The organism is Pseudomonas sp. E6002, assembly GCF_013385565.1.
Lineage (GTDB): Bacteria > Pseudomonadota > Gammaproteobacteria > Pseudomonadales > Pseudomonadaceae > Aquipseudomonas.
The window spans coordinates 229,294-277,426 of record NZ_JACAPT010000023.1 but is presented as its reverse complement, the minus strand read 5'-3'; the positions used below and the strand labels follow the sequence as shown (position 1 = coordinate 277,426).

Sequence of the window (48,133 nt, the reverse complement as noted above, 5' to 3'; positions counted from 1 at the left end):
CAGCAACGGATATGTACACAATCAAAACCCTACGTAGCCGGCCGAATCGCCTTGATCAGCGACTGCAACGAATACCCCAACCGCGACGCCAACCCCTCAGCCCGCGCCGACAACGCCGCCACATCAAGCACCTGATCCAGATCCGCCGGCACCAGCAAAATCACATTCCCCTCCTTCACCGGCAACTCCCAATAATGCCGGTGATACAACCCACGCAACAACGCCGCCCCCAAAGGCTTCCCATCATCCGTAGCCCACTGATTAATCACCAACCACCCCCCCGGGTTCAGCTTCTTCTGGCAATTCTCCAGAAACGTCCAGGCCAGGTGCCCAACCCCAGGGCCAACATCCGTATACAGGTCGACAAAAATCAGGTCCGCCGACTCAGCCGAAGGCAGCAATTCCAACGCATCCCCAACGCGGATATACAGCCGAGGATCATCATCCAGCCCCAAGTACTCAATGGCCAGACGCGGCACATCAGGCCGCAGTTCGATGGCTTCCACATCATCCAAAGGCAGAAACTTCAGGCAAGCCTGGGTCAACGTCCCAGCCCCCAACCCAAGAAACAACGCACTCTCCGGCTGCTCATGGCACAACGCCCCAATCAGCATCGCGCGAGTGTAGTCATACTCCAACCAGCTCGGGTCAGCAGTAAACACACAACTCTGCTCGATGGCATCGCCAAACTCGAGAAAGCGGTAATCGGCCACTTCCAGCACGCGGATCATGCCGAAGTCATCATGGACCTCGGCCAGCAGGCGCTCGACGCGCTCCTCAGACATTGCAACTCCTAACGGCGTGCCAACGGGAAAGCCGGGATTGTGGGCGAACCGGCGGCAGCAGGTCACGTACTAATTGCTGATAACATGACGGCCCGACCGCAAATCACTCGAGTTCATGATGAGCCAACCCTGGAGCCCCGACAGCTGGCGCGCCCTGCCGATCCAGCAACAACCCCAGTACCCTGACGCCGCGCATTTGTCGCAGGTCGAGCAAAACCTGGCGAGCTATCCGCCGCTGGTGTTTGCCGGTGAAGCCCGTGAGTTGCGCCGTCAGTTTGCCGAGGTGACCCAGGGTCGCGCCTTCCTGTTGCAAGGCGGCGATTGCGCCGAGAGTTTTGCCGAGTTCTCGGCGGCAAAAATCCGCGACACCTTCAAGGTGCTGCTGCAGATGGCGATTGTGATGACCTTCGCTGCCGGCTGCCCGGTGGTCAAGGTCGGGCGTATGGCGGGCCAGTTCGCCAAGCCGCGCTCTTCCAACGATGAAACCATCGACGGCATCACCCTGCCCGCCTACCGCGGCGATATCGTCAACGGTATCGGCTTCGACGAAAAAAGCCGCGTGCCCGATCCGGACCGCCTGCTGCAGTCCTACCACCAGTCCACCGCCACCCTGAACCTGCTGCGGGCGTTTGCCCAGGGCGGTTTTGCCGACCTGCACCAGGTGCACAAGTGGAACCTGGACTTCATCGCCAACTCCGCCCTGGCCGAGAAGTACAGCCAACTGGCCGACCGCATCGACGAAACCCTGGCCTTCATGCGTGCCTGTGGCATGGACAGCTCGCCGCAACTGCGCGAGACCAGTTTCTTCACCGCCCACGAAGCGCTGCTGCTCAACTACGAACAAGCCTTCGTGCGCCGCGACAGCCTGACCAACGACTATTACGACTGCTCGGCACACATGCTCTGGATCGGTGATCGCACCCGCCAACTTGACGGTGCCCACGTCGAATTCCTGCGCGGGGTGAACAACCCGATCGGGGTCAAGGTCGGCCCGAGCATGAACCCCGACGACCTGATCCGCCTGATCGACATCCTCAACCCGGACAACGACCCGGGCCGCCTGAACCTGATTGCGCGCATGGGTGCCAGCAAGGTCGGCGACCATCTGCCCAACCTGATCCGCGCGGTACAGCGCGAGGGCAAACAGGTGCTGTGGAGTTCCGACCCGATGCACGGCAACACCATCAAGGCCAGCAGCGGCTACAAGACACGGGACTTCGCGCAGATTCTCAGCGAAGTGAAGGAGTTTTTCCAGGTGCATGAAGCCGAAGGCACTTACGCCGGCGGGATTCATATCGAGATGACCGGGCAGAACGTCACCGAGTGCATCGGTGGCGCGCGGCCGATTACTGAAGACGGGCTGTCGGACCGCTACCACACCCACTGCGACCCACGGATGAATGCCGATCAGTCGCTGGAATTGGCATTCCTGATCGCCGAGACGCTAAAACAGGTCAAGCGTTAAAAGCTCTACCCGCAACCGTGCCGCACTGGCCCGCTGGCAATTGAGCTGTATCTGCTCAAGCCCGAGCCAGTCGGCCATCTGCCGCAGATTCAGGGCCAGCGCGCGCATGCCCTCCTCGCCCAGCCCCGGCTCTTCCTCGTGAACGGCATGCACCGCCAGGCGTCCGGCCGCCCGCTCCGCCCGCAGATCCACGCGCGCGGCAATCCGCTCGTTGTGCAGGAACGGCAGCACGTAGTAGCCATATACCCGCTTGTCCTGGGGCGTGTAGATCTCCAGCCGATAGCGGAAATCGAACAACCGCTCGGTACGGCTGCGCTCCCAGATCAGCGAATCAAAAGGCGATAACAGTGCGCTGGCAGGCACCTTGCGCGGGACTTTCGGCTCGGGCAGGCAATAAGCCGGCTGTTTCCAGCCCTGGACCTCGCAGGTGATCAATTGCCCATCCTCGACCAGCTCCGCCAGGCGCCCACGGCTGTCGGCCGGGTCCAGACGGAAGTAGTCGCGCAGGTCTTTTTCAGTGCCCACCCCCAGCGCCGTGGCGCTGTGCAGCAGCAAACCGCGTTGCGCCTCAGCCTCGTCCAAGGGGGGTTGCTGGAGAATGTCGGCCGGGATCACACGCTCCGGCAGGTCATACAAACGCTCAAAACCCCGCCTCCCGGCGACGGTCACCTGGCCGGCGGCGAACAACCATTCCAGCGCATGCTTTTCATCGCTCCAGTCCCACCACGGGCCGGCGCGCTCCTCGCGGGTCGACAAACTGCCCGCACCCAGGGCGCCTTGTTGTTCGACGATGCCCAGCACCCGGGCGATGGTGGCCTGCTGCTCGCGACCAAAACGCGCCATTTGCTGATAGATCCCCTGCCCCCGGGCCGCCCGTTCCATGCGCCAGCGCATCAATGGGTACAACGCCATTGGCAACAACGACGCCTCATGGCCCCAATATTCGAACAGCGAGCGGCGCCGCCCCGAACTCCAGGCGGCCTGCTCTAGAATCAACGGAGAGTAATGCCCCAGACGGGAAAACAGCGGCAGGTAGTGCGAACGCACCACCGCATTTACCGAATCAATCTGCAACACGCCCAAACGCTCAACCAGGCGATTGACCTGCGCCGCCTTGATCAACGCCGGCGGCTGGCGCCCGGAAAAACCCTGGGCGGCCAGCGCCAGGCGTCGCGCCTGCTTGAGGGAAAAGGACAGTTCTGCGGGCATGGGCATCTCCTTGTGTGCTCGCGAACCACCCTACTGCATCCCGAGTCATTTTCGCAGCGGGTCTTCCCAAAAATGCCGGCGGCTTTCCTGCTCGACATCGCCACGGTTGAGCCCGATGTCCTTGAGCGCCTCATCGCTCATGCTCATCAACAGCTGGCGCTCACGGTGCACGGCCATCCACCGGGAACCCAGTTGAAGCAGCCCGGAAAACGGCCGCTTCGCCATCAGTACAAAGCCTCTTTGACCTTTCATCATCTCGCCCTCCAGTGGGGATGACTGAAGTCTGTGCCTGGCGCTATGATCAATCCAACGAATGTTTCTTATGCAATACATCTCGGAGATTGATCAATTGTCCAGCTACCCGAGTATCGACACCGAGGTGCTGCGCACCTTCGTCGCCATCGCTGATCAAGGGGGCTTTACCCGCGCCGGCGAGCAGGTCAACCGCACCCAGTCGGCGGTGAGCATGCAGATGAAACGCCTGGAAGAAGATGTGTTGCAGCGCAAGTTGTTCGAGCGCGATGGTCGCCAGGTGCGGCTGACTCCGGAAGGCCAGGTGCTATTGGGCTATGCCCGCAGGATCCTGAAGCTGCACAGCGAGGTGTTCAACACCCTGCGCGAGCCGCACATGGTCGGGTTGGTGCGCATCGGCACCCCGGACGATTACGTGATGCGCTACTTGCCGGGGATTCTCAAGCGCTTCTCCAAGGCTTACCCGCTGATCCAGATTGAAATGCACTGCGAGTCGTCGCCGGTGCTGATGCAGCGCCGGGACCTCGACCTGACCGTTATCAGCCGCGAACCGGGAAATGAAATCGGCGAACTGCTGCGCCATGAACGCATGGTGTGGGTGGCGGCGCCCTGCTTCTGTATGGATGAGCACAGCGCCCTGCCCCTGGCCATTTCCGGCCTCGACAGTTTTTGCACGCAGTGGGCACGCGCCGCGCTGGACGCCCAGGGGCAGGAGTACCGACTGGCGTATCACAGCTCCAACGGGGCCGCGATCCTCGCAGTGGTGGGTGCCGGCCTGGCCGTCACGATCAATATGGAAAGCCTGGTGACCGAAGACCTGCGCATATTGGGCACAGCGGACGGTTTTCCGCCGCTGCCGTCGGTCAACCTGCGGCTGTTGCGCAACCCGCGCACCACCTCGCCGATTACCGAATGCCTCGCCGAATACATCCTCGAAGGCTTCAAACTTTAAACGTCAGCATCACCGCACACACCGCCAGGAACCCGCAGAACAGCCCGCGTAACATGCGCTCCGGCATGGCGTGGGCGACTTTCACGCCCCAACTGATACTGAGCAAACCGCCGACGGCCAAAGGCACGCCGATCAGCCAGTCCACTTCGTGGTGCCAGGCGTAGGTCACCAGGGTCACGCTGGTGCTCGGCAGCGCCAGGGCCAGCGACAGCCCTTGGGCCACCACCTGGCTGGTGCCGAAGATGCTGGTCAGCACCGGCGTGGCAACCACTGCACCGCCCACCCCGAACAAGCCACCCATGGAGCCCGACGCCGCGCCCAACACCCCAAGCCACGGCCAGGAATAACGCATCTGCGCTGACGGCGGTGCATTGTGGGTAAACATTCGCAGCAGGTTGTAGGACGCCAATACCAGCAGAAACGCGATAAAACCCACCCGCATCACGTCAGCATCGATCCCCACCGCCCAGATCGAGCCCAGCCAGGCGAAGGAAAAACCCATCACGCCCAATGGCAGTGCATGACGCAATTCAATCCGGTTGCGCTGGTGATAACGCCACAACGCCAGCATCACATTCGGCACCACCATCACCAGGGCCGTGCCTTGGGCGATCTGCTGGTCGAGGCCGAAAAATACCCCCAACACGGGAATGGCAATCAGCCCGCCGCCGATGCCGAACAAGCCACCGACCGTGCCCAACGCTACGCCCAGCATTAAATACAACGCTAAATCTGCCACCCGCTCGCTCCTGCTGTTCCCAGGCCTTGCATGCTACGCAGTCCGCTCTGGTGCGGAAACGCACAGCAACGCACAATGGCTGTGCCAATCTCGCACAAGCAGACGCTGATGAACCCCAATACATTGACCGATCAACTGAGCCTGTTTCTCGACGTACTGGAAGCCGGCAGCTTTTCCGCAGCCGCGCGCCGTCACCCGCTCACGCCCTCGGCCGTGGCGCGGCGCATCGACAGCCTGGAAAGCTCGGTGGGTAGCCGGCTGTTTCAACGCAGCACCCATGCGGTGGTGCCGACGCCCGCCGGCCTGGCGTTTGCCGAGCGCGCCCGGCGGATTGTCAGCGAGCTGCAACTGGCGCGGGCCGAAGCGGTGTCGCTGAGTCATGCGCCTGAAGGCTTGATCCGCGTGGACGCACCGGCGGCCTTCGGCAGGCGGCATTTGGCGCCTGCCATCGCTGACTTTCTCAATGTCTATCCGGGACTGGACGTGCACCTGCACTTGATCGACAGCTTTGTCGACATGCAGGGCGAGCATCTGGGCAAGGTCGACCTGGTGCTGCGGGCCGGGCATATCGTCGACACCCGGCTGATTGCCACGCCACTGGCCAGCATCGTGCGCATCGCTTGCGCAAGCCCGGCCTACCTGAAAAGCCGTGGCACCCCGACCCATCCCAGCCAGTTAAGCGAGCATGACGGCCTGGATTGGGAAGGCCTGGCACCGATGTTCGCCTGGCGTTTTGAGCTCGATGGGCGCAAATCCACCTACCGCCCGCAGCGCATTCGCATGAGCGCCAATAACGCCGAAGCCCTGCTTTCAGGCGCGCTGGCCGGACTGGGTGTTGCGCATCTGCCCACCTGGCTCGCCAGTGAATACCTGGTGCGCGGTGAACTGGTCCCGCTGTTCTGCGAGAACGGCCTGCCGACGCCTGAAACCGCGGGCATCTATGCGCTCCGCCTGGAGCAACACGCCAACGCCCGCAGCCGCTTGTTGCTGGAATACCTCAAGGCGCGCTTCAGCCCTGTGCCGCCCTGGGACCTGGCACTGCAAAGCGGCCTGGGTTGACCGGCCGGACAGAATTGTCTGGCGCGTTAAAGATTTGCCCGCTAGATTCGAAACCAGACACGTTTTAAGGCACTGCCATGACCAAGCCCCTCGATACCTGCGAATCCTTGTTGCTCGACAACCAACTGTGTTTTGCCCTGCATTCCACCTCGTTGTTGATGACCAAGGTCTACAAACCGCTGCTGCAAGCCCTCGGCCTGACCTATCCGCAGTACCTGGCCATGATGGTGCTGTGGGAAGAGGATGGCTTGACCGTAGGCGAAATCAGCAATCGCCTGCTGACGGATCCCGGCTCCCTGACGCCGCTGCTCAAGCGCCTGGAAGCCGAAGGCCTGCTCAGCCGCACCCGCAGCCGCGAAGACGAGCGCGTGGTGGTGGTTGAATTGACCGAGGCCGGGCGCGCCCTGCGGGACAAAGCCATGGATATTCCACAGTGCATCCTGGGCGCCAGCGGGCTGGACATCGAGCAGTTGCGCAAGCTGCAGGGCGATTTACTGGCACTGCGAAAAAACCTGCAAGTCTCCCTCTAAAGGCACCACGCATCAAAAAATGTGGGAGCGGGCTTGCTCGCGAATGCGGTGGATCAGTCAATGCATCTAGTGACTGTCACACCGCATTCGCGAGCAAGCCCGCTCCCACATTTGTTTGTGCAATGCCTGGCTATCAAAGCACGCAAAATATTTTCCAAATATATCTTGCGCACTAACTATTAGCGAGATACATTCACCTCGCCACTTACTTAGCGCGCAAACATTTAGCGCAAACACTGACGAGGAAATCACCATGCAAGCTCTCTACACCGCAGTAGCCACCGCCACCGGCGGCCGTGATGGTCGTGCTGTTTCCAGCGACAACATCCTCGATGTAAAACTCTCCACGCCAAAAGAACTGGGCGGCGCGGGTGGCCAGGCCACCAACCCGGAACAACTGTTCGCCGCCGGTTACTCCGCCTGCTTCATCGGTGCCCTGAAATTCGTCGCCAGCCAGACCAAACGCAAAATCCCGGATGACGCTTCGATCACTGCCCACGTCGGCATCGGTCAAATCCCCGGCGGTTTCGGCCTGGACATCGACCTGCACGTCAGCTTGCCCGGCCTGGCCCAGGACGACGCGCAAAGCCTGGTCGACGCTGCGCACCAGGTCTGCCCTTACTCCAACGCCACCCGTGGCAACGTCGATGTACGCCTGCACGTAACCGTCTGACCCACGCGGTTTTTTGGAGAAGAACATGAACACATTTGGCAAAGTACTCACCGGCACCCTGCTCGCCTTCTCGATCACCAATGCCTTTGCGGCCGGCGGTGACGTGGAGCACAACACCCAGGCGTTTCTCGATGTACTGAACGCCGGCACCGGCAAACCGATGGAGCAACTGACGCCCAGGGAAGCCCGTGCGGTGCTGACAGGCGCACAGTCAGGCGTGAAACTGACGCTGCCCAAGGCCGACGTGAGCCAGAAGACCATTCAGGTCGATGGCCAGCCGCTGAGCCTGACCATCGTGCGTCCGGCCGGGGTCAAGGGCACATTGCCGGTGTTCATGTTCTTCCACGGCGGTGGCTGGGTACTCGGGGATTTCCCGACCCACGAGCGCCTGGTGCGTGACCTGGTGGTGGGGTCCGGAGCGGCGGCGGTGTTCGTCAACTACACGCCATCACCTGAAGCGCACTACCCGGTGGCGATCAACCAGGCGTACGGGGCAACCAAGTGGGTGGCCGAACACGGCAGCGAGATCAACGTCGATGGCAAACGCCTGGCCGTCGCCGGCAACAGCGTCGGCGGCAACATGGCAGCGGTGGTCAGCCTGATGGCCAAGGACAGGGGCACTCCGTCAATCAAGTTCCAACTGCTGTTGTGGCCGGTGACCGACGCCAACTTCGACACCGGGTCCTACAACCAGTTTGCCGAAGGCCACTTCCTGACCCGCAACATGATGAAGTGGTTCTGGGACAACTACACCACCGACACCAACCAGCGCGCCGAGATCTATGCGTCGCCCCTGCGGGCAAGCACCGCGCAGCTCAAGGGTTTGCCACCTGCGTTGATTCAGACCGCAGGCTCGGACGTGCTGCGTGACGAAGGCGAAGCCTATGCCCGCAAGCTGGATGAAGCCGGTGTACCGGTGACCGCCGTGCGCTACAACGGCATGATCCATGACTACGGTTTGCTGAATGTCGTCAGCCAGGTACCGGAGGTTCGTTCGGCGCTGCTGCAGGCGTCCGAGGAGCTGAAGCAACACCTGAAGTAAAAACCGGCACCCACAAAAAAGCCCGACTGATGGTCGGGCTTTTTTTATCGTACCGGTGGCGCAAGAATTACTTCTTGGCGCGACCTTTGTACGAACCACCTTCACGGGTGTCGATCTCGATCAGGTCGTCGATTTCGATGAAATCGGCTACTTGCAGTTCGGTACCGTTAGCCAGCTTGGCAGGCTTCATCACCTTGCCCGAAGTGTCGCCGCGAGCGGAACCTTCGGTGTAGGCAACCTTACGCACGATAGTGGTCGGCAGCTCTACGGAAACCAGACGGTCTTCGAAGAAGATAGCTTCGCAGACGTCTTCCATGCCTTCTTCCACGAACGGCAGAACGGCTTCGATGTCTTCAGCGTTCAGCTCGTACATGGTGTAGTCGGTGGTGTCCATGAACGTGTAGGTGTCGCCGCTGATGAAGGACAGGGTCGCTTCTTTGCGGTCGAGGATCACGTCGTCCAGTTTGTCATCGGCGCTGTAGACGATCTCGGTCTTGTAACCGGTCAGCAGGTTCTTCAGCTTGGTCTTCATGATTGCGCTGTTACGACCAGACTTGGTGAACTCAGCTTTCTGAACCAGCCAAGGGTCGTTTTCGAGACGGATCACTGTACCGGGTTTCAGTTCTTTACCAGTTTTCATTGCGAATATCCGAAATTTGGATGGGATTTACAAAAATCAAGGTCGCGTATCATATCCAATTTACATAAAACTGTACCAGCGCCGTCGCAAGATCGGTCCGCGAGCCTTGTTCCAGAGCCCATTTCTCGGCGTTCGCGGTCACTTCCGGCCAGTGTTCCAGCAGCATTTTCCAGCAAAGTGCCATATCGCCATCAGCGTTCCAGGCCTGCCAAAGGCCGACCAACGCGACTTTCGCAGCCGGAGACAGACCTTCGGTATACAACTCAAGGAACGCATCGAGCTTGTCCAGGTGAATGTCTTCGTCCTGGCGATAGATATGCCACAACAGTGGCCGCCCGGCCCATTGCGCCCGCACGAACGAGTCTTCGCCGCGCACGGCGTTGAAGTCGCAGCACCACAACAGCCGGTCGTATTGCTCCTGGCGCACAAACGGCAGCACTTGCACGGTCAACCCGTCGCGCCGGTGCACATCACCTACTTCCAATGACTCGACCCCCAGCCAGCCCTGCACATCTCCGAGGATCCGCCCTTCCGGCACCAGCAGATGAGTGGCGCGCCCATCGGCCGCCAGCACGTCGAGCCAACTGGCCAGCCCGGCGTTTTCATAGGCGAACAACGACATCATCCGCGCACCGTCCACCGGGAAAACCCCAAGCGCCTGCAGAAACTGCTGCCGGGCGGCGGCGTCTTGCTGGAAGGCATCGCGCTGTTCCAGCAGCCCCGCCTCACGCAATAAGCCGCCGGTGCCGGGACGGAATCCGGGAAAGAAGAAGTACTTTTGCACGCCCTTGAATTTCACCGAGGGCAAACCGTGGCAGCCGACCACCCAGTCTTCGGCGCTCAGGTAATCCAGGTTCATCCACAGCGGCGTGCGGTCGCGTGCGGCCATCGCCTCCATGTAGTCAGGCGGCAATTGACAGGCGAACGCAGCGATCACCACGTCTGCCGCGTCGGTCGCCGGCCAGTCGGAGGGCCAGTAGCGCACGTCGACGCCCTCTTGCCATTGCTGGTGCACCTGCACATCAATCTCGGGGCACATGCGTTCGAACGCCCGCAGGTCATCGACCCACAAGCGCACCGCACACCCTTGTTCCGCCACCAATTGCCGGGCCAGGCGCCAGGTCACGCCGATGTCGCCGTAGTTATCGACGACGCTGCAAAAAATATCCCAGCGGGCTTTCATTCCGGGCTCCAACGCTCAAAGGCTCGATTGTCCGTATAAATGCCTCGATACAGAAGGGTTGATCGCGATTATTCTGCGCGCGGCTGTGGGACAATCGGCGCCATGCCGCACGTGCCTGCCAGGAGGCCACCATGTCTGATCGTTCGTTCTCGCTGTTCAAACTCAGTATCGCCGTGGCCTTCGGCCTGTGGCTGGGGTTTATCGCCATTGTGCTGAGCGTGTGGCTGGCTTCCCGCTACCTGCCCGAGCAAACCGTGGCGCCGGTGGCCCGAGTGGTGCAGCAACTGGGCAAGCCAGAGGTGGTTGCACCGGAGCCGCCGAACCGGATGTTCGAGCAGTACCAGGAGAACCTGCGCAAGCAGGAGCAACAGCAAACCCTGGACCAGGCCCGCAACAACCCGCGTAACCTGTCCAACCCCAAATGCCAGTTCTGGCTGCAACAGGACCAGAACGCCCCCAACGACAAGAGCCGGGCCAACGTCCTGCAATTTTGCGATTGATCACGAAAGCCGCCCATGAATAAACACGCCGTTCACCAGTTGGTTTTGGACAAGCTCGCGGTCGATCTCGATATCGCCCAGCGCGCCGCGCAAACCGCGTACGAAACCGCGACCCACGAAGAAAACATCGCCGAGAACAAGTACGACACCCTGGGCCTGGAGGCTTCTTACCTGGCAGCCGGCCAGGCCCGACGCGTCGAGGAGATCCGGCAGGCGCTGACGCTGTGCCAGAACATGCAGCTGCGAGCCTACGATGACCAGCGCGGCATCGAAGTGGGCGCATTACTGGGGTTGGCAGATGAAAACGATCGCCAGCAGTGGCTATTCCTGGCGCCGGACGGCGCAGGCTTGAAGGTCGATGTGGTGGGGCAACCGGTGACCGTCATCACCCCACGCTCGCCCCTGGGCAAAAGCCTGTTGGGCAAGTTCGAAGGGGATGAGGTGGAGATTCTGGTGGGGGGCGCTCGGCAACAGTTTGCTGTTACCGAGGTGAAGTGAGCCGATCAGTGAACCGGTAGTTCAACGCCGTCGAACAGCTCTTCCAGTTCCTGCTTGTTGTGGCACTGGATGGCCTTGGCCATCACTTCGCGCGTCAGGTGCGGCGCGAACTTTTCGATGAAGTCGCACATGAAACCACGCAGGAAGGTGCCACGACGGAAACCGATCTTGGTCACGCTGGACTCGAACAGCTCGCTGGCATCGAGCACCACCAGGTCGTTGTCGAGCTTGGTGTCGACCGCCATCTTGGCGACGATACCGACACCCAGGCCCAGGCGCACATAAGTCTTGATGACGTCGGCGTCAGCCGCGGTGAACACCACTTTCGGCGTCAGGCCGCGATGGCTGAAGGCTTCGTCGAGTTTCGAACGGCCGGTGAAACCGAACACATAAGTCACGATCGGGTATTCAGCCAGGGCTTCCAGGGTCAGCTTCGGCAGCTTGGCCAATGGGTGGCCTTGTGGGACCACGACGCAACGGTTCCAGCGGTAGCACGGCATCATCACCAGGTCGCCGAACAATTCCAGCGCTTCGGTGGCAATCGCGAAATCGACGGTGCCGTCGGCGGCCATCTCGGCGATCTGCATCGGCGAGCCCTGGTGCATGTGCAAGGCCACGTCCGGGTACTGCTTGATAAAGCTGCTGATCACCGGCGGCAGCGCATAACGCGCCTGGGTGTGGGTGGTGGCGATCGACAGGGTGCCCTTTTTCTCGTTGGAGAATTCCTGGGCGATCTGCTTGATGCTTTCGACCTTGCGCAGGATCTCGCCGGCGGTGGTGATGATGCGCTCACCGGCCGGGGTGACACGGGTCAGGTGCTTGCCGCTGCGTGCGAACACTTCAACGCCCAACTCATCTTCGAGCAGGCGGATCTGCTTGCTGATACCGGGTTGCGAGGTGTAAAGGCTTTGAGCAGTAGCGGAAACGTTGAGGTCGTGGTGCGCCACTTCCCAGATGTAGCGCAGTTGTTGAAGCTTCATATGTGTCCCTCAAAGCGGATAGACGCCACGGGTATCAGCGACGGTATATAACTATATTAAAGGTTAGACGGATAAATCTAGAACTTTTTATCGTTTTCTACCAATCACACGTCGTCACTGCGTCGACGCTGCAACAGCGGCACCAGGTACACCGGCACCTGGGACAGCTGCAGCACCCGTGCTGCGGTTCTCCCCAGGGGTGTTGCCACCCCGACCGCCTGGCTGTGACTACCTACGATCAACAAATCCACAGAGAGTTTCTGCGACTGGTCGAGAATCACTTCACAAGGATCACCCTGGATCACCCGCACCGAACGGATCAACTTGAGGTCCTGCTCCCCGTCCCCCAGCTCCTCGCGAAAACTGTCGAGCACCCGTTGCTCGATGGTCGCCATCACCGTCGTCAGGCCCTGGCTTTGCCATTCACTCAAGGCCTTCTCATCAAGGTAGCTCTGCAACACCGATTCGGCGAACAGCCCGATGGGCTCGACCACGTGAATCACATACAGATCAGCCTTGAACGTTCGCGCCAGCGCCAGGGCATGTTGCATCACATAGGGGGCATACAGACCGAGGTCAGTGGCGTACAGCATCGAACGAATCATAGAACCTCCTGGGCAGCCAGGATGGCGGGGATTGATTCAGCTTAGCAGCGCCTTTGGCAGTGCTCAGCCCTCGGTCTGAATTTTCAACTCGTTACTGATGCCATGGGGGACGTGACCGGTGGCCACGAACTCCCGGGCCTTCTCGCAATGCCCTTCCTGGTCATCGAAAAACACATCGGCGGCGAAGGCTTCGAGGAACGCCGACTTCTCCAGGCCACCAAGAAACAGCGACTCGTCGAGACGGATATCCCACTCGCGCAGCGTGCGAATCACCCGCTCGTGGGAAGGCGCCGAACGGGCGGTCACCAGCGCAGTGCGGATGGGGCAGGACTCGTCGGGGAACTCGCGCTGCAACAGGTTGAGTGCCGCCAGGAAGCCCTTGAATGGGCCGCCGCGCAACGGCTCGCGGGCGGATTCGCGCTCGCTGGCCTGGAAGGCTTCAAGGCCGCCCGACTGATAGACGCGCTCGGACTCGTCGGAAAACAGCACCGCGTCGCCATCGAAGGCGATCCGCAATTCGGCACTGGAGGCCCGACCTGCGCCGCCCGACAGAATCGTCGCTGCGGCAAACCCGGCATCCAGGGCGCTGCGCACATCCTCGGCATGGGTGGACAGAAACAGGTGGCAGCCAAACGCCGCCAGATAAGGATAAGGGCTGCGCCCGCCGACAAACGCCGCGCGGGAGATGTCGAGCCCGTAATGCTGGATCGAATTGAATACACGCAAGCCGGTGTCGGCACTGTTGCGCGACACCAGCACCACCTCGACCCGGGCGCGGCCGAGGCTGGCGTTGAGGCTCAGGAGTTTCTTCACCAGCGGGAAGGCGTCACCGGGCTCGAGGGTTTCTTCCTCGTGGTCGATCTGGTACTTGCGGTACGCCTCGACGCCTTGGGCCAGGTAGACCTTGTGGCTCTCGCTCAGGTCGAACAGCGCTCGCGAGGAAATCGCCAGCACCAGTTTGTCGCCCAATCCCTTCGCCATGGTGTTCCCCCCAATCAGCGGTTATGCCGATCCATAAAACTCAAGGCCTGATACAGCGCCTGCATGCGTGGCAATTCACAACCCGCCGCGTTGGCCGCGGCCAAGGGGCGCGCGTAGATCGCCGCCAGTTCCAGCGGGCGCTTGTGCACGTAATCGTGATACATGCTGGGCAAGTAGTCATCCATGCTCTCGGTCATGGTGAACATCTGCCCGGCGTAACTGGCGGGAATCTCATGCCCGCAGGCGTGGGCGCCCTGCACCACTTCGGCCATCAGCGCCTGGATCAGTTCGCGGCTGGACTCATCCGCCATCATCGCCGTGGTGCCCGTGCCGAACACTACCGAGAGGCCGTTGTAAGGCACGTTCCACACCAGTTTATGCCAGCGCGCCTGGTGCACATTGGCCATGGCCTGGGAATCGATACCGGCCTGGTGAAACAGCGCGGCGCCTTCTTCGACGATGGCTTGCCGACCGCTGTCATCGTTGGCCGCGGGGCCACTGTGGTAACCCAGGTTGACCCGGCCCAGCGCCTGATGCTCGACGATCCCGGGACCGGAACGGTGCACGCCGATGTAGCACAGGCCACCCAGCAGGTGCAGCGACGGCGGCAGGTGTTCACGCAGGCTGTCCTCTACGTCGAGGCCATTTTGCAACAGGATTATCCTGGCGTCCGGGGCGGCAACCTGAGCGATGGTCGGGGCCAGTTCGACATTCCCGGTCGATTTGGTGCCCACCAGCAGCCAGTCGCACGGTGGCATGTCGGCGGCGCGGGCATAAGCCTGTACCGGGTGAAGGTGCACGGTTCCGTGGATCGTGCTGTTGAGTTGCAGGCCGCGCTCGCTGACCGCCGCGTACTCGCTGCGCAGCAGGAAATGCACATCGAAGCCGGCGCGCGCGAGCATCACACCGTAGTAGCCACCAATGGCCCCGGTGCCGATGATCCCGATCCGTGGCGACTGTTTTGTTACTTCGGTCATGGCAACTCCTCTGGTATTCGTTTGAGCGCCTGCTGCACACCTTGAGTCAGGTCGCTGGCGGTCAGACGCGTCAGTGACGCTAATATTCCATGGAATTTCCCGTCACACACCACAAACAACGCCGGCAGGTGAAAGATCTCGTAGCGCTCCACTGCCCCGCCATTGTGACCCGCATCCACCCAGCACACCCGGTCCACCGGCAAGTCCCAACCCGGCAGTTGCTGGTGCAGGAAGCGGCAACGCGAGCAGCCGTCACCGGTAAACACCACCAGGGACGTGCCGGGAAGCCCCAGTAATTGCTGGTCGATATCCAGGTCGGTAAGTTGCAGTTCTTTCACTATACTGCTGCCACCGCCGTCAACTGGACGGTGCTCGGAGTCCGTGTGCATGGGTCGTTTCTTTCCTCACCCTGATGATGTCGCTGTCGAAATAACCCAACGCCCCATTTCCGGCATTTCCCGCCAACGGCTGCACACTATCGGCCTGGGCGGCGTCGCATGCAATTGCCCACGGGCCTGGCGCCAGGGCGCGGCCATCGAGTTGCACATCCCCTCACTGGGCCAGACGGCCCGCTATCCGGGCTATGTGGCATGGTGCCGCAAGGCCGAAAACGGCTACCGCGTCGACATTGCCTTTACCGATGAGCAGGCCTTGTTCGGTGCGCGGATGGGTGAGCAAGTGTGCCAGATCGAACGGTACTGCCGCCTCCACGAAGGCGTCGAGCCCACACCCGGGCAGAGCGAAGCGCTGGCCCGGGAATGGGTCACGCGCCATGCCGGCGAGTTCTCCCATGAGGCTTTTGTGCTGCCAGCGCTGGATTAAAGCGGACGTTGCCCATTGTCTCGCAGCCTTGTAACGCGCTAAGGTTCCGCTCCCCGCTGCACTTAAATCATGCTGTGCTCCGCCGCACGGGGATCGCTGGCGGCCGGCACCCGTGACCCTGACGAGTAACACGATGGCTGATTTACCGATCAACGACCTTAACGTCGAATCCAACGAGACCCTGATCACGCCCGATCAGCTCAAGCGCGAAATCCCCCTGAGCGACGCTGCCCTGCAGACCGTCACCAAGGGCCGCGAAGTCATCCGTGAGATTCTCGACGGCACCGACCACCGCCTGTTCGTGGTCATCGGGCCGTGCTCGATCCATGACCTCAAGGCTGCCCACGAATACGCCGAGCGCCTGAAGGTGCTGGCGGCGGAAGTGTCCGACACCTTGTACCTGGTGATGCGTGTCTATTTCGAGAAGCCGCGTACCACCGTCGGCTGGAAAGGCTTGATCAACGACCCGTACCTGGACGACTCGTTCAAGATCCAGGACGGCCTGCACATCGGTCGTCAATTGCTGCTGGACCTGGCGGAAATGGGCCTGCCGACGGCAACCGAAGCCCTGGACCCGATTTCCCCGCAGTACCTGCAAGACCTGATCAGCTGGTCGGCAATTGGTGCACGCACCACCGAATCCCAGACTCACCGCGAAATGGCTTCCGGCCTGTCCTCGGCCGTGGGTTTCAAGAACGGTACCGATGGCGGCCTGACCGTGGCGATCAACGCCCTGCAGTCGGTCTCCAGCCCGCACCGCTTCCTGGGCATCAACCAGGAAGGTGGCGTGTCCATCGTCACCACCAAGGGCAACGCCTACGGTCACGTGGTACTGCGTGGCGGCAATGGCAAGCCCAACTATGATTCGGTCAGCGTGGCCCTGTGCGAACAGGCGCTGAACAAGGCGAAGATCAAGCCGAACATCATGGTCGATTGCAGCCACGCCAACTCCAACAAGGACCCGGCCCTGCAACCGCTGGTGATGGAGAACGTGGCCAACCAGATTCTGGAAGGCAACCAGTCGATCATCGGCCTGATGGTCGAAAGCCACCTGAACTGGGGCTGCCAGGCGATTCCAAAGGACCTGGCCGACCTGCAATACGGCGTGTCGATCACCGATGCGTGCATCGACTGGTCTGCCACCGAGACCACCTTGCGCAGCATGCACGCCAAGCTCAAGGACGTGTTGCCCAAGCGCCAACGCGGCTGAGCACAGACTGCGGACACAAAAACGCCGGGCTAAACCCGGCGTTTTTTTTGATCGTTCCCCCGCCCTGCGTGGGAATGCATCCTGGGATGCTCTGCGTACCGCCCTACTCAATGCTCAAAGCTTCGCGGCATGGCGCTGGTGGCGCTCCATGTAGCGCTCAACGTAGGAGCAGGACGGGATCACCGTATAACCTGCCTCTTCGGCGAACTTCAACGCTTCCTCGGTCAGCGCGGCAGCAATGCCACGGCCGCGCAATGCGTTGGGCACGAAGGTGCGATAGATATCCAGGGTCTGCTTCCCGAGATCCATATAGGTCAGATAGGCACGATGACCGTCCACATTGGTCTCGAACTGATGACCAGCCTGGTCATGGTGGATGGACAACGCCTCGCTCATCACTACTCCTCGCGGGTCTTGGTTTCTGACCCCTACCTTACCGATGTTTTTCCGGCGAAGGAACATCTACGCCACCCGGTGCCGGTTTCGACAACGAGAAAAGCGGCCAGTGCCTTGCACTAGCGCTCACAACCAGCACAGGGAAATAGTAGGCGCCAATCGCACAATTGCTCAAGACGCGCTCGTCTTCCGTTGCGCTGGCGGACATAGAAAGGGCCAATCGAGATTCCTTACGTCGATGGCCTGAACATTGCCGGCAGTTGAAGCTTGAGACGAACACGCGCTCTTAAAGTCACCTCAACATGCACAAAAGATACCGAATGGCGAAAAGACAATCTGAACAATAGTGTCAGGGACGATATATAAAATGACTTATGTTTACATGGCTTAACACATGCCAGCCGGCCCTTTCAGGCTGGATCCAATCCTCGGCCGAGTGCAAAAATCTGCATATTTTTTATACAGACTCTCGAAAGATTAGCCAAAATAGATTGGACGCGAGAATTTTTTTTGCTTCTTGCGCTACGTCAGTTTACTTACTACAAGTAATGGGTAGTATGTACGCCGGCTATTAGCTCACTCTGAGAAAGTAGCCATTTAATAGAAAGTCCTTGAAGGGGAACACGATGAACAACGTTCTGAAATTCTCTGCTCTGGCTCTGGCCGCAGTTCTGGCTACCGGTTGCAGCAGCGTCTCCAAAGAAACCGAAGCTCGTCTGACTGCAACTGAAGACGCAGCAGCACGCTCCCAGGCTCGTGCAGACGAAGCCTACCGTAAAGCTGATGAAGCTCTGGCTGCTGCTCAAAAAGCACAACAGACTGCTGACGAAGCTAACGAGCGCGCTCTGCGCATGCTTGAAAAAGCAAGCCGCAAGTAATAATCCTCCGGGGTTGTTATCAAGCCGATCCATTCTTGGATCGGCTTTTTTTTGCCTGTGATTTGGCTGGATTCCAGACAATAAAAAACCCGTCACCGCGCGAGGCGATAACGGGTTATGGATCGTGCAGGCTTACTGCTGCAGATCGACCGGCGTACTCGATACCATCGGCGCCCCGCCGGGTACACCGATTTCCGTCGGCAAACCGTCTTCAGCCGCAACCACGTCACGCACCTGGTCCCAGTTGACCCGCAGGTTGCTGGACAGGTCTTCACGCTTGAGCAAGGCGTTGATGACGGCGGTGTGCTTGTCGACGACCGATGGGGTGCCATCGTCGTTCAGCGGCGTATGGGCTTCCAGGTAGACCTTGCCCCCGGCCGCGCCGAACTTGTAGGCGTCGTTGATAATCCGCACCGACGTGCCCACCGGCACCATGTCGGCCATTTCCAGCACGTTGTTGTTGAACATGCGGAAGCAACCGTGGCTGGTACGGGTACCGATGCCGAACTTCATGTTGGAACCGTGGATCAGGTAGCCCGGCGTGCCGAGGGTGAACTTGAACGGCCCCAGCGGGTTGTCCGGGCCCGCCGGCACGACGTTGGGCAACGGGTCGCCATTGGCGGCGTGTTCTGCCTTGATCGAGGCTGGCGGGGTCCAGGTCGGGTTCGGGATCTTGCCCGTGATGGTGGTGTGGGCCACTGGCGAGCCCCAGCCTTCACGGCCAATCCCCAACGGGAACGTGTACACCACGTTCTGGCCCTTGGGGTAGTAGTAGAGCCGGTACTCCGCCAGGTTGATCACGATGCCTTCACGCGGGCCGGGCGGCAGGATGAAGCGCGTCGGCAACACGATCTCGGTACCCGCTCCCGGCAGCCAGGCATCCACGCCCGGGTTGGCCGCGACCATCTCCGAATAACCCAGGTCGTAGGTGGTGCCGAGGTCCGCGAAGGTATCTTCGTACTTGGCCTTGATCACCTGGACCTGGCCAACGATATCTTCACCCGGTGGCGGCAAAGGCAACTGCAAGGCTGCAGCAGGACCGGCCGCGCAGAGCGCAGCGAGAGACAGGCAGCAGGTGACGGCGGAAAGGCGCGACAACATCCGGGAATTCCTTCGCAGATCGACGGGTAGTAGAAAATGGATTGTACACGGCTGCCCGGCGGGCACCCATATTCAAAGCTCGAAGCGCAGCTCTGGCCAGATCGGCGGTGTGCCGCGTTTTTGCGACTCGAGGATCGCCCGGCACAGGGGGCACAAACGCTGGTCCTGGAAGATCGAGCGATCCACCGATGACCAGCGCGGCTGGGCAGGCAACAACGTGCCGCAGAGGGTGCGGTCGATGGACCCGCCCAACTCCAATTGACGCGTCACCAGATGCACCCGGACTTCCTGGCAGGCGAACAGATCCAGCTGTTCGTCAGGCTCGATCAGTTGGTAGGCAAACAGTGACCAGGCAGGACGCGACATCGGGGGCTCCAAATCGAGGGGGCGCCACCTTAGCCGAAAGACCGCTGCTAGAAAAGCGTCATAGCAGTGGTTTTAGCGTTGGCCAGACATTTTCCAGCAACTTGCCCTGCGCGCCAACCGCCGGGTGCAATTGGTCAGCCTGCATCAGGTCCGGATGACCACCGACGCCTTCAAGGAAAAACGGCACCAGCGGGACGCTTTTTTCCTTGGCCAGGGCCGGGTAGACATTAGCAAACGCGGTGGTGTATTTCGGCCCGTAATTAGGCGGCAACTGCATGCCCAGCAGCAGCACCTTGGCACCGCTGGCCTTGGACTGTTCAATCATCGATGCAAGATTTTGTTTCAATTGCTCGGGTGGCTGCCCACGCAGGCCGTCATTGCCGCCCAGCTCGATGATCACCAGGTCCGGCTTATGCTCTGCAAGCGCCGCCGGCAGCCGCGCCCGGCCTCCGGCACTGGTGTCGCCGCTGATAGAGGCGTTGACCACTTTATCGTCGAAACCTTCGCTCTTGAGCCGTTGTCCCAACAACGCTACCCACCCTTTGCTGGTATCCAGCCCGAAACCGGCACTGATACTATCGCCAACGATCAGGACTGTACCCGCCGCTGCGTTCTGGGCCATGCACATCAAGGCCAGGCCAGCACTCAAAAACCACATTCGCATTGGATTCTCCATGGGCGCAAGCATTCTCACCGCGCGAAACCTTAGCAAAGTGGTTCCCAGCGCGGAAGGTGAACTGACTATCCTGCACGAACTGAGCCTGGAACTGAACAAGGGCGATAGCCTGGCTATCGTCGGCGCCTCCGGTTCCGGCAAATCCACCCTCCTCGGCCTGCTGGCCGGCCTCGACCTGCCCAGCAGTGGCGAAGTCACCCTCGCCGGCCAGGCCCTGAGTACCCTCGACGAAGACCAGCGTGCACGCATCCGCGCCGAGCACGTGGGGTTTGTGTTCCAGTCCTTCCAGTTGCTCGACAGCCTCAACGCGCTGGAAAACGTGATGCTGCCCCTGGAGCTGGACGGCCGCAAGGACGCCCGCGAGCGCGCCAAACACCTGCTGGAGCGTGTCGGCCTGGGCCAGCGTCTCACCCACTCGCCGCGCCAACTCTCGGGGGGTGAGCAGCAACGGGTAGCGATTGCCCGGGCGTTTGCTGCCGAACCAGACGTGCTGTTTGCCGATGAACCCACCGGCAACCTCGACAGCCATACCGGCGAGCGCATCAGCGACCTGCTGTTCGAACTCAACAAAGAGAGCGGCACGACCCTGGTGCTGGTGACCCATGACGAGCGCCTGGCCCACCGTTGCCGTCGCCTGATCCGTCTTGAAGCCGGCCTGATGGTCGCGCCACTGGAGCCTTGATGGCACGCTTGCCCTTGTTGCGCCTGTTCAGCCTTGCCCTTCGCCAGTTGCTGCGCGATGCCCGCGCCGGCGAACTGCGTGTACTGTTCTTCGCCCTGCTGGTGGCCGTGGCCGCCAGCACCGCCATCGGTTACTTCGGTGCCCGCCTGAACGGCGCGATGATGTTGCGCGCCACCGAGTTCCTGGCGGCCGACCTGGTGCTGGAAGGCAGTTCACCCGCCCGCACCGAGCAAATCCAGAGTGGCACCGAGCTGGGCCTGCAGCACGCCAGGGTGGTGGAATTCTCCAGCGTGATTGCCACTGACGCCGGCATCCAGCTGTCCAGCATCAAGGCGGTCAACGAGGCGTATCCGTTGCGCGGCGAGCTGAAGAGCGCCGCCGAACCCTTCGCCGAAGAAACTGCCGGAGGTGGCCCCAAACCCGGTGAAGCCTGGGTGGAAGCACGGCTGTTGACGGCACTGAACCTGAAAATTGGCGACAGCATCGACGTCGGCATGAAGACCCTGCGCCTTTCCCGCGTGCTGACCTATGAGCCGGATCGCGCCGGCAACTTCTATAGCCTGACGCCCAGGGTGATGATCAACCTGGCCGACCTTGACGCCACCGGCGTGGTGCAGCCCGGCAGTCGCGTGAGTTATCGCGCCCTGTGGCGAGCGCCACAGGGCGGCACCGTGCTGCAAACCTATCGCGACCTGGTCAAGCCCGGCCTGGCTGCCAACCAGCGGCTGCAGGATGCGCGCGACGGCAACCAGCAGATCGGCGGCGCGCTGGGCAAGGCCGAACGTTACTTGAACATGGCCAGCCTGGTGGCGGTGCTGCTCTCCGGCGTGGCCGTGGCGCTCTCGGCCAATCGCTTCGCCAGCCGACGCTTTGATGCCAGCGCCCTGCTGCGCTGCCTCGGGTTGTCGCGACGCGAAACCATGTTGCTGTTCAGCCTGCAATTGGCCGTGCTGGGGTTGCTGGCCAGCCTGACCGGCGCCCTGCTCGGCTGGCTGGCGCAATTGGGCCTGTTTGCGCTGTTGCATGACCTGCTGCCGGCGGACGTTCCACCCGGCGGGCTGCTGCCGGCCGTTGCCGGGATTGGCACCGGGCTGGTAGCCCTCGCCGGTTTCGCCCTGCCGCCGCTGGCCGCCCTGGGGCGGGTGCCGCCACTGCGGGTATTGCGCCGCGACTTGCTGCCAATCCCTTCCAGCACCTGGATGGTCTATGGTGCGGCGCTCTTCGCCCTGGGCCTGATCATGTGGCGCTTGAGCCTCGACCTGGTGCTGACCTTCGCCCTGCTGGGCGGCGGCGTGATTGCCGCGCTGGTTCTCGGCGGCCTGCTGCTCCTGTTGCTGCAAAGCCTGCGACGCCTGCTTGCCCGGGCCTCCCTGCCATGGCGCCTGGGGCTGGGCCAGTTGCTGCGTCATCCCCTGGCGGCCGCGGGGCAGTCACTGGCGTTCGGGCTGATCCTGTTATCCATGGGCTTGATCGCGTTGTTGCGCGGCGAATTGCTGGATACCTGGCAGAACCAGTTGCCCAAGGACGCCCCCAACTATTTCGCCCTGAACATCCTGCCCGCCGACAAAGACACCTTCGGCGCACGCCTGCTGGAATTACAGGCGCAATCGGCTCCGCTGTATCCGGTGGTACCGGGACGACTGATCAGCATCAATGGCTCGCCAGTGCAGGAGATTGTCAGCAAGGACTCCAGCGGCGATCGTGCAGTACAGCGAGACTTGAGCCTGACCTGGGCCGCCGACCTGCCACCGGGCAACAAGCTGACGGCGGGCTCCTGGTGGACGGCGCAACCGACCGACGAGATTCCAGGCGTCTCGGTGGAGGCCAAGGTCGCCGACAGCCTGAAACTCAAGCTCAACGATCACCTGGTGTTTACCGTCGGCGGGGAAAACCGCGAAGCGCGAGTCACCAGCCTGCGGGAAATCAACTGGGACAACTTCCAGCCCAACTTCTTCATGATCTTCCAGCCCGGCACCCTGAAGGACCTGCCGGCCACCTACCTGACCAGCTTCTACCTCGCACCCGGCCATGACCAACAGATCGTCGACCTGTCCCGGGCCTTCCCGGCGGTGACCATCCTGCAGGTGGAGGCACTGCTGGAACAACTGCGCAGCATCCTGGCCCAGGTCACCCTGGCGGTGGAGTACGTGCTGTTGTTTGTCCTGGCAGCGGGGATGGCCGTGTTGTTCTCCGGGCTCCAGGCAACCCTCGATGAGCGGATTCGCCAGGGCGCCCTGCTGCGGGCGCTGGGGGCTGAGCGCAAGTTGCTGGTCAAGGCCCGGCGTATCGAGTTCGGGTTGTTGGGCGCAGTCAGCGGGCTGTTGGCAGCGCTGGGCACTGAACTGGTGACACTGGTGCTGTACCGCTACGCGTTCGACCTGACCTGGCACCCGCATCCGTGGCTATTGCTGCTGCCGGTGATCGGCGCCGTGCTGATCGGCGGTGCCGGCGTGTTCGGCACCCGCCGCGCACTGAATGCCAGCCCGTTGACGGTGCTGCGCGAGGGCTGAAAACGCAAATGGCCCGCACGCGTTCATGCGTACGGGCCATCCGTTGTCACTTCACATATTCGATAGCGGTGATCCACCAGCACACTTCGCCACTGGGGGTCTGCACGAGCGCCTCGTCATCCACTTCCTTGCGCAACAGTGCCCGGGCCATGGGTGAGTCGATGGAGATGTAGTCCATACGCTCATAGATCTCGTCGTACCCCACGATGCGAAACCGCTTGGTCTCGCCCTGTTCGTTTTCAATCTCCACCCAGGCGCCGAAAAACACCTTCCCTTCCTGCTCGGGCATGTACTCGACCACGCGCATGTCTTCCAGGCGCTTGCGTAAATAACGCACCCGACGATCAATTTCCCGCAGCAGCTTCTTGTTGTACTGGTAGTCGGCGTTTTCGCTCCTGTCCCCCAGGGAGGCCGCCCACGTCACTTTGCGGGTGGTATCAGGGCGCTTTTCTCGCCACAGGTAATCAAGCTCCTTTTTCAGGGCCTCATGACCTTCTTTGGTAATCAGCTTGGTGCTCAAAAGCTCTACATCCCCTGGAAGTTTGCATTTTTCAGACCCGCTGCCGCATCAGGCACAACGCATTTAACGCCCGATGTCGGCTGTGGGGGTCGATGATAAATGAACTCGGGAAAGTAGCCAGACCCACCGGCGGATTCCGGCAACGACGCGTATCAGTCAGCCTCCGTCTGGGTCGGGCCGCATTCAGGCTGGCCGCGCCCGTTCTCGCCAAGCCATGCAAGTGACTCATCCAGGGATTGAAGCGTAACCCTCAGGTTGTCCCGCAGGACAGGCAACTGGAACAGCGCAGCCGTCAGCTGTTGCTCCTTGAGGCGCACCGCAAGGTCACGGTCATGCAACTGGGCTTCCTGGCTCTCCAGGTAGCGCGCACGCTCGTCCATTCGACGCTGCTCTGTCTGGTTCAGCGCCGAGCTGCCAGCCAGATGCTCTTCCCGGAGGGCCAGCGTGCGGGCCAACTGTTCCAGGGACGTTTCCTTTTCGGCAATCCTGTCGGCACTCCGCTGACTCTCCTGCTCAAGGTCAGCCTTTTCCTGGCGCAGTTCGAGACGCAACTGATCAAGCGCTTCTTCCTGCTTGAGCACGCTGAGCTTTTGCTGCGTCAGCTCCTGTGACAATCGGGAAAGATTGGCCAGCGTATCGTCCACTTCAAACAACGAGGATGACTCATTCCGGGCAGGCATGGGCGGCGGCGCCTGGGGGACCGGTTCAGGTTGTTGGACTATGGGCGCCGGCACTGGCGCAGCGACAGCAGGCGCCTCGATCGGTGCCTGTAGTGGCGCCTCAACGAGCGGCTCGGATATCTCGAGCTCAGCCTCGGGCGCCTGCGCCACCGGCTCGGGCAATGACCGCGCAGGCTCTGAAGGATCGGGGGACCTGGGAGCAGACACCATTCTTGAGGAGAAACGAATCGACGGCACGATCAACGTATTGCTTTCAATGGCGGGCAAACCGGGCGCCGACGTTCCCAGGGTAATCACCTTCATCACCAGGGATTTCTTGATCGTCAACGAGTGATGATCTTCAGGCCTGGCCGGGGGCAATTTGCAGCCTTTCAAATCAACAAAATGAAAGGGAATCTGAGTTTCGCCGCTGCTTGCAGATTTTGCCCCGGGAGCAGCCGCGAGCGTCAAGATTTGCTTGAAGACATGGGTCGCTATTTGCAGGTCTTCCTTGGAGTCTATCGCCCCCAGAAAGTAACGTTCGGACTTTTTGCGCAACGCTGCGATGTACACCCGTGAACTACCGGGCTCTGTTTCTTCATCCAGACTGTAGGCAAGAAAGTTTGAAGAGATCTGCGCCACCGCAAAACCACAAAGCAGTGCACCATTGACCGGTGCATCATGCCCGGACTGTTCAAGAACAAGGGTACGTAGAAGCAGCATGACATCAGGCTCCATTTCAAATTGGCATAAACTTTAAATAAACACCAAATAAACAACGACTGTAATTAAATCATCAAAAGCAAAACAATTGTTTCAGCGAGTCATAGTCTGGCATGTAGGACTTATCTTATTCAGCCCCCTCAGCATTTCCAAGAGCGTTTATTGAACGTACCATTTTTTAACAGTGCGACGTCGGAAAAGCTTCAACATAAAAAGATTTCAAGCATTGAATTTCGAACATTCACAACCTGCTGTTCACCCAGGTTAATCCAGCCTTGCCATATCCATTCAGTAGAAAAGCATAATGATCGAGATAACGAGCCTGACAAAAACCATGGGCGGAAAAAACATTATTCATGACTTCTCATTCAACGCCCAACCCCAGGAATGCCTCGGGCTGTTTGGAAATGATGGTGCGGGAAAAACAACTATTATCAAAATGATCTCAGGCTCGACTACACCCTCTTCAGGTCATATAAAAATATTCGGTAACGATATCGCCCTGAACGCATTCCAGGCAAAGAAAGTCACCGGCTACCAGCCAGAGCGACTCTTGAGCCATGGTGCAATGAGTGTAAAGGCCTTTCTCGGTTTCATTGCCGAAATACGCGGATTCCGCGGCGCGGAAAAACGCAAGATGATTGACCGGGCAGTTGCACGGCTTGAGTTGTGGCGGATACTCAAAAGCCCGGTGGAAACCCTCACGGACGGGTTGAAACGCAAGGTAGCCATCGCCCAGGCAATCCTGCATGACCCCGGCCTGCTGTTGCTCGACGAGCCAACAGAAGGTCTGAGTGCCGACCATAAACACAAAGTCAGAATGCTCATCAAGTCGCTCAGCGACGAGATGACGATCATTGTCGCGTCCCGTGCGCCGGAAGAACTGACCGGGATTTGTACCCGCGCACTGGTGATAGCCGACGGCCGATTGGTGGCAGACGCTTCGGTGCCCGAACTGCAGCGCAGCTCCCGTCATCACCAGGCGGTCACCCTTGCAGCCGACACACCGCTGGACCTGTTGGCCCTGGCGGTATTGCCCGGGGTCGCCGGCATCGAGGAAGACCGCGAGACTCCCGGCACAGTGACCGTACTCGCCCTGCCGGGGCAAATCATCTACCCCCACATCAATGCACTGGTCACCCAGCGCCGCTGGAAGCTCAATGCCCTGAACCTGGAAGCCGGGCGCCTGGATGACGTTGTGCACCATATGAGCCAGGAGGCATCGATTTGAAACTTCTCCCGGTCATATTCAAGCGTCAACTGGTCAGTTATCTTTCGGCACCCCTCACTTACCTGAGCACTGCGGTTTTCCTGACCGCCGCTGCTGTATTTGGCTTCCATGCAACCCGGTTACTGGAAGTCGGCAGTGCCGACTTGCAGGGCTTCTTCCAGTTGCACCCCTGGCTCTACTTACTGTTGACACCTGTTCTATGCACTCGGCTTTGGGCCGACGAGCCCACCACCGGTTCCATGGAGTTGCTGAAAACCCTGCCCGTCACACGTTTCGAGATAGTGGTCGGAAAGTTTCTGGCGGCCTGGATTGTTTCTGGCGTGGCCCTGCTGTTGACCTTCCCGATAGTTATCACCGTCAACTATTTTGGCAATCCGGACAATACAGTCATTGCGTCACAATACCTGGGAAGTTGGGTATTGGCCGGATGTTATCTATCCGTGGGCTGTTTTATCTGCGCACTGACACACCATCGCGCGATTATATTCACCGTAACCCTGTGCTTGCTGCTGACCGCCAGTGGCCTGTCATCCATTCTTGATGCAATTGAACATCAAGTTCCGGTATGGCTGATTGACCGCCTTCTTTCCCTGAGCCCGTCTGCGCGTTTTGCCGCCATTGACCAAGGGGTACTGGCTCTTCAAGACAGTTTGTACTTCATCAGTATGATCATCGCCTTTCTTGGCGCGACGGTCATTGTCCTGAATGTAAGAAACGGTTGAGAAGGACACATCACGATGAAAACGCGACTAAGTGCCAGCCTCACAATTATCACGCTGCTGTTACTGTTTCTCGCTTTTAACCTGGTCTGGGCACTGAAACTTCCAAATCCACGGCTGGATTTTTCGGAACAGAACATCCATACACTTTCCGATCCTGTACAGGCTATGCTCGGTTCACTGGAAACACCGGTGGATCTGTACTTCTTCAATTCAAGCAACCGTGCACACAAAGCCAACGCCGTTGAAAGCTACGCTAAACGGGTAGAGCTGTTGCTCAAGGAATATGAAAAAGCGGCAAAGGGCAAAATCAACCTGCACCTCATCGACCCCACCCCTTTTTCTGAAGATGAATACAAAGCCAGGTTACTGGGACTTGACGAACAACACGGATTCTTCGGCCTGGTGGGTACCAGCGCGGGCCATGCGCCCCATAGCATCCCGTCATTCAGCCCGGACCGGGAGTCACTGCTGGAGTATGAAATCAGCCATTTGATTCATAAGGTGATCCACCCCGAGCAACCCGTCATGGGCGTGATCTCCCGGCTGCCAATAAACGGTGAGCGAGATGAACGCAACGGCGTTAATACGCCTCCCTGGCAGGTGTTGCAGGAGATCCGTCGCCAGTTCAACGTGGTGAGCCTGGAGCCGGGTATCGCGCAAATTCCTGAACACGTCAAAACCCTGATGGTGGTTCATCCCGGCAACCTGCCTGACCAAACCCTTTACGCAATAGACCAGTTTGTATTGGGCGCAGGCAAGTTGATGATGTTTATCGACCCGCTTGTCGGGCTGGACACCAGCGTCACGACTCCGGAAAACCCCAGGCTGGAGGCATTGCTGTCCGCCTGGGGCATCCAGATGCCCGCGAACAAGGTGATTGCCGATCGCGACTATGCCACTTCGGTGATCCTGACCACCGGCCAGCCGCCTGTGCGCCATCCCGCGGCACTGACCTTGCCCCGCCAGGCGATGGCACAGGATGACATCAGCGCCTGGAAACTTCACAACGTCAACGTCTTGAGCAGCGGCGCCCTGGCCCCTGCCAAGAGAAGCCGCATGACCTTCACCCCATTGCTGCAAAGCTCCGCGCACGCCGCGCTGTTTGAGGCAGAGCGCTTCGCCCTGCCAGCGCAGCTCAATTCACTGATCAATGAAACAGCCACTCGCGCTCAACAACAGGTGATCGCCGCCCGCGTCGAAGGGCCCGCCTATTCCGCCTTTCCTGACGGCATCAGTGGGCGTAACACCGGCTTGCAAAAGGCTGCGAACATCCATGTGGTCGTGGTCGCCGACACTGACCTGCTCAGCGATCGTGTGTCTGGAATGCTCCAGAAGCATCGCGCGGCGGGTAGCCCGTTGTCAGATAACGCGATGTTTGTATTGAACACCCTGGACAACCTGGCCGCGCCCGATGCACTGATGAACATTCGCCCCCGCGCAGGCGGTGCTCGATCACTGCAGGTGCTGCAGGCAATGCGCGAAGACGCGGCACTGGCCTACGGTGAGAAGTCCGCCGAACTGGCGCAACGCCTGGAACAAACGGAAAAGGAATGGCAACTGCTCAACCCCCCGACAATTTCCCCGGGCCCTCAGGCTGCAACCTCCAACACACTGCTGCAAGCGCTCAACAAGGAGCGGTTGCGAATCCCCATGGAAATTCACGCGCTGAAGGTCCAGTCATACGCCGAGGTTCACGCCCTGGAACGCAAAGTGAAGCTGCTCAATATCGTGCCTGTACCGCTGATACTGTGCCTGATTGCGGGGGGTATTTTCCTGTTGCGTCGCCGTCACCGGCACCTGCCTTCAGCAGCGTTCTACTGAGGGCTCAACGCCGGGCGATCAGCCCTTGCCGGGCAATGCGGGTCAGTTGGCGTATCACTTCGCCCGCGTCGCTGGCACTGGGCGCCTGAATGACGGCCAGGTCGAAGCTGTTGGACGCAAAGCGCGCAAGGGAGTCGCCGTCTTCGACAAACTGGATCAGAAAGGCCGAAGGCCGCCCCGTGCGGCGCGGCCAGCCATCCAGATAGCGCAGCAACGTCGGCTGATGCTTGCCGCCCAAGAGGATTTTAGGATTGCGTTGGGTCAGGTCCGCGGTGATCGGGGCCAGGCGTATGAGGGGGCGTAGTGCATTCATTGTGTCGTGTCTCTGCCTCAAAAGTCTGCGGGCAGGTGAGAGGCAACACCGAACCAGCGCTTTAGCGGAATTTCGAAGCTGGCCTATGGCTCTGGCTTCTGTCGGGACTGTGATCAGTCACCGGTGGCGCCCCGCAATTAGCTGTTTAAATCGGCGCATGGGCAACATCCTAGAGAAGCCTGTAGGGCGGTGTCAAGAATCCCGAGCAACGAAAAGGCCCGCACTGGGCGGGCCTTTTAAGGGGGGTTCGCGGTATCAGTGAGTGATGGCGCGGTCTGCGGACAATTTGCCCGCACCTTCCAACAACACGGCAAGCGTACCGCCCAGCAGCGCCAGGGCGAACTCGTAGCCGTTGTTGGCCATGAACAAACCGTTATGGATATGCACCGAGAAAATCGCCACCAGGGAAATGATCGACAGGCCGAGTGCCGCTGGCCGCGCCAGCAAACCAATGATCAGCGCCAGCCCGGCGAAGAACTCGGTACCACCGGACAACACCGCCATCAGGGTACCCGGGGCCAGGCCGATACTTTCCATCCACTGGGCAGTGCCCGCCAGGCCGCCGCCGCCAAACCAGCCAAAGAGCTTTTGCGAACCGTGGGCGGCGAAGATGATCCCGACAAAAATCCGCAGGACAGTCAGGCCGTAGCCGGCGCGGGTGGAGAGGATGCGGGTGATCAATGGGCTCATGCTGATAATCCTTTTCAAGGTAGGGGTTGGGTTGGCCGCTATATTAATCAGTTTAAACAATGATAAAAGCCGATAAAGCGGCTCATAATTATCGAATTAATAGATTATTTACGTGAGGCAACCCGTGGCGCTGCCGGCTCCAACGACTCCCGCTCACGATCAAACGCCAGGTAATACTTGTTCACGCTATTAACATAGCTGACGCCGCTCATTCCCACCTGCTCCATGGCAATGCGCTCGACCTGGAAAAACCATTGGTTTGGGTTAAGCCCCCGCCGCCGCGCTTCGGCACGCATTCCCTGGACCCGCTCGGGCCCCATGTTGTAGGCCGCCAGCACAAACGCCATGCGCTCGCGCTCGTTGAGCTTGGGGCTTGAGAAGAACTTGCGCCGGATCATCGCCAGGTACCGCGCGCCCGCCTGCACATTATTGTCCAGGCTTTCGATGTTGTTCACCCCGACCCGCTGCGCCGCCGATGGCGTGATCTGCATCAGCCCGGTGGGGCCGCCGCTGCTGCGAGCGCCAGGGTCCAGGGCAGACTCCTTGAACGCCAGCGCGGCCAGGTTCAGCCAGTCCATGCCCTGCTCGCGGGCATGCTTTTGCAGCACCGGGCGCAGTTTTTCCAGGCGCTGGCGGTCGACGCGAGCCAGTGGATAACGTACCTGGTAGAGGCGGCGGTAGATGCGCTGGAACGCCACATCCTGATCGGACGGCGTGCGGTAGGTCTTGAGGAAGCGATCAATACTGGCCCGCAGCATCGAGGCATCCTGGCGCACAAACCAATACTCTTCGCCCGGCTCGCTGATGGTCACTTGCCGGTCGAAACGCAGCTTGGGCAGGATCTTCGCCCAGCGTTCGGCAATCGGCCGCTCGACAATGGTCAGGTGGAAAATCCCGGCCTGGACCATCTCCAGCACGTCCTCTACCGCGAGGCTCGGATCCACCCATTCCACCTTCACCGGCGGCAATTTGTGCAGCGCCAGCTTTTGGTTGACCTGGCTGATCGCATCAGACGCGGCACTGCCCGTGGTCAAGGCCAGCGTGCGCCCGGACAGTTGCTCCAGCCGGGTAAACCGCCGCTCGCCCTTCAGCCCCACCAGCCATAACGGCACGTCGCTGGCGATCGGGTCGCTGGTGGCAATCTTGTGGGCGGCTTTCACATCCAGCAATTCGCCGGGTGCCACCAGGTCGCCCTCGCCACGGGCCAATGCGCCAATCAGCTGATCCTTGGCCTTGGGAATAATCTTGAGGTTGATTTCCTCGCCGTCACGGGCGTGACCGTTGAGGTATTGCTCGAAAGCGCGCAGGCGATGGTATTCAACACCGATGGCCTGGCCCTGGACTTCGCCGGAACTGTTGCGGCTCTGGTTGACCAATACCCGCAAGGTGCGGCTGCTGCGGATTTCCGCAAGGTCGCGGACCTTGCCGGGCCGGGTCACTTCCAGCGGCCCGTCCAGACGCGCAACCGCCGCCATGGGCAGCAGTAACGTCAGGCACAACACAAGCAACGCCGAGGGTCGGATCATCCGCTCTCCGGAAGAAAGAATACTGCCCATTGCTTCGCGAAAAACGAGGCGTTGGGGGACAGAAACAGAGCGCCATGAGCGCAGGCTTTGGGCGCAAGGGTGGCACGGCAGATGGCGACAAACCAAACACGGTGTTACTTGCGACTTTCAAAGACAGCTTTAACTCGTTGTAGTTCTTGGCTTTTCTTATAAATCTACAGCTCTGATATGCTTTCCGACCGCAGGCGGAGGTAGCACCATGCAACTCATTGATATCGGCGTCAACCTGACCAACCCAAGTTTCGACGAAAAGCACCAGGCCGTTCTCGACCGTGCCTACGCCGCCGGGGTGAGCCAATTGGTGCTCACCGGTACCAGTGTCGACGGCAGCGAACAGGCCCTGGAGCTGTGCCAGCAACTGGACGAAAGTGGCCAACGCCTGTTCGCCACCGCCGGCATTCACCCCCACTCTGCCAGTGACTGGAACGCCGAAAGCGCCAGGCGCCTGCGCGGCCTGCTCAAGGAAAGTCGCGTGCGTGCGGTGGGTGAATGCGGGCTGGATTTCAACCGGGATTTCTCACCGCGCCCCCAGCAGGAAAAAGTCCTCGAAGAACACCTGGCCCTGGCCGTGGAGTTGAAGCTCCCGGTATTCCTCCACGAACGTGACGCCAACCAGCGCCTGCTGGAAATCCTGCGGGACTACCGCGATCACCTGTCGGCCGCCGTGGTGCACTGCTTCACCGGCGAGCAGCGGGCGCTGTTCAGCTACCTCGACCTGGACCTGCATATCGGTATCACCGGCTGGATCTGTGACGAGCGCCGTGGGACGCACCTGCATCCGCTGGTCAGGGAAATTCCCCGGGGCCGCCTGATGCTGGAAAGCGACGCGCCCTACCTGCTGCCTCGCACCCTGCGGCCCAAGCCGAAAAACGGTCGCAACGAACCCGCCTATTTACCGGAAGTCCTGCGGGAGGTCGCGTTGCACCGCGAAGAAACCGTGGAAGACCTGGCGCAACACAGCACCGCCTGTGCCCGCGCCTTTTTTGGATTGCCTGTGCCGGATTGACGCGGCGCATTGACCCATATCAAAACCCGGCATCCCGATAGCGGCACAATAATGGCACCTTGCCAATGCTGTTTCCGCTATCAGAGAAAACCTTCCATGGGTGCCTGGCTTAGCAACATCTCGCTGAAGTACAAATTCTGGGCCGTGAACGCGGTCGCCTTCATCACCACCCTGCTGCTGGTGTTGTACGCCGTGCAGCTCGAACAACAGGCCCGCAGCCAGGCCTCACAGGCGTCGGCGCAAGCCCAGGGGCGCTTGCTCGTTGCCTGGCCCGCCGGCCAGCCACTGCCCAAGGGCGAGCACTGGCTGACGTTTGCCAGGGGCAAAGTCCCACAACTGGGCGACGAAGATCTGTCAGCCCTGGCCAACGCCAGTGGCTGGGTGGATTTCAATCACATGCCACTGCTCGGCGAAAACCCGCTGATGGGCGCCGAAGTAATCAGCCGTGCCGACGGTCAACAGGTCGCCGTGCTGGCCTACGGGCCCAGCTTGAGCCAAGTGTTCGAAGAACGCTTCGCCAACTACGCCGTAGCGGTGATGATTCTGATGCTGGCCATGCTCGGCGCCTCACAGCTGCTGATCCGCTTTCTCCTCAGCCAGCTCAACACCTTGAAAGACGTGATGCTGCACGTCGAGAAAACCGGCGACCTCTCGGCCCGCGTCCCCCTGGCCTGCAAGGATGAAGTCGGGCAGATGGCCAGCGCCTTCAACGCGATGCAGGCGGGTTATCAACGCGTGGTCAACACGGTTGCGCGCACCGCCAGGCAACTGGACGACGGCGCCGCACGCCTGGCCAGCAGCATGAACGAGGTGCAGCACGGCATGCTCGGCCAGCAAAGCGAAACCGACCAGGCCGCCACGGCGATCAACGAGATGACCGCCACCGTCTACCACATCGCCCAGCACGCCGGCGCCACCCGCGACCTGTCACAGACGGCCGATACTCTCGCCGGCAGCGGCCAGGAAGTGGTCAGCCGGGTACAGCGCTCGATTGCCGGGCTGTCCACCGGCGTGCAGCAGACCGCCGAAATGATCCAGAAGCTGGCCGAGGACAGCCAGAAAATCAATGGCGTGGTCGGGGTGATTCACAGCATCGCCGAACAGACCAACCTGCTGGCCCTCAACGCCGCCATCGAAGCCGCCCGCGCCGGCGAAATGGGCCGGGGTTTTGCCGTGGTCGCCGACGAAGTGCGCAACCTGGCCAAGCGGGTGCAAAGCTCCACCGATGAAATCACCCGCATGGTGTCCGCCCTGCAAGCCGGCACCCGGGACGCGGTGGATTTCATGCAGGAAAGCTCGTTCAAGGCCGACGACTGTGTGCAACAGGCTCAAGAAGCCGGGATTGCCCTCGCCGAGATCACCGGCGCGGTGGCGCAGATGCGTGAGAGCAACACGCAGATTGCCGTGGCTGCCGAGCAGCAAAGCCATGTGGCCGAGGAAATGAATCGGGCGGTGGTGAGCATTCGGGACGTCACCGAAAACACCGTGCAGCAGACGGTAGACTCGGCGACCACCAGCAATGAGCTGGCAACCCTGGCCGGGGAACTGAGCAAGGCCATCGGCCAGTTGCGGCTCTAACCCCTAAAGGGATGGCTATGGCCCCCATAGCCATCCTTGATTCGCAGCCCCACCCTGCCCGACCTAAACTCTGCTCAAGATGTTTCAACGGACAGAGGAATCACGATCATGGGCAAACGTCATCCAAATATCCCCGCCTGGCAATGGCGCACCCACCCGCAAAATCACCAGCACGGGACCAATCAAGTGTTGCAGCTGATTGCGCTGCCACTCCTGGTCATCGGTTTTCTGTTGATGGCATCGGGCGTGTTCAGCGAGAACCTGGCGAGTGCCGCCATCGGTATCGTCGGCATTCTGGCAGCCCTTGCATTGCAGCATCACGGTCGCCGCCTGGAGGCACGCGGCAGCGACGCCTCCAGCGATCAACACTTGCTGGTCTGAGGACTCAGGCGAACACCACCACCGACTGGCGGCTGATAGCGATCAACTGGCCGTCGGGGCTCCACAACTGCGCAGCCGCATGACCATAGCCATCGCGGGCGTGCTCGATGTGGACCAGGTATTGGCACCAGTCCAGGGTGCTCAGGTTTTGCAGCGGTTGGACAAATTCGATGGTCCAGGTCAGGGTGCTGCCGGCCGCCGGTTGTTTCAGGTGCGGCAACACCGACGGTGGCCACGCATCCACCAGCGCGAGGATGTGCGCTTCGGTCAGCGGCTCTTCTTTTACATCGCCACGCAAGCGCACCCAGCCGCCCATCTCCCGGGATGTATTGCCGGTGAACGGCAGGCCACCGACGCTCCAGCGCATCGCCAGGTGGCGCATGAACTCCGGCGTCACGCCTTTGATGTAGGGCAACTCCTGGCATTCATCCCAATGCTTGAAGGTGGGCGCCGGTTCGGCGGCGACGTCAATCTGCGAAGGCCGTGATGCGCCAAAACTGGCCTGCACCAGGGTCATCGTTTCACCGTTCTGCACCACACGTCCCAGCACTTGGCTGACGGCCTTGCCTTCGCGCAGCACTTCGACTTCGTAGCGGGCCGGCACGTCCGGCGCCACCGGGCCCACAAAGGTGATCGCCAGTGAGCGCAACGGGCGATCCGCCGGGACCTTCGCCCGCAAGGCCTCGTACTCCAACGCCGCAACCAGCCCGCCAAAGCTGGCGCGGCCCTGGGCCCATTCGGCCGGGATCGAAACGTCCAACGGGTGGCTGCGGGCAGCGTCGAGTAAATCACTAAAGCGCATGGCGGTCTCAACTTGAAAAAGGAGTTGAGGGATCTTAACCAGCCGGCCTACACCATGCAGCGCCTATTCCGGCCAAAATCCCGGACAGATAGGTCGCAGGGTCAAGCGAAGCAGTCGGCGTTCAACTTATCCAAAACCCGATCCGCCTGCCCTTCCGCCTCGGCCATGGTGCGGTGCCAACCAGGCACGCACGCCTGCAAATCGGGCTCGTGCCCGGCTTGCGCCAGCCATTGCCAGCAATCGTGCCAATCACCCAGGGCGCCCTGGGCCGCCTTGAGACGCGATATGGCTTTGGGCGGTAGCTTGTTCAGCTCGGGATAAGCCTCGGCCGCATAACGCACGCGCTTGATCAACAGGCGCAGGCGATGACGGTCGTGGTTGGGGTCGTGCAGCGCTTCGCCGAGCTTCTTCCATTGCTTGGCCAGGCGGTTTTCAATGCGCGTGCGCAGGCCCTTGAGCAATTTCTGCCGTTGGGAGGCGCGGATAAAGCGGGGGAATGCTTCGAGGATCAACAGCAGTTGCGCCAGCTCAGGCCCTTGTGCAACCGAGCGGTAGGTGGCCGGCTGCTGCCGGATACGCCGCTCGGCCGCCTCATGATGGCCGTGTTGGTGGAGGTACGCCGCCAGCACTTCGCGGTCGCGAAATGGCGTGGTCAGTTGGCCGACGGCACTGGCGGCCGCCTCGAGCTGCTCGACACCGGGCAACCCGCGCAATGGCCGCAACAGGCTGCGCAAGCGCCGCACCGTGGTGCGCAGATCGTGCAGGGCCTCGTCGTCCGTGACGGCGGCGAGGCGCGCCTGGCAGCTCAGTAACCCAACTTCCAGGCCGATGATCTGAGCGACTAGCTGATCGACCAAGGCTGACATCCTTTCCTCCTCAATGATTAAACCTTCGGGCTTGAGGCCGCCGACGCAGCCTCGTTGCACTCGACAACTGCTACGCGGGGTTAGCGCCCTGCGCGCGACTCACGAATATAGAAGCGGGCTTTCTCGGCCTTGGTCGAGCAGCCTTCGAAGGCTTCGAACTGCTGCTGGGTCTTGGCGCCAGTCAACAACGACAGAGCCTTGGAGTAACTCACGGTGCCGGCGAAACCTTCGGCCTTGGCCAGGTCCAGCTCGTGCCACGCAGCATCCAGTTGCGTGCCGCAGCTGTCGCGATAAGCGGTTTTCCCGGCACAACCGGCCAGGGCCAACACGATCACAGGCACACACATCCAGGCTTTCATCAAATGACACCTCAAGAAAAGAAAAAACAGTCACAGGTGTAGACGTTGCCTACACCGAAAAGTGCCTTATCCGACTGCCTGAATCCGCAGTCCCGATTGCCAGAGCATACCCGAGCGTGGTGGCCCGCTCGCGAAAATAATCGGTTGTGACAGTGATGATTGAAGCGCGCCCCTCGATGGGTGCATTGTGGTCACCTGTTTTACGAAGGATCAGGTCATGAAGAAACGTGTTGCATTGGTGCTGGGCTCCGGCGGCGCCCGGGGCTACGCCCATATCGGCGTGATCGAGGAAATCGAAAAACGCGGCTACGACATCGCCTGCATTGCCGGTTGCTCCATGGGCGCCGTGGTGGGTGGGATCTATGCCGCGGGCAAGCTGGAAGAGTACCGAAACTGGATCGAAAGCCTCGACTACCTGGACGTACTGCGCCTGGTAGACGTGAGCTTTCGCCTGGGGGCGATCCGTGGCGAGAAGGTGTTCGGGCAGATCCGCAAGATCGTCGGCGAGATCAATATCGAAGACCTGCGCATTCCCTACACCGCCGTGGCCACGGACCTGACCAACCAGCAGGAAATCTGGTTCCAGGAAGGCTGCCTGCACCAGGCCATGCGGGCCTCGGCGGCGATTCCCAGCCTGTTCACCCCGGTGATGCAGGGCAATCGCATGCTGGTGGACGGCGGCTTGCTGAACCCTCTGCCGATCGTGCCGGTGGTGTCGAGCCACTGCGACCTGATCATTGCGGTCAACCTCAACTCCACCAACCAGAAGCACTACAAGCTTCCGGTGATCCAGCGTCCGCCGGCGTTCAGGAGCCGCTTCGACAACCTGGTGCGTTCACTGGGTTCGCACTTGCCGTTTCGGCGCAAGCAGGCCGAGCAGTTGTTGATGCTGGAACAGGAAGCGCTGCTGGCCCAGGCTGCCGACATCAACCCGTGGCTGGACTCTGCCGAACCCGAGGCGCAACAACCGGCGGCGGCACCGGAAAAGGCCGGGGCGCCAAAGTCGGCGACCGGCTCGTTCATCATCGATAACGTGGGGCCTGCATCGCTGCTGGATTTGATCAACCAGAGCTTTGAGGTGATGCAGACGTCATTGGCGCAGTACAAGATCGCCGGGTATCCGCCGGATATTCTGATCAACGTGCCGAAGCGCGTGTGCCGGTTTTTCGAGTTTTACAAAGCGCCGGAGTTGATCGCGCTGGGGCGGGAGATCGCGAGCGATACGCTGGATCGTTACGAGAGCGAGCAACACTGAGGTTTGATAAGCAGGGCTTGTGTGGCGAGGGAGCTTGCTCCCGCTGGAGTGCGAAGCGCTCCCAGGATTCTGGGGCTGCTGCGCAGCCCAGCGGGAGCAAGCTCCCTCGCCACAGGTGAGCTAACGCTTCAGGCTTCGGTGTTCAATAGCCGATACCCAACACCGGCCTCAGTCACGATAAACCGTGGCTGGGTCGGATCATCCGCCAGTTTCTGGCGCAGATGCCCCACCACAATCCGCAGGTAATGGCTGTCTTCGGTATGGGTCGGGCCCCAGATATCCTTGAGCAGTTGCTGCTGGGTGATCACCCGCCCGGGATGCCGCGCCAGTTGCGCCAGCACCGCGTATTCCTTGCGGGTCAGCGCCACTTCGACACCGTCCAGCAGCACCCGCCGATAAGCCAGGTCTACCGTCAGCGGGCCAAAGCGCAACGCCGCTTCCTGGGCCTCCCCCGCCGGCGCCTGGCGCAACAACGCCCGCACCCGTGCAAGAAACTCCTGGATGCCAAATGGCTTGGTCACATAGTCATTCGCGCCGTTGTCCAGCGCCTCGACTTTTTGCACTTCACTGGCTCGCACCGACAACACCAGTACCGGTACCGTGGACCACTCACGAAACTCGCGCAGCACCTGCTGGCCGTCCATGTCCGGCAGGCCGAGGTCAAGCACCAGCAGGTCCGGTTTACTCAAGGCGGCCTGCGCCAGGCCTTCGTTGCCGGTGCCGGCCTCGATCACTTTGTAGCCCTGGGAGGCCAGGCTGATACGCAAGAACTTGCGGATCTGCGGTTCGTCGTCAATGACCAAAATCGTCGCAGTTTGGCTCATGGTGTCCAATCAAAATCCGTGAAGAAAAGAGGGTAGCTCAAGGTTCGCTTTCCAGGCCAGGCTGGGCCTGCAATGGCAGGAATAAAGTGATGCAGGTGCCACGGCCCTCAATGCCGTCGGCCACGCTGATATGCCCGCCGTGGGCGCCGACCATGCCCTGGCAGATCGCCAGGCCGAGCCCGGTGCCCTGCCCGCCGCGATCCCCCCTGGCGGCGGTGTAGAACATATCGAAAATTTTCGCCCGCTCCTCCTCGGGAATCCCCGGTCCCTCATCGGCAACAGCAAAAAACAACTGGTTATCCTGCACGCCCGCGCTGAGTTTCAGCCGGCCTTGTGGCGGCGAGAAGCGTGCGGCATTTTCCAGTACGTTGACCAGTGCCTGCTCGATCAACGCGGCATGCACGTAGAGCAGCGGCAGCTCGGGCGGCACGTCGGTGATCACCTGCAGCGGCGCCAATACCGCACGCAAGCGGCCCAGGGAGCTGCCGACGATATCGCCGGGTGACACCCAGTCCCGCGCCAGCTTCAGCGCGCCGTGGCCCAGACGAGTCATGTCCAGCAGGTTCTGGATGTAGCGATCCAGGCGCTCAGCCTCATCGCGAGTGCCTTCCAGCAGCTCCCGGCGATCTTCCAGGGGAATCGCCTCGCCGAGGGCCAGCAGGCTGTCGATGCTGCCACGCATGGAGGTCAGCGGTGTGCGCAAATCGTGAGACACCGAAGCCAGCAAGGCGCTGCGCAATTGCTCGGTTTCGCCGTGCAGGCGCGCGGCTTCCAGCTCCTGGCCGAGTTGTGCACGGGCCAGGGCTTGAGCCAATGGCTGGCTCAAGGCCGTGAGCAGGCGACGGCGCTGGCCGCTCAGTTCAAGCCCGGCCTTCGGGCTGACCCCCAGCAGACCCAACGGGCCTTCTTCGCCGGACAACGGCCACCACCACCAGCGCCCGAACGGCAAGGTGCCGGTGCCCATGCCGGCCGGCTGATCGTGCTGCCAGGCCCAGTCGGCGGCGGCGCGTTCGGCTTCGGTAAAGGTGATCGGGCCACCGGTCTCGACCTTCCAGTCGCCCTGCCCGTCGCGGTTGAGCAGGCACAATTGCAGGTCGCTCCAGCCTTCCAGATGATGCGCGGCGGCACTGATCACTGCCTGGCGATCGGTGGCGGCGGTGAGTTTGCGGGACAGGTCGAGCAGCTCGGTGGTTTCTTCCTGGGTATCGCGCAGCGCCTGCAACTGCCGGCGCTGGCGTGCAGCGAGATTACCGGTAAGCGCCGCCATCAGCAGGAAGAACAACAGCGTCAGCACGTCTTCTTCACGCTGGATCGCGAAGGAGAAATTCGGCGGGATGAACAGGAAGTCGTAGCTCAGGAATGACAGCGCCGCACACGCCAGCGCCGGCCCCAGGCTACTGCGCACCGCCACCAGTAATACGGCGGCGAGGAACACCAGCGAGATATTCGGCAACGGCAAGGCACTGGCGACACCCCATGCGACTGCGGCCGCGATCACGGTCGCCACCACCGCCAGGGCATAGTCAAACCACACCAGCCCACGCACATCCGGCAGGCGCGGAGGGGCCGGAACTTCGTCGCTGTCGAGGACGTTGATTTCCAGGCCCCGTGCATTGCGCAGCAGGCGTGCCGCCAAGCCGCCACCAAACAGATTGCGCCGCCAGCGCGGCCGGGACTGCCCCACCAGAATCAAGCTGGCGCGACGCTCGGCGGCGTGCTGGATCAGGGTCTTGGCCACCTCCCCCGCTCGCAGCAACACCACTTCACCGCCAAGACGCTCGGCCAGTTGCTGGGCGTTTTGCAGACGCAGGCGCGATTGTTCATCGCGCACCCGGCCGTTATCCACATGCACCAGGCTCCACGGCAGATGCCGACGCTGGGCCACCCGGCTGGCGTGACGAACCAGGCGTTCGGCCTGGGCATCGCCGTCCACGCCCACCAGCAAGCGGCCACGCACAGCCGGTGCGGCCTGGCCCAATTGGCGATAACCCTGGGCCAGGTCATCGTCGACATGGGCCGCGGCGGTTTGCATCGCCAGCTCGCGCAGGGCCATGAGGTTGGTCTGGGTGAAGAAGGCATCGATGGCAGCACGGGCCTGTTCCGGCACGTAGACCTTGCCGTCCCGCAGGCGCTCCAGCAGTTCCCGGGATGGCAGGTCGATCAGCAGCAGTTCATCGGCTTCCTGCAAGACCCAGTCGGGCAAGGTCTCGCGCACTTGCACGCCGGTAATGCCGCGCACCTGGTCGTTGAGGCTTTCCAGGTGCTGGACGTTGACCGTGGTGAAGACGTTGATGCCCGCCGAGAGCAATTCCTGAATGTCTTGCCAGCGTTTTTCGTGGCGGCTGCCGGGGGCGTTGCTGTGGGCCAGTTCGTCCACCAGCACCAGTTTGGGCTTGGCGGCGAGCAGGCCGTCGAGGTCCATTTCCTCCAGCATCACGCCGCGGTATTCGGAACGCAGCAGCGGCTGTTGTGGCAAGCCGCTGAGCAAGGCTTCGGTCTCGGCGCGGCCGTGGGTTTCCACCACGCCGGCGATCAGCCGCACACCCTGGCGCAGTTGGGTGTGGGCAGCCTGGAGCATGGCGTAGGTCTTGCCCACGCCCGGGGCGGCGCCGAGGAAGACTTTGAGCCGGCCACGGCCGTCCCGGGGCAGATCGGCTAACAGGGCATCGGCGCGGCCGGAGTCGCTCATGCGGGCGGTCTTCCTTCAGGTGTTGATGTGGGTTTCTTGAGTCCGCCTTCGCGAGCAAGCCCGCTCCCACATTTGACCGCATTCCAAAGGTGAAACTCAGTCGAATGTGGGAGCGGGCTTGCTCGCGAAAGCGGCGCCACGGCTTACAGTTTTTCCAAGGCCATGTTCAACGCCAGCACGTTCACCACCGGCGGCCCCACCAGCGGGCTTTCGATGTGCTCGTCCATCAAGCGCTGCAGGGTCGCCACCGGCAGATTACGTGCGGCCGCTACCCGGGCCAGTTGATAGGCAATTGCCTGCGGTGGCAAGTGTGGATCAAGACCGCTGCCGGAGGTAGTCAGCAATGCCATCGGCACCGGTCCCTGGTCTGGCACCAGCATTTTCCTGGCATCGTCAAATACACGAGTGGCCAGTGCGGGGTTGCTTGGGCCGAGGTTGCTGGCGCTGCTGGAAACCGTAGCAAACGCACCGGCAGATGGCCGTGGGTGGAACCAGCCGTCACCGGTGAAATCCTGGGCAATCAGGCTCGAACCGCGAACCTTGCCGCTGGCATCGTGTACCAGGCTGCCGTTGGCCTGGACAGGGAATGCGACTTGCGCCACGCCGGTGACAACCAGGGGATAGGCCACGCCGGTGATCAGGCTCATCAACACCAGCAGGCTCAGGGCCGGGCGGATAATGTTGGACATTTCAAATTCCTCAATTCGGTCATTGCAACCTGCAGGCACCGGTTTGCCGGTACCTGCGGGCATCGAGTCAAACCAGGTGCAGCGCGGTCAACAGCATGTCGATCGCCTTGATACCCACGAACGGCACCACGATCCCGCCCAGGCCGTAGATCAGCAGGTTGCGACGCAGCAACGCCGCCGCACTCGCCGCCTGTACGCGCACACCGCGCAGCGCCAGCGGGATCAGCACCACGATGATCAGCGCGTTGAACACGATGGCCGAGAGGATCGCGCTCTGCGGGCTTTGCAGGTGCATCACGTTGAGCACACCCAGTTGCGGGTAGATCGAGGCGAATAGCGCTGGCAGGATTGCGAAGTACTTGGCCACGTCGTTGGCGATGGAAAAGGTGGTCAGCGCACCACGGGTCACCAGCAATTCCTTGCCGATCTGCACCACGTCCAGCAGCTTGGTCGGGTCGCTGTCGAGGTCGACCATGTTGGCCGCTTCACGGGCGGCTTGCGTGCCGTCGTTCATTGCCATGCCGACGTCAGCCTGGGCCAGCGCCGGGGCGTCGTTGGCGCCGTCGCCGCACATCGCAACCAGGCGACCATCGTTCTGTTCGTGACGAATGCGCGCGAGTTTTTTCTCTGGGGTGGCTTCGGCGAGCACGTCATCCACACCGGCTTCAGCGGCAATCGCAGCAGCGGTCAGCGGGTTGTCGCCGGTCACCATCACGGTGCGGATCCCCAGCTTGCGCAGCTCGGCAAACCGTTCGCGGATGCCGGGCTTGACCACGTCCTTGAGGTGAATCGCGCCGAGCAATTTGCCGTCGGCACACACCAGCAATGGTGTGCCGCCGCTCTGGGCGATCTTGTCGATTTCCCGCGACAGCGCCGGTTGCAGGTCGCGGCGTTGCAGGCCAATGAACGCCAGCAGCGAATCCACGGCACCCTTACGGAACACACGGCCCTGGTAGTCGACGCCGGACAGGCGGGTTTCCGCGCTGAACGGTACCGAGGTCAGCTCATCCGTCGACGGCTCGGCTTGCGGGTGCTGGCCGCGCAGGTATTCGACGATGGACTTACCTTCGGCCGTGTCGTCCGCCAAGGATGCCAGCAGCGCGCCCTCAGCCAGTTCCTTGCCGCTGACACCCGGCGCGGCGATCACGTTGGTGCAACGACGGTTACCGAAGGTGATGGTGCCGGTCTTGTCCAGCAACAGCACGTGCACGTCCCCCGCCGCTTCCACTGCGCGGCCGGACTTGGCGATCACGTTCAGACGCACCAGGCGGTCCATGCCGGCAATACCGATGGCCGACAACAGGCCGCCGATGGTGGTCGGGATCAGCGTCACCAGCAGCGCCACCAGGAACACCAGCGGCAGGTTGCCATTGGCGAAGTGGGCGAACGGCTGCAGGGTCACCACCACCAGCAGGAAGATCAGCGTCAGGCCGATCAGCAGGATGTCCAGCGCGATTTCGTTGGGGGTTTTCTGGCGTTTGGCGCCTTCCACCAGGGCGATCATGCGGTCCAGGGTCGACTCGCCCGGGTTGGCGGTGATGCGAATCATCAACCAGTCCGAGACCAGGCGGGTGTTGCCGGTGACGGCCGAGCGGTCGCCGCCGGATTCACGGATAACCGGGGCCGATTCACCGGTGATGGCCGCTTCGTTGACCGCGGCAATCCCTTCGATGACTTCGCCGTCGCCCGGGATCATTTCCCCGGCGACCACGCGTACCACATCACCTTTGCGCAGGCTGGTGGCCGGCACGACCTTGAAGCTGCCGTCGGCTTCCTTGCGGCGGGCGCTGAGGCCCTCGCTGCCGGCCTTGAGGCTGTCGGCGCGGGCCTTGCCGCGGCCTTCAGCCAAGGCTTCGGCGAAGTTGGCAAACAGCACGGTGAACCACAGCCACACGGCGATTTGCACGGAGACGTAGGTCGGTACGGCCACCTCCGGCACGAAGCACAGGATGGTGGTGAGGATCGCGGTCAGTTCGACCACCAGCATCACCGGCGAGCGTTGCAGCTGGCGCGGGTCCAGCTTGACGAACGCCTGGACCAGCGCCGGGCGCCACAGGGCCGACATTGCGGTCTTGGCTGGCTCCTGGGTTTTCACCGGAGCCGCGTTTTTTGCAGGCATATTCATTTTCATATCCCCTTAGAAGCCCATGCTCAGATGTTCAGCGATAGGCCCAAGTGCCAGCGTCGGCAGGAAGGTCAGGCCGCCCACCAGCAAAATGGTCACGGTCAACAGGGTCACGAACAGCGGGCCGTGGGTCGGGAAGCTGTTCTGGCCAATCGGTGCGGTCTTCTTCATCGCCAGGCTGCCGGCCAGGGCCAGTACCGGGAGGATGTAACCGAAGCGACCGAGCAACATCGACAGGCTCAACATCAGGTTGTGGAACGCGGTGTTGGCACTGAAGCCGCCGAACGCCGAACCGTTGTTGGCACTGGCCGAGGTGTAGGCGTACAGCAACTGGCTGAAACCGTGGGGGCCAGGGTTACTGATGGCACCGGCCGGGCCAGGCAGGCTGGCGGCGATGGCACCGAGTACCAGGGTGCCGACCGGCATCACCAGCAAGGTCACCACCAGCAACTGCACTTCCTTGGCCTGGAGTTTCTTGCCGAGGTATTCCGGTGTACGGCCAATCATCAAACCGGCGAGGAACACCGCAATCAACACGTTGAGCAACATGCCGTACATGCCGGCGCCGACGCCGCCGAAGATCACTTCGCCGACCATCATGTTGACCAGCGACACCATCCCGCTCAGGGGGTTGAGGCTGTCTTGCATACCGTTGACCGAACCGTTGGACGCGGCGGTGGTCGCCACCGACCACAACACGGTGCCAGTGGTGCCGAAGCGCGCTTCCTTACCTTCCTGCGGCGCGGCCTGTTCAACCGCCGGGTTGTTCAGCGCCGGGTTGGGTTGGTACTCGGCCCACATCGCGGTAGCACCGCCGATGATGAACAGGGCCAGCATGCAACCGAGGATCGCCCGGCTCTGACGCAGATCTTTCACGTAGTGGCCAAAGGTGAACACCAGCGCCACCGGAATCAGGATGATCGCGCCCAGCTCAAACAGGTTGGCCCAGGCAGTCGGGTCTTCGAACGGATGCGCCGAGTTGACGCCGAAGAAGCCACCACCGTTGGTGCCCAGTTGCTTGATCGCAATCTGGCTGGCAGCCGGGCCCAGTGGGATGACCTGGTCAACGCCCTGCATGGTGACCGCGTTCACATAGTGAGCGAAGGTTTGTGGCACGCCCTGCCAGACCAGGAACAACGCGAACACCAGGCACAACGGCAACAGGCCGTAGAGCGTGGCGCGAGTCATGTCGACCCAGAAGTTGCCCAAAGTCTTGGTGGATTTGCGACCGATCCCACGGCACAACGCGACCAGTACGGCGAGGCCGGTGGCGGCACTGACGAAGTTCTGCACGGTGAGGCCGACCATCTGACTGAGGTAGCTCAGGGACGCTTCACCGCTGTAGTTCTGCCAGTTGGTGTTGGTCATGAAACTGATGGCGGTGTTGAACGCCAGGGTCCATTCCTGACCCGGCAATTTCTGCGGGTTCAGCGGCAGGTATTCCTGGAACAGCAGGATCGCGAACAGCAGCACGAAACCGGCAAGGTTGAACGCCAGCAACGCCAGCGCGTATTTCTGCCAGCTCTGTTCCTGGTCTGCATCGACACCCGAAAGGCGATAGCACACGCGCTCGACCGGGCCGAACACCGGCGTGAGCCAGGTTCGCTGCCCTTCCATTACCTTGTAGTAGAACCGCCCCAGGGCCGGTGCCGGAATCAGCACCAAGGCAAAGAAGGCGATGATCAGCCAATAGTCATAACTGTGCATAGCCTGCTCCTAGTTCCGATCCGCGCGTAACAGCGCAACCAGCAGATAAATGAACAGCGCCACAGCCAACAGCAGTGACACCCCGTCCAGAACGCTCATGGAAGTTTCTCCGTCGTGCGGCGACTGCCGCGTGTAGGAGGATTGTCCGCAGGAGTGGCGTAAAGGAACGAGAGCGACGGTATGGGTGGGGCGTAAAGACGGCGTAAAGAGTGGGTTTATGCGGGGTTTACGGGGGGTATGCACTTCAAATGTGGGAGCCGGGCTTGCCCGCGATAGCGTCAGACCAGACACCAACGCCCTTATCTGGTGCAGCGCTTGAAATGATTCAAACGCCAAACCGTTCCCTCGGCGACAGTTCGGCGCCTTTACGACACGGCTTTGGTTAATGGCATGTCCGCTGCAATGCCCTGAAACATTCCAAACCGTTCAGGGAGAGCTACACGATGAACACACAACTCAAACCCACCTTGGGCACTCTGCATTTGTGGGGCATCGCAGTCGGGCTGGTGATTTCCGGAGAGTATTTCGGCTGGAGCTATGGCTGGGGCGTGGCGGGAACATTGGGCTTCCTGGTGACCTCGTTGATGGTCGCCGCCATGTACACCTGCTTTATATTCAGTTTCACCGAGCTGACCACCGCGATTCCTCATGCTGGCGGCCCTTTTGCCTACAGCCGCCGGGCGTTCGGCGAGAAAGGTGGCTTGATTGCCGGGCTGGCGACGCTGATCGAGTTCGTCTTCGCCCCACCCGCGATCGCCCTGGCCATCGGCGCATACCTGAACGTGCAGTTTCCGGCCCTCGATCCGAAACATGCGGCCGTCGGCGCCTACATTGTGTTCATGGGCCTGAACATCCTCGGGGTGAAGCTCGCCGCCACCTTTGAATTGGTGGTCTGCGTGCTTGCCGTGGCCGAGTTGCTGGTGTTCATGGGCGTGGTCGCTCCCGCCTTCAGCTTCAGCAACTTCGCCCTCAACGGCTGGGCCGGCTCCGACACCTTCGGCGCACCGGCGATCGCCGGAATGTTTGCGGCCATACCCTTTGCCATCTGGTTCTTCCTCGCCATCGAAGGCGCCGCCATGGCGGCCGAAGAGGCGAAAGATCCCAAGCGCACTATTCCAAAGGCCTACATCAGCGGCATCCTCACCCTGGTGATTCTGGCCATGGGCGTGATGTTCTTTGCCGGTGGCGTGGGTGACTGGCGCACCCTGTCGAACATCAACGACCCGCTGCCCCAGGCGATGAAAACCGTGGTCGGCGACAGCTCGGGCTGGCTGCACATGCTGGTGTGGATCGGCCTGTTCGGCCTGGTGGCCAGCTTCCACGGGATCATCCTGGGTTACTCCCGCCAATTCTTCGCCCTGGCGCGCGCGGGCTACCTGCCCTCCTTCCTCGCCAAACTGTCGCGCTTCCAGACGCCGCACCGGGCAATCATCGCCGGCGGCATCGTCGGCATCGCCGCCATCTACAGCGACGGGCTGATCAACCTGGGCGGCATGACCCTGACCGCCGCGATGATCACCATGGCGGTGTTCGGTGCCATCGTCATGTACATCATGAGCATGCTCAGCCTGTTCAAACTGCGCAAGACCGAGCCACTGCTGGAGCGGACCTTCCGCGCCCCGGGCTATCCAATCGTGCCGGGGATTGCGCTGGTACTGGCCGTGGTCTGCCTGGTGGCCATGGCGTGGTTCAACGCGCTGATCGGGCTGATCTTCCTGGGCTTCATGGTGGTGGGTTTTGTGTACTTCCAACTGACCGCGCAAGACCGCGCCGATGCACCGGCGGACGCTATGTTGACCGGGCTGTAAGGCTACCGGGGCAGAACGGGCCTACAATGAACTACTAAGAAAGCCCGTTACTCAAAGCAGTCATTACCGTGGGAAATTTCCCCACGGTT

At 61.3% G+C, this 48,133-nt stretch carries 49 protein-coding genes and 1 pseudogene; 21 read left to right on the top strand and 29 right to left on the bottom strand.

Translation table 11 applies throughout. The features are described from left to right. Nucleotides 1–29 precede the first annotated feature (29 nt). Entirely contained in the window at nt 30–785 is a 756-nt protein-coding gene (locus tag HX815_RS19925) for a spermidine synthase (RefSeq protein WP_008437778.1), read from the bottom strand. Between the two features lie 118 nt (nt 786–903). Between HX815_RS19925 and HX815_RS19920 the strand changes: the two genes are divergently transcribed. Further along, complete coding sequence (locus HX815_RS19920; protein ID WP_087693647.1) at nt 904–2,250, top strand: class II 3-deoxy-7-phosphoheptulonate synthase; 1,347 nt, start codon at nt 904–906, stop codon at nt 2,248–2,250. Here HX815_RS19920 and HX815_RS19915 read toward each other — a convergent pair. Together HX815_RS19915 and HX815_RS19910 are read right to left on the bottom strand one after the other, a co-directional pair. Continuing rightward, nucleotides 2,230–3,459 carry a winged helix-turn-helix domain-containing protein gene (locus HX815_RS19915; protein ID WP_177028756.1) on the bottom strand — a complete coding sequence of 410 codons (1,230 nt, stop codon included), beginning with the start codon at nt 3,457–3,459 and terminating at the stop codon, nt 2,230–2,232. The genes HX815_RS19920 and HX815_RS19915 overlap by 21 nt on opposite strands. 45 nt (nt 3,460–3,504) lie before the next feature. After that, nucleotides 3,505–3,711, bottom strand: a complete 207-nt coding sequence (locus tag HX815_RS19910; protein ID WP_003218685.1) for a DUF1127 domain-containing protein — start codon at nt 3,709–3,711, stop codon at nt 3,505–3,507. 70 nt (nt 3,712–3,781) lie between these two features. Between HX815_RS19910 and HX815_RS19905 the strand changes: the two genes are divergently transcribed. After that, on the top strand, nt 3,782–4,663 hold the full coding sequence (locus tag HX815_RS19905; RefSeq protein WP_023659060.1) for a LysR family transcriptional regulator: 882 nt from the start codon (nt 3,782–3,784) through the stop codon (nt 4,661–4,663). Here HX815_RS19905 and HX815_RS19900 read toward each other — a convergent pair. Next, a complete protein-coding gene (locus HX815_RS19900; RefSeq protein ID WP_087693650.1) occupies nt 4,653–5,402 on the bottom strand; it encodes a sulfite exporter TauE/SafE family protein in 750 nt (249 codons plus the stop codon). The two genes, HX815_RS19905 and HX815_RS19900, sit on opposite strands and share 11 nt — an antisense overlap. Before the next feature lie 108 nt (nt 5,403–5,510). Here HX815_RS19900 and HX815_RS19895 point away from each other — a divergent pair, with 108 nt between their 5' ends. The 4 genes from HX815_RS19895 (at nt 5,511) to HX815_RS19880 (ending at nt 8,706) form a co-directional block, all read left to right on the top strand. Next, complete coding sequence (locus HX815_RS19895; RefSeq protein ID WP_008437773.1) at nt 5,511–6,461, top strand: LysR family transcriptional regulator; 951 nt, start codon at nt 5,511–5,513, stop codon at nt 6,459–6,461. Between the two features lie 77 nt (nt 6,462–6,538). Further along, nucleotides 6,539–6,991 carry a MarR family winged helix-turn-helix transcriptional regulator gene (locus tag HX815_RS19890; protein ID WP_003218693.1) on the top strand — a complete coding sequence of 151 codons (453 nt, stop codon included), beginning with the start codon at nt 6,539–6,541 and terminating at the stop codon, nt 6,989–6,991. A 253-nt stretch (nt 6,992–7,244) separates the two neighbouring features. After that, complete coding sequence (locus HX815_RS19885; RefSeq protein WP_003218695.1) at nt 7,245–7,664, top strand: organic hydroperoxide resistance protein; 420 nt, start codon at nt 7,245–7,247, stop codon at nt 7,662–7,664. 25 nt (nt 7,665–7,689) lie between these two features. Continuing rightward, complete coding sequence (locus tag HX815_RS19880) at nt 7,690–8,706, top strand: alpha/beta hydrolase (protein WP_177028755.1); 1,017 nt, start codon at nt 7,690–7,692, stop codon at nt 8,704–8,706. Nucleotides 8,707–8,773: 67 nt separating this feature from the next. Here HX815_RS19880 and HX815_RS19875 read toward each other — a convergent pair whose 3' ends face one another. Further along, nucleotides 8,774–9,346, bottom strand: coding sequence for an elongation factor P (locus HX815_RS19875; protein WP_003218698.1), 573 nt, complete (start codon nt 9,344–9,346; stop codon nt 8,774–8,776). Between the two features lie 49 nt (nt 9,347–9,395). After that, nucleotides 9,396–10,529, bottom strand: a complete 1,134-nt coding sequence (earP, locus tag HX815_RS19870) for an elongation factor P maturation arginine rhamnosyltransferase EarP (protein ID WP_003218700.1) — start codon at nt 10,527–10,529, stop codon at nt 9,396–9,398. A gap of 131 nt (nt 10,530–10,660) precedes the next feature. On the opposite strand from earP, the gene HX815_RS19865 reads away from it, so the two are divergent. Continuing rightward, a complete protein-coding gene (locus HX815_RS19865) occupies nt 10,661–11,029 on the top strand; it encodes a hypothetical protein (protein ID WP_003218702.1) in 369 nt (122 codons plus the stop codon). Nucleotides 11,030–11,044: 15 nt separating this feature from the next. Further along, nucleotides 11,045–11,527, top strand: a complete 483-nt coding sequence (locus tag HX815_RS19860) for a GreA/GreB family elongation factor (RefSeq protein WP_003218705.1) — start codon at nt 11,045–11,047, stop codon at nt 11,525–11,527. A 5-nt stretch (nt 11,528–11,532) separates the two neighbouring features. Here HX815_RS19860 and cysB read toward each other — a convergent pair whose 3' ends face one another. The 5 genes from cysB to HX815_RS19835 all read right to left on the bottom strand — a co-directional run bounded on the left by cysB (nt 11,533) and on the right by HX815_RS19835 (nt 15,459). Then, nucleotides 11,533–12,507 carry an HTH-type transcriptional regulator CysB gene (gene cysB / locus HX815_RS19855; RefSeq protein ID WP_003218707.1) on the bottom strand — a complete coding sequence of 325 codons (975 nt, stop codon included), beginning with the start codon at nt 12,505–12,507 and terminating at the stop codon, nt 11,533–11,535. Between the two features lie 104 nt (nt 12,508–12,611). Continuing rightward, the gene (locus HX815_RS19850; RefSeq protein WP_003218709.1) at nt 12,612–13,112 is read right to left on the bottom strand and encodes a universal stress protein; all 501 of its coding nucleotides are present in this window, start codon (nt 13,110–13,112) and stop codon (nt 12,612–12,614) included. Between the two features lie 63 nt (nt 13,113–13,175). Further along, entirely contained in the window at nt 13,176–14,093 is a 918-nt protein-coding gene (locus HX815_RS19845) for a 5'-nucleotidase (RefSeq protein ID WP_003218711.1), read from the bottom strand. A 14-nt stretch (nt 14,094–14,107) separates the two neighbouring features. Then, nucleotides 14,108–15,070 carry a putative 2-dehydropantoate 2-reductase gene (locus HX815_RS19840; protein ID WP_003218713.1) on the bottom strand — a complete coding sequence of 321 codons (963 nt, stop codon included), beginning with the start codon at nt 15,068–15,070 and terminating at the stop codon, nt 14,108–14,110. Further along, nucleotides 15,067–15,459, bottom strand: a complete 393-nt coding sequence (locus tag HX815_RS19835; RefSeq protein ID WP_003218715.1) for a hypothetical protein — start codon at nt 15,457–15,459, stop codon at nt 15,067–15,069. The genes HX815_RS19840 and HX815_RS19835 overlap by 4 nt, the downstream gene beginning before the upstream one ends. Between HX815_RS19835 and HX815_RS19830 the strand changes: the two genes are divergently transcribed. Together HX815_RS19830 and HX815_RS19825 are read left to right on the top strand one after the other, a co-directional pair. Further along, nucleotides 15,458–15,892, top strand: a complete 435-nt coding sequence (locus HX815_RS19830; RefSeq protein WP_003218717.1) for a PilZ domain-containing protein — start codon at nt 15,458–15,460, stop codon at nt 15,890–15,892. The genes HX815_RS19835 and HX815_RS19830 overlap by 2 nt on opposite strands. Nucleotides 15,893–16,025: 133 nt before the next feature. Beyond that, on the top strand, nt 16,026–17,102 hold the full coding sequence (locus HX815_RS19825) for a 3-deoxy-7-phosphoheptulonate synthase (protein ID WP_003218719.1): 1,077 nt from the start codon (nt 16,026–16,028) through the stop codon (nt 17,100–17,102). Between the two features lie 114 nt (nt 17,103–17,216). On the opposite strand, the gene HX815_RS19820 is transcribed toward HX815_RS19825, so the two are convergent. Continuing rightward, nucleotides 17,217–17,498 (bottom strand): GNAT family N-acetyltransferase, encoded by a 282-nt coding sequence (locus HX815_RS19820; protein WP_003189869.1) that lies wholly within the window; start codon nt 17,496–17,498, stop codon nt 17,217–17,219. Between the two features lie 626 nt (nt 17,499–18,124). Here HX815_RS19820 and oprI point away from each other — a divergent pair. Further along, nucleotides 18,125–18,376: an outer membrane lipoprotei OprI gene (oprI, locus tag HX815_RS19815; protein ID WP_003172710.1), complete on the top strand. Its 252-nt coding sequence runs from the start codon at nt 18,125–18,127 to the stop codon at nt 18,374–18,376. Nucleotides 18,377–18,508: 132 nt separating this feature from the next. On the opposite strand, the gene HX815_RS19810 is transcribed toward oprI, so the two are convergent. From HX815_RS19810 to HX815_RS19800, 3 genes are all read right to left on the bottom strand, one after another. Next, nucleotides 18,509–19,477 (bottom strand): L,D-transpeptidase family protein, encoded by a 969-nt coding sequence (locus HX815_RS19810; RefSeq protein WP_008437756.1) that lies wholly within the window; start codon nt 19,475–19,477, stop codon nt 18,509–18,511. A gap of 72 nt (nt 19,478–19,549) precedes the next feature. After that, the gene (locus HX815_RS19805; protein ID WP_003218723.1) at nt 19,550–19,843 is read right to left on the bottom strand and encodes a hypothetical protein; all 294 of its coding nucleotides are present in this window, start codon (nt 19,841–19,843) and stop codon (nt 19,550–19,552) included. Nucleotides 19,844–19,901: 58 nt separating this feature from the next. Then, on the bottom strand, nt 19,902–20,507 hold the full coding sequence (locus HX815_RS19800; RefSeq protein ID WP_003218725.1) for an arylesterase: 606 nt from the start codon (nt 20,505–20,507) through the stop codon (nt 19,902–19,904). Nucleotides 20,508–20,517: 10 nt separating this feature from the next. Between HX815_RS19800 and HX815_RS19795 the strand changes: the two genes are divergently transcribed. Continuing rightward, the gene (locus tag HX815_RS19795) at nt 20,518–21,201 is read left to right on the top strand and encodes an ABC transporter ATP-binding protein (RefSeq protein WP_003218726.1); all 684 of its coding nucleotides are present in this window, start codon (nt 20,518–20,520) and stop codon (nt 21,199–21,201) included. Beyond that, complete coding sequence (locus HX815_RS19790) at nt 21,201–23,711, top strand: ABC transporter permease (RefSeq protein ID WP_177028754.1); 2,511 nt, start codon at nt 21,201–21,203, stop codon at nt 23,709–23,711. Before HX815_RS19795 ends, HX815_RS19790 begins: the two co-directional genes overlap by 1 nt. Before the next feature lie 46 nt (nt 23,712–23,757). Here the strand turns inward: HX815_RS19790 and greB are convergent, their stop codons facing one another. Continuing rightward, entirely contained in the window at nt 23,758–24,231 is a 474-nt protein-coding gene (greB, locus tag HX815_RS19785) for a transcription elongation factor GreB (RefSeq protein ID WP_008437752.1), read from the bottom strand. A gap of 152 nt (nt 24,232–24,383) precedes the next feature. Next, on the bottom strand, nt 24,384–25,613 hold the full coding sequence (locus HX815_RS19780; RefSeq protein ID WP_177008076.1) for a hypothetical protein: 1,230 nt from the start codon (nt 25,611–25,613) through the stop codon (nt 24,384–24,386). Nucleotides 25,614–25,917: 304 nt separating this feature from the next. Here HX815_RS19780 and HX815_RS19775 point away from each other — a divergent pair, with 304 nt between their 5' ends. From HX815_RS19775 to HX815_RS19765, 3 genes are read left to right on the top strand one after another with little or no spacing between them, the layout of a single operon-like run. Further along, nucleotides 25,918–26,844, top strand: a complete 927-nt coding sequence (locus HX815_RS19775; RefSeq protein WP_177028753.1) for an ABC transporter ATP-binding protein — start codon at nt 25,918–25,920, stop codon at nt 26,842–26,844. Further along, a complete protein-coding gene (locus tag HX815_RS19770) occupies nt 26,841–27,566 on the top strand; it encodes an ABC transporter permease (RefSeq protein ID WP_008437749.1) in 726 nt (241 codons plus the stop codon). The genes HX815_RS19775 and HX815_RS19770 overlap by 4 nt, the downstream gene beginning before the upstream one ends. A 15-nt stretch (nt 27,567–27,581) precedes the next feature. Then, the gene (locus HX815_RS19765) at nt 27,582–29,387 is read left to right on the top strand and encodes a Gldg family protein (protein WP_177028752.1); all 1,806 of its coding nucleotides are present in this window, start codon (nt 27,582–27,584) and stop codon (nt 29,385–29,387) included. Between the two features lie 4 nt (nt 29,388–29,391). On the opposite strand, the gene HX815_RS19760 is transcribed toward HX815_RS19765, so the two are convergent. The 3 genes from HX815_RS19760 to HX815_RS19750 all read right to left on the bottom strand — a co-directional run bounded on the left by HX815_RS19760 (nt 29,392) and on the right by HX815_RS19750 (nt 31,916). Then, the gene (locus HX815_RS19760) at nt 29,392–29,700 is read right to left on the bottom strand and encodes a hypothetical protein (protein WP_003218736.1); all 309 of its coding nucleotides are present in this window, start codon (nt 29,698–29,700) and stop codon (nt 29,392–29,394) included. A 255-nt stretch (nt 29,701–29,955) separates the two neighbouring features. Beyond that, on the bottom strand, nt 29,956–30,390 hold the full coding sequence (locus HX815_RS19755) for a DoxX family protein (protein ID WP_003218737.1): 435 nt from the start codon (nt 30,388–30,390) through the stop codon (nt 29,956–29,958). Between the two features lie 104 nt (nt 30,391–30,494). Next, the gene (locus tag HX815_RS19750) at nt 30,495–31,916 is read right to left on the bottom strand and encodes a transglycosylase SLT domain-containing protein (protein WP_102368437.1); all 1,422 of its coding nucleotides are present in this window, start codon (nt 31,914–31,916) and stop codon (nt 30,495–30,497) included. Nucleotides 31,917–32,154: 238 nt separating this feature from the next. Between HX815_RS19750 and HX815_RS19745 the strand changes: the two genes are divergently transcribed. The 3 genes and pseudogenes from HX815_RS19745 to HX815_RS19735 form a co-directional block, all read left to right on the top strand. After that, complete coding sequence (locus tag HX815_RS19745) at nt 32,155–32,961, top strand: TatD family hydrolase (RefSeq protein WP_003218739.1); 807 nt, start codon at nt 32,155–32,157, stop codon at nt 32,959–32,961. 96 nt (nt 32,962–33,057) lie between these two features. After that, the gene (locus HX815_RS19740; RefSeq protein WP_102368435.1) at nt 33,058–34,539 is read left to right on the top strand and encodes a methyl-accepting chemotaxis protein; all 1,482 of its coding nucleotides are present in this window, start codon (nt 33,058–33,060) and stop codon (nt 34,537–34,539) included. A gap of 108 nt (nt 34,540–34,647) precedes the next feature. Next, a pseudogene (locus HX815_RS19735) lies at nt 34,648–34,905 on the top strand (terminase); the annotation flags it as partial. A 19-nt stretch (nt 34,906–34,924) separates the two neighbouring features. Here HX815_RS19735 and HX815_RS19730 read toward each other — a convergent pair. From HX815_RS19730 to HX815_RS19720, 3 genes are all read right to left on the bottom strand, one after another. Then, nucleotides 34,925–35,722, bottom strand: a complete 798-nt coding sequence (locus tag HX815_RS19730) for an acyl-CoA thioesterase II (protein WP_008437738.1) — start codon at nt 35,720–35,722, stop codon at nt 34,925–34,927. A gap of 101 nt (nt 35,723–35,823) precedes the next feature. Further along, nucleotides 35,824–36,588 carry a CHAD domain-containing protein gene (locus HX815_RS19725; protein WP_177028751.1) on the bottom strand — a complete coding sequence of 255 codons (765 nt, stop codon included), beginning with the start codon at nt 36,586–36,588 and terminating at the stop codon, nt 35,824–35,826. An 80-nt stretch (nt 36,589–36,668) separates the two neighbouring features. Then, complete coding sequence (locus HX815_RS19720) at nt 36,669–36,947, bottom strand: hypothetical protein (RefSeq protein ID WP_003218744.1); 279 nt, start codon at nt 36,945–36,947, stop codon at nt 36,669–36,671. A 217-nt stretch (nt 36,948–37,164) separates the two neighbouring features. On the opposite strand from HX815_RS19720, the gene HX815_RS19715 reads away from it, so the two are divergent. Then, nucleotides 37,165–38,202 carry a patatin-like phospholipase family protein gene (locus HX815_RS19715; RefSeq protein WP_087693690.1) on the top strand — a complete coding sequence of 346 codons (1,038 nt, stop codon included), beginning with the start codon at nt 37,165–37,167 and terminating at the stop codon, nt 38,200–38,202. A gap of 128 nt (nt 38,203–38,330) precedes the next feature. Here the strand turns inward: HX815_RS19715 and HX815_RS19710 are convergent, their stop codons facing one another. The 6 genes from HX815_RS19710 to kdpF form a co-directional block, all read right to left on the bottom strand. Next, nucleotides 38,331–39,026, bottom strand: coding sequence for a response regulator (locus HX815_RS19710; RefSeq protein WP_003218747.1), 696 nt, complete (start codon nt 39,024–39,026; stop codon nt 38,331–38,333). Nucleotides 39,027–39,063: 37 nt separating this feature from the next. Then, the gene (locus tag HX815_RS19705) at nt 39,064–41,715 is read right to left on the bottom strand and encodes a sensor histidine kinase KdpD (RefSeq protein ID WP_177028750.1); all 2,652 of its coding nucleotides are present in this window, start codon (nt 41,713–41,715) and stop codon (nt 39,064–39,066) included. A gap of 143 nt (nt 41,716–41,858) precedes the next feature. Continuing rightward, nucleotides 41,859–42,404 carry a potassium-transporting ATPase subunit KdpC gene (gene kdpC, locus HX815_RS19700; RefSeq protein ID WP_177028749.1) on the bottom strand — a complete coding sequence of 182 codons (546 nt, stop codon included), beginning with the start codon at nt 42,402–42,404 and terminating at the stop codon, nt 41,859–41,861. Nucleotides 42,405–42,471: 67 nt separating this feature from the next. Next, nucleotides 42,472–44,529, bottom strand: coding sequence for a potassium-transporting ATPase subunit KdpB (kdpB, locus tag HX815_RS19695; RefSeq protein WP_003218752.1), 2,058 nt, complete (start codon nt 44,527–44,529; stop codon nt 42,472–42,474). 12 nt (nt 44,530–44,541) lie between these two features. Beyond that, a complete protein-coding gene (gene kdpA / locus HX815_RS19690) occupies nt 44,542–46,236 on the bottom strand; it encodes a potassium-transporting ATPase subunit KdpA (protein WP_003218753.1) in 1,695 nt (564 codons plus the stop codon). Between the two features lie 9 nt (nt 46,237–46,245). Next, nucleotides 46,246–46,335, bottom strand: a complete 90-nt coding sequence (kdpF, locus tag HX815_RS19685; RefSeq protein ID WP_003218754.1) for a K(+)-transporting ATPase subunit F — start codon at nt 46,333–46,335, stop codon at nt 46,246–46,248. A 344-nt stretch (nt 46,336–46,679) separates the two neighbouring features. On the opposite strand from kdpF, the gene eat reads away from it, so the two are divergent. Then, a complete protein-coding gene (gene eat, locus HX815_RS19680) occupies nt 46,680–48,044 on the top strand; it encodes an ethanolamine permease (RefSeq protein ID WP_003218757.1) in 1,365 nt (454 codons plus the stop codon). Nucleotides 48,045–48,133 lie beyond the last annotated feature (89 nt).

What these genes read in the sequence shown, in the direction of transcription:
- HX815_RS19925 (WP_008437778.1), bottom strand. Translation starts at nt 785, where the DNA reads ATGTCTGAGGAGCGCGTCGAGCGCCTGCTGGCCGAGGTCCATGATGAC.
- HX815_RS19920 (WP_087693647.1), top strand. Translation starts at nt 904, where the DNA reads ATGAGCCAACCCTGGAGCCCCGACAGCTGGCGCGCCCTGCCGATCCAG.
- HX815_RS19915 (WP_177028756.1), bottom strand. Translation starts at nt 3,459, where the DNA reads ATGCCCGCAGAACTGTCCTTTTCCCTCAAGCAGGCGCGACGCCTGGCG.
- HX815_RS19910 (WP_003218685.1), bottom strand. Translation starts at nt 3,711, where the DNA reads ATGAAAGGTCAAAGAGGCTTTGTACTGATGGCGAAGCGGCCGTTTTCC.
- HX815_RS19905 (WP_023659060.1), top strand. Translation starts at nt 3,782, where the DNA reads ATGCAATACATCTCGGAGATTGATCAATTGTCCAGCTACCCGAGTATC.
- HX815_RS19895 (WP_008437773.1), top strand. Translation starts at nt 5,511, where the DNA reads ATGAACCCCAATACATTGACCGATCAACTGAGCCTGTTTCTCGACGTA.
- HX815_RS19890 (WP_003218693.1), top strand. Translation starts at nt 6,539, where the DNA reads ATGACCAAGCCCCTCGATACCTGCGAATCCTTGTTGCTCGACAACCAA.
- HX815_RS19885 (WP_003218695.1), top strand. Translation starts at nt 7,245, where the DNA reads ATGCAAGCTCTCTACACCGCAGTAGCCACCGCCACCGGCGGCCGTGAT.
- HX815_RS19880 (WP_177028755.1), top strand. Translation starts at nt 7,690, where the DNA reads ATGAACACATTTGGCAAAGTACTCACCGGCACCCTGCTCGCCTTCTCG.
- HX815_RS19875 (WP_003218698.1), bottom strand. Translation starts at nt 9,346, where the DNA reads ATGAAAACTGGTAAAGAACTGAAACCCGGTACAGTGATCCGTCTCGAA.
- earP (WP_003218700.1), bottom strand. Translation starts at nt 10,529, where the DNA reads ATGAAAGCCCGCTGGGATATTTTTTGCAGCGTCGTCGATAACTACGGC.
- HX815_RS19865 (WP_003218702.1), top strand. Translation starts at nt 10,661, where the DNA reads ATGTCTGATCGTTCGTTCTCGCTGTTCAAACTCAGTATCGCCGTGGCC.
- HX815_RS19860 (WP_003218705.1), top strand. Translation starts at nt 11,045, where the DNA reads ATGAATAAACACGCCGTTCACCAGTTGGTTTTGGACAAGCTCGCGGTC.
- cysB (WP_003218707.1), bottom strand. Translation starts at nt 12,507, where the DNA reads ATGAAGCTTCAACAACTGCGCTACATCTGGGAAGTGGCGCACCACGAC.
- HX815_RS19850 (WP_003218709.1), bottom strand. Translation starts at nt 13,112, where the DNA reads ATGATTCGTTCGATGCTGTACGCCACTGACCTCGGTCTGTATGCCCCC.
- HX815_RS19845 (WP_003218711.1), bottom strand. Translation starts at nt 14,093, where the DNA reads ATGGCGAAGGGATTGGGCGACAAACTGGTGCTGGCGATTTCCTCGCGA.
- HX815_RS19840 (WP_003218713.1), bottom strand. Translation starts at nt 15,070, where the DNA reads ATGACCGAAGTAACAAAACAGTCGCCACGGATCGGGATCATCGGCACC.
- HX815_RS19830 (WP_003218717.1), top strand. Translation starts at nt 15,458, where the DNA reads ATGGGTCGTTTCTTTCCTCACCCTGATGATGTCGCTGTCGAAATAACC.
- HX815_RS19835 (WP_003218715.1), bottom strand. Translation starts at nt 15,459, where the DNA reads ATGCACACGGACTCCGAGCACCGTCCAGTTGACGGCGGTGGCAGCAGT.
- HX815_RS19825 (WP_003218719.1), top strand. Translation starts at nt 16,026, where the DNA reads ATGGCTGATTTACCGATCAACGACCTTAACGTCGAATCCAACGAGACC.
- HX815_RS19820 (WP_003189869.1), bottom strand. Translation starts at nt 17,498, where the DNA reads ATGAGCGAGGCGTTGTCCATCCACCATGACCAGGCTGGTCATCAGTTC.
- oprI (WP_003172710.1), top strand. Translation starts at nt 18,125, where the DNA reads ATGAACAACGTTCTGAAATTCTCTGCTCTGGCTCTGGCCGCAGTTCTG.
- HX815_RS19810 (WP_008437756.1), bottom strand. Translation starts at nt 19,477, where the DNA reads ATGTTGTCGCGCCTTTCCGCCGTCACCTGCTGCCTGTCTCTCGCTGCG.
- HX815_RS19805 (WP_003218723.1), bottom strand. Translation starts at nt 19,843, where the DNA reads ATGTCGCGTCCTGCCTGGTCACTGTTTGCCTACCAACTGATCGAGCCT.
- HX815_RS19800 (WP_003218725.1), bottom strand. Translation starts at nt 20,507, where the DNA reads ATGCGAATGTGGTTTTTGAGTGCTGGCCTGGCCTTGATGTGCATGGCC.
- HX815_RS19795 (WP_003218726.1), top strand. Translation starts at nt 20,518, where the DNA reads ATGGGCGCAAGCATTCTCACCGCGCGAAACCTTAGCAAAGTGGTTCCC.
- HX815_RS19790 (WP_177028754.1), top strand. Translation starts at nt 21,201, where the DNA reads ATGGCACGCTTGCCCTTGTTGCGCCTGTTCAGCCTTGCCCTTCGCCAG.
- HX815_RS19780 (WP_177008076.1), bottom strand. Translation starts at nt 25,613, where the DNA reads ATGCTGCTTCTACGTACCCTTGTTCTTGAACAGTCCGGGCATGATGCA.
- HX815_RS19775 (WP_177028753.1), top strand. Translation starts at nt 25,918, where the DNA reads ATGATCGAGATAACGAGCCTGACAAAAACCATGGGCGGAAAAAACATT.
- HX815_RS19765 (WP_177028752.1), top strand. Translation starts at nt 27,582, where the DNA reads ATGAAAACGCGACTAAGTGCCAGCCTCACAATTATCACGCTGCTGTTA.
- HX815_RS19760 (WP_003218736.1), bottom strand. Translation starts at nt 29,700, where the DNA reads ATGAATGCACTACGCCCCCTCATACGCCTGGCCCCGATCACCGCGGAC.
- HX815_RS19755 (WP_003218737.1), bottom strand. Translation starts at nt 30,390, where the DNA reads ATGAGCCCATTGATCACCCGCATCCTCTCCACCCGCGCCGGCTACGGC.
- HX815_RS19750 (WP_102368437.1), bottom strand. Translation starts at nt 31,916, where the DNA reads ATGATCCGACCCTCGGCGTTGCTTGTGTTGTGCCTGACGTTACTGCTG.
- HX815_RS19745 (WP_003218739.1), top strand. Translation starts at nt 32,155, where the DNA reads ATGCAACTCATTGATATCGGCGTCAACCTGACCAACCCAAGTTTCGAC.
- HX815_RS19740 (WP_102368435.1), top strand. Translation starts at nt 33,058, where the DNA reads ATGGGTGCCTGGCTTAGCAACATCTCGCTGAAGTACAAATTCTGGGCC.
- HX815_RS19730 (WP_008437738.1), bottom strand. Translation starts at nt 35,722, where the DNA reads ATGCGCTTTAGTGATTTACTCGACGCTGCCCGCAGCCACCCGTTGGAC.
- HX815_RS19725 (WP_177028751.1), bottom strand. Translation starts at nt 36,588, where the DNA reads ATGTCAGCCTTGGTCGATCAGCTAGTCGCTCAGATCATCGGCCTGGAA.
- HX815_RS19720 (WP_003218744.1), bottom strand. Translation starts at nt 36,947, where the DNA reads ATGAAAGCCTGGATGTGTGTGCCTGTGATCGTGTTGGCCCTGGCCGGT.
- HX815_RS19715 (WP_087693690.1), top strand. Translation starts at nt 37,165, where the DNA reads ATGAAGAAACGTGTTGCATTGGTGCTGGGCTCCGGCGGCGCCCGGGGC.
- HX815_RS19710 (WP_003218747.1), bottom strand. Translation starts at nt 39,026, where the DNA reads ATGAGCCAAACTGCGACGATTTTGGTCATTGACGACGAACCGCAGATC.
- HX815_RS19705 (WP_177028750.1), bottom strand. Translation starts at nt 41,715, where the DNA reads ATGAGCGACTCCGGCCGCGCCGATGCCCTGTTAGCCGATCTGCCCCGG.
- kdpC (WP_177028749.1), bottom strand. Translation starts at nt 42,404, where the DNA reads ATGTCCAACATTATCCGCCCGGCCCTGAGCCTGCTGGTGTTGATGAGC.
- kdpB (WP_003218752.1), bottom strand. Translation starts at nt 44,529, where the DNA reads ATGAATATGCCTGCAAAAAACGCGGCTCCGGTGAAAACCCAGGAGCCA.
- kdpA (WP_003218753.1), bottom strand. Translation starts at nt 46,236, where the DNA reads ATGCACAGTTATGACTATTGGCTGATCATCGCCTTCTTTGCCTTGGTG.
- kdpF (WP_003218754.1), bottom strand. Translation starts at nt 46,335, where the DNA reads ATGAGCGTTCTGGACGGGGTGTCACTGCTGTTGGCTGTGGCGCTGTTC.
- eat (WP_003218757.1), top strand. Translation starts at nt 46,680, where the DNA reads ATGAACACACAACTCAAACCCACCTTGGGCACTCTGCATTTGTGGGGC.